Consider the following 57,671-nt stretch of genomic DNA (forward strand, 5'->3'; position numbering starts at 1 on the left):
CACCACCCCCCCCCGCTTCCTTGTGTCCGTGGACTGAAACTCAGTACTTCCAGCTCCCGTAGGACCTGCTCGAGCTGATCGCACGCCAGTGCTCGAGGTAGGCCTCGTAGATCGTGGCGTCGGTCGTCTCGGTCGTGATCTCGTCGCTGGCGACTAGGTTGGACCCGGTCAGCGCCGCCGAGCCCGCGAGCACGAGCTTGACCCGGGTGCCGGAGGCCGGCCAGACCCTGCCGTCGGGCGTGCGCTCCTCGGGGTTCAGCTTGTTCGGCCGGAGCTTCGCATCGACCAGGATCGTCTTGTCGTGCGGCTGGGCGTACGCGGCGTCGACCTCGGTGCGCGCCGTCTTGAGCACGTCGAGGATCGGCTTGCACACGCGCAGCAGCTGCTGGCAGTGCTCGAGGTAGTTCTTCTTGGTGTCGTCCTTGAACGACACGATCGAGATCCGGCAGCCGCCGTTGTTGAGGGCCGCGAGCTTGTAGGCCAGGGCGATCCGGCGGTACTTGAACCGGTTCTCCATGAGCCGGATCCGGCACTGGCTGTCCGGCACGACCCGGTTCAGCATGTTCAGGATCGGATCGCGGCCGTTCGTCGGCGTCGCCCGGATCGGCGTCGCGTAGATCGTGAAGTTCGCGAGGTTCGAGTAGAACATGCCGTATCGGTTGCGATCACTCGTGTAGCCCATCGACGTGGCCCCGGCGAGCGCGTACCGCGAGGAGCGGTTCTTCGCGAACTTCAGGTAGTCGTTGCCGACGTTGCGCTCGGCCCACATGTCGTTCCACAGGACCCGCATCTGCTTCCAGAGCTTCGGGTCGTTGTAGAGGATGACGCCGTTGTTGTACGTGCGCTCGGCGCTGCGGCCGCCGTAGTTCGACGATCCGGTCCAGATGGCGCCCTTCGCGGGCTTGCCGCTCTGGGTGTACGTGCTGCTCACCATGACGATCTTGGTGTGCGCGATGGCACCGTTGACGTTCGAGAGGCACGCCAGCGACTTGCCCTTGGCGCAGATCTTGAACTTGCCGGTCCGCGTGGCGTTGAGCGAGCGCTGCAGCTTCTTCGACGCCGGCGACTGCGTCGCCAGACCGTGGATGAACCGCACGTTGACGCCGTACTTCGCGGCCTTGACCAGCTCACGGCCGACGCGCTTGGAGTCCTCCATGCGCGACACCGAGGAGTACACCCAGGTTGCCTTGCGGGCCGCCGCCGGTTTGAGCTTGCCGTCCGGCGTCAGGTACGACCCCCGGATGATGCGCTCGAGCTGGTTCTGGAGCGTGAAGTCGTAGTTCTTCGCGCCGCCCTGGTCGAAGTACGGTCGCGAGAACGTCGTCTCGAGCGTGACCGGGTAAGCCGCGCCCCAGGGAGCGGCCGCCGCCGGGGCCGCCGCGGCGTCGGCATCGGCGTCATCGGCCGCCGGCGAGGCGGTGCCATCGGCGCCCGCCCCATCCACGGCGGAGACGTCGGTGGCGGCCGGGTCGGTGGTGGCTGCCAGGGACGCCGGCACGACCGACAGTCCGACGAGCATCGCCATGGCGCCGACGCAGGCGCCGCGAAGCACACCGGCGCGGGTGCGGATGGTCACGAGATGGTCTCCCCGAGGATGGCAACAGTCGCCCCAGAGTAACCCATGGGACAGCGGACGAACGGCAGACGAGGCTGCCGCCGAGGGTCAGTCGAGGTAGTCCCGCAGCACCTGCGAGCGCGACGGGTGACGCAGCTTGCTCATGGTCTTGGACTCGATCTGGCGGATTCGCTCGCGCGTGACGCCGTAGACCTTGCCGATCTCGTCGAGCGTCTTCGGCTGGCCGTCGGTCAGGCCGAAGCGCATCGAGACGACGCCCGACTCGCGCTCGCTGAGCGTGTCCAGCACGGCGTGCAGCTGCTCCTGCAGCAGGGTGAACGAGACCGCGTCGGCCGGGACGATGGCCTCGGAGTCCTCGATGAGGTCGCCGAACTCGCTGTCGCCGTCCTCGCCGAGCGGGGTGTGCAGGCTGATCGGCTCGCGGCCGTACTTCTGGACCTCGACGACCTTCTCGGGCGTCATGTCCAGCTCGATCGCGAGCTCCTCGGGGGTGGGCTCGCGGCCCAGGTCCTGCAGCATCTGGCGCTGGACGCGGGCCAGCTTGTTGATGACCTCGACCATGTGGACCGGGATGCGGATCGTGCGCGCCTGGTCGGCCATGGCACGCGTGATGGCCTGACGGATCCACCACGTCGCGTACGTCGAGAACTTGAAGCCCTTGGTGTAGTCGAACTTCTCGACCGCGCGGATCAGGCCGAGGTTGCCCTCCTGGATGAGGTCGAGGAAGAGCATGCCGCGCCCGGTGTAGCGCTTGGCGAGCGAGACGACGAGTCGCAGGTTCGCCTCGAGCAGGTGGTTCTTGGCGCGGCGGCCGTCGATGACGATCCACTCGAGCTCCTCGCGGAGCTTGTCGCCGACCTTCTTGGACTTGGCGAGCTTCTCCTCGGAGAACAGGCCCGCCTCGATGCGCTTGGCGAGCTCGACCTCCTCGGCGGCGGTCAGCAGCGCGACCTTGCCGATCTGCTTGAGGTAGTCCTTGACCGGGTCCGCCGTGGCACCCGCGACGGTGACCTGAACGGCCGGCTCGTCGGTGTCGTCGGCGCTGGAGAGCGTGAAGGAAGCGGACTCCTCCTCCTCCTTGAGCGTCGGATCCGTCGCCAGATCCTTCTCGAAGACGTCGTCGGGGATGTCGGGCAGGACCTTCTTGCCGTCCTTGTCCTTCGCCGGCTCGGGGGTCTCGAGGACCTGGGCCAGGTCGACGGCGTCGCCGATCTCGAGGACCTCGGCCTTGCCCGCGGCGGCCTTCTTGGCCGGAGCGGCCTTCTTCGCCGCGGCCTTCTTGGCGGGCGCCTTCTTCGCGGGGGCCTTCTTGGCGGGAGCCGCGGCGGCGCTCGCGCCGTTCGTGCCCGTGGCGTCCTCGTCGCCGGCCTTCTTCGTCGCCTTGGCAGGCGCCTTCTTAGCGGTCTGGGCGGCACGAGTCACCGGCACATCAACCTCACAACGTCGATTTCGGGCATGACAATGAGGCCTGCGGTCAACCTCTTTCCACCAGTGTGCCACGGCGCACAAACGGGTCGGGAACCACCTCAGTCGACGGGCCAGGTGTGGACCGGCTCGCCCTCATGCATGTGCTCGCCGTAGCGGAGCGTGACCGCTCGCATCGCCTCGAACGGGTCGGAAGAACGGTCGTGGAGACGCTCGAACTGGGCGCCCAGCCACGTGGAGCCGTTGCGGCCCGTGACGCAGCGACGCTCGATGATGTCGAGGAACTCCCCCGCGACGGCGCCGTCGACGCCGCGGCGCTCCAGCCCCACGTGGGCGAGCGGCAGCAGGTGCCGCAGCACGAGCTCGCGCACGGGCACGGTGCCGACCCCGGGCCAGAACAGGTCGGCCTCGATCCCGGCGACGGCTGCCTCGTGGAAGGCCTCCTCCGCCGCACGGAACGACATCTGGCTCCAGACGGGCCGCTCCTGGTGCGTGAGTGCGGTCACCAGCCCGTAGAACAGCGCGGCGTTGGCCACGGTGTCGCGCACGGTCGGCCCGGCCGGCAGCAGTCGGTTCTCCACGCGCAGGTGGGGCTTGCCGTCGACGACGTCGTAGATCGGTCGGTTCCAGCGCCAGACCGTGCCGTTGTGCAGGCGCAGCTCGGGCAGGTGCGGCACGCGACCGGCCTCGATCTCGGCGACCGGGTCCTCGTCGTCCAGGACCGGCAGCAGGGCCGGGAAGTAGCGCGCGTTCTCCTCGAAGAGGTCGAACACCGACGTGATCCACCGCTCGCCGAACCACACCCGCGGACGCACACCCTGGATCTTCAGCTCCTCGCTGCGGGTGTCGGTCGCCTGCTCGAACAGGGCGATGCGGGTCTCGTGCCAGAGCCGCCGTCCCAGCAGGAAGGGCGAGTTGGCGCCCACCGCGACCTGGACGCCGGCGATCGCCTGCGCGGCGTTCCATGCGGGGGCGAAGTCGTCCGGCTCGACCTGCAGGTGCAGCTGCGTGCTCGTGCACGCCGCCTCGGGAATGATCGTGTCCGTCGTGGTGCGGAGCCGCTCGACGCCGTCGATGACGATCTGGATGTCCTCGCCACGCGCGGCGAGGATCTGCTCGGACAGCAGGTGGTACCGCGGATTGGCCGAGATCGTGTCGCGGGTGAAGTGGCCCTCGCGCAGGGTCGGCAGGATGCCGATCATCATGAGGCCGGTGCCGACACCCTGCGCCTTCTCCTGGGCCTCGTTGAGATCGTCGCGGATGATCTCGGCCATCCGGGCCAGGCCGTCGCCGGCGACCGAGGCGGGGGCGACGTTGATCTCGACGTTGAACTGGCCGAGCTCGGTCTGGAAGTCCTCGTCGGCGATGGCGGCGAGCGTCTCGGCGTTGCGCAGCGCCGGGTCCCCGCGGTCGTCGACGAGGTTGAACTCGATCTCGACGCCGACGTGCGGATCGGGGACGGTGAAGTCCTGCTCGCTGAGCATCGAGGCGAGGACGTCGAGGTTGCGCCGCACCTTCGCGCGGTAGCGGGTGCGGTCCTCGCCGGTGAACTCACGGGCCTCGACGTCCTGTCCCATGGCCCCAGCGTAGGGGCTGGCGGCGGCGCGGGCCCCGCGTCAGGACGGTCAGCCGAGGCCACATCACCGTCACGAGCGCCGATCCGAGCGGCTCAGGCGACCTCGCGGAACCGGTCCCACGAGTCGGGGTGCAGGCCCGCTCCGACGACCTGGAGGACCAGCTGGGCCATCGAGTACTCCGGGTCGAGGAGGGTGGCGCGCTCGGCTGCGACGAGGGCCCGTGCCCCGTCGCCCCACTGCCAGGCGGCAAACGCGGCGAGACTCAGGACGGCGGGCGCGAAGTCGGCCGCGGCGACCCGGGACGCGGCGGCCCACACGGCGTGCAGCGCCCTCGCGTTCTCGCGGTCGATCCGCAGCCATTCCTCGTCCCGCACCTGCACGGAGGACACCCGGACCGCCAGCTCGACGAGCTCGCCGTCGGTGAGCCGCTCCCCCGCCAGGGCACGGTCGACGAGGGCGGCGACCGCTCGGCACTCCGCGGTCACGAGGTCGCCGGGCTCGCACGCCAGCGCCCGCCGCACGAAGTCGTCCAGCACGCGGTCGTGCGCGAGGTCGAGCCACGTCCGTCGCGGGCCCGTCGGACCGGCGACCTCGGCGAGCAGGGCGTCCCGATCGGCGAGGACGACCTGGCCGTTCGCCACGGCATGGACCCGCGCCGGGTGGTGGTCCGTCACGGCATAGGGCTCGCCCTGCGGCGGATGACCCGGGGTGTCGCTCCACAGCCGGTGGTCGTCCGCCCAGATCGCGAGCCACCGCCGCTCGACCGGGATCAGGTCCTGCAGGGCCATCACCATCGCGCGGGCCCGCTCGGGCTCGGACGAGACCGCGAAGAGGAAGACCCCGTCGCCGCCGTTCCCGAGCAGGTGGGGCGCCAGGTCCCGGGCGAGCGAGTCCTCGGCCCCCGGTGTGGGCAGGTCGTGACGCAGACCGAAGCCGAAGCGGCACCGCGGGCCCGAGACGCAGACGCCCATGACGCTCTCGCGCGGGACGAATCCGAACATCGTCGGCAGGGTGTTCAGGAGGTCCTCGTAGGAGTGGGCGCGGTAGGCGTGGTCGTGGCGGCTCATGGGTCGAGCCTTCCGGCGGGCGGTCCGGTCCGGGAACACTCGCGTCGACCCCTGTGGACCGCGGTGCGGGCGTCCACAGGCACGGCAGACAATGGGCCCATGCGTCCGTCCGCGTCGATCCTGCACCTGGACCTCGACGCGTTCTTCGCGTCGGTCGAGCAGCGGGACAAGCCGTCGCTGCGGGGCAAGCCGGTGATCGTCGGCGGCGTCGGCGGGCGAGGCGTCGTCTCGACGGCCTCGTACGAGGCGCGCCGCTACGGCGTGAGGTCGGCCATGAGCATGGCCGAGGCTCGCTCGCGCTGCCCGCACGCCGCGTTCCTGTCGGGCCGGTTCGACGCGTACCGCGCCACGTCGGCGATCGTCATGGCCCGGCTGCGCGAGCTCTCCCCCGTCGTCGAGCCGCTGTCGCTCGACGAGGCCTTCGTCGACCTCGCCGCCGGCGACGTGGACGTCGCCGACCTCACGGGACTGGTCGACTCCTTGCGCTCGGACATCGCCGAGCGGACCGGCGGGATCACGTGCTCGGTGGGCGTGGCCTCGTCCAAGCTCATGGCCAAGATCGCGAGCGAGCTGGACAAGCCCGACGGATCGTTCGTCGTCGCGCCCGGCACCGAGAAGGAGCTGCTCGGGCCGATGCCCGTCTCGGCGATCCCCGGCGTCGGTCCCGCGACGGCCGGTCGACTGCACCACGTCGGCATCACGCGTGTGTCCGACGTGTGGGGCCACACCGAGGCGGAGCTCGTCGACCTCCTCGGCCAGGCGTCCGGAGCGTCGTTGCACCGGCTGTCACGCGGCCTCGACGACCGGCCCGTGCTCGAGCATCGCGAGAACAAGTCGGTGAGCGTCGAGGACACCTTCGAGACCGACATCGTCGACCGCGGCGAACTGGGGCTGATCACCGACGCGATGGCCCGCAAGGTGGCGGCGCGACTGCGCAAGGCCGGACTGTCCGGACGCACTGTCACCCTCAAGGTCCGGTACCACGACTTCACGACCCACACGCGCTCCACGACGCTGCCCGCCCCCACCGACCAGCCGAAGCTCATCGCGACGACGGCCCGCCGGCTGCTGGACGCGACGGACGCCGGCGGTGGCATCCGGTTGCTCGGGGTCGGGGTCAGCGGTCTGGCCGACTGGGTCCAGGACGACCTGTTCACGCAGGAGGAGCACGACGAGCCCGGCGAGGACGTCGAGCCGGAGCCGGCCGCACCCGTCGCCCGCCGCTGGTCACCGGGCACGGACGTCCATCACGCCGAGCTCGGCGACGGGTGGGTGTGGGGCCGTGGGATGGGCCTGGTCACCGTGCGGTTCGAGACCCGGCTCACCGCGCCCGGGCCGATCCGGACCCTGCCCGAGGACGACCCCGACCTCGCGCCCGGCCACACCGGTCCGGCGTCGGTGCTGCCGGGTACGGTCGAGCCATGATCGAGCGCCTGCCAGGGAACCACGAACACGTCATGCCGTCTCCGACGTCTCCTGCGTCCCTCACGGCGGTGGCGGCATGACCGAGGCCCCCCGAGCCCCGCGCCGTCCCTTCGCGCGCACGCACCACGGCGACACGGTCTCCGACGAGTACGAATGGCTCCGGGACAAGGACGACCCCGAGACGATCTCGTACCTCGAGGCCGAGAACGCGTGGGCCGAGGACACGACCGCCCACCTGGCCGAGCTGCGCGAGCAGATCTTCACCGAGATCAAGGACCGCACCCTCGAGACCGACATGTCGGTGCCCGTCCGTCACGACCGCTGGTGGTACTACTCGCGCACCGTCGAGGGCCAGCAGTACGCGATCCGCTGCCGGGTGCCGCTGGCCGGGCCGGACGACTGGGAGCCGCCGGTCGTCGAGCCGGGCTCCTCACTGCCCGGCGAGGAGGTCCTGCTGGACTCGAACGTCGAGGCCGAGGGCCACGAGTTCTTCTCGCTCGGCGCCTTCAGCCTCTCCGACGACGGCGACCTGCTCGCGTGGTCCGTCGACACGAACGGCGACGAGCGGTACACGATCCGGGTCCGCCGACTGTCCACCGGCGAGGTCCTGCCCGACCTCGTCCCGGGAGCGTCCCCGGGCGCGACGTGGTCGGCCGACGGGCGGTACCTCTTCTACGTGACGGTCGACGAGGCGTGGCGTCCCCACCGCGTGTGGCGCCACGAGGTCGGCAGCACGGGCAAGGACGTGCTCGTGTTCGAGGAGCCCGACGAGCGGTACTTCGTCGGCTTCGGCCGCACCGCCTCGGAGCGGTTCCTCGTCATCGCGGTCGGCTCGAAGGTCACCAGCGAGGTCCGGTTGCTCGATGCGAGTGACCCAACCGGGGACTTCACGGTCGTGTGGGAGCGCCGCGAGGGTGTCGACTACTCCGTCGAGCACGTCATCGTGGGCGGCCGGGACCAGCTCGCGATCCTGCACAACGACGGCGCCGTGAACTTCGAGCTGGCCGTCGCCCCCCTCGACGATCCGACCGCGACCCGCGTGCTCGTCCCCGGCTCGGAGGACGTGCGGCTCGAGGGCGTCGACGCGTTCGCGCGGCACCTCGTGCTGTCGTACCGCCGCGACGCGACGACGCGACTGGCCCTCATGCCGATCACCGGCGACCAGATCGGGGCGCCCGAGGAGATCGACTTCGACGCCGAGCTGTTCACGTGCGGGCTCGGCGGCAACGCCGAGTGGGACCCCCGGTTCCTGCGCATCGGCTACACGTCGTACATCGAGCCCGCCACGATCTGGGACCTCGATCCGGGCACGGGCGAGCGCGTGCTGCGCCGCCGCGCTCCCGTCCTCGGCGACTTCGACCCGGCCGACTACGAGCAGCACCGCGCGTGGGTGACCGCCGAGGACGGCGCGCTCGTCCCGCTCTCGATCGTGTGCCGGCGCGGCACGCCGCGCGACGGCACGGCTCCCGGTCTGCTCTACGGCTACGGCTCGTACGAGATCAGCCTCGACCCGGACTTCTCGATCTCTCGGTTGAGCCTGCTCGACCGCGGCTTCGTCTATGCCGTCGCCCACGTGCGCGGTGGCGGCGAGATGGGTCGGCGCTGGTACGACGACGGCAAGCAGCTGGCCAAGCAGAACACCTTCACCGACTTCGTCGCCTGCGCACGGCAGCTCGCCGCGGACGGCTGGACGTCGGCGGACCGGCTCGTGGCCGAGGGCGGCAGTGCCGGCGGCCTGCTGATGGGCGCCGTCGCGAACCTCGCGCCCGACGCGTTCGCGGGGATCTTCGCCGACGTCCCGTTCGTCGACCCGCTCACGACGATCCTCGACCCGTCCCTGCCGCTCACGGTCATCGAGTGGGACGAGTGGGGCGATCCCCTGCACGATCCGGACGTGTACGCGTACATGAAGTCGTACGCGCCGTACGAGAACGTCGCGGCCCAGCCGTATCCGCGCATCCTCGCCGGTACCTCGCTCAACGACACCCGCGTCCTGTACGTCGAGCCGGCCAAGTGGGTGGCGCGCCTGCGCGAGGTCACCGGCGCCCAGCGCGACGTGCTGCTGCGCACGGAGATGTCGGCCGGGCACGGAGGCGTCAGCGGGCGGTACGCCGCGTGGCGTCAGCGCGCCTGGGAGCTCGCGTGGATCATCGACACGGCGACCGCTGCGACGCAGTGAGACGACGGACACATACCAGACGCACACACCAAATCCAAGAAGATCCTGAGAGAGGAATCCGAGACCCCCGGTCGACGTTGTCACTTCTGTAGCCACCTTCAGGAGGATCACCGTGGAAGACCGTGAGTTCGAGGGCAAGGACAGCGTCGGTATGTACCTGTCCGAGATCGCGCGCACGCCGTTGCTCGACGCCGAGCGCGAAGTCGAGCTGAGTCGCACGATCGAGGCAGGCCTCTACGCCCGCCACCTGCTCGAGACCGGACGCATCGGCCGCGCGAAGGGCGGCGCTCCCAAGCGCGCCGATCGCGAGGAGCTGGAGTGGCTCGCCGAACAGGGCGACCACGCGATCCAGGAGTTCATCCAGGCCAACCTGCGGCTCGTGGTCTCGATCGCCCGCAAGTACGGCCGGGCGCAGATGCCGATGCTCGACCTCATCCAGGAGGGCAACACCGGCCTGATCCGCGCCGTCGAGAAGTTCGACTACACCAAGGGCTTCAAGTTCTCGACCTACGCGACCTGGTGGGTCCGTCAGGCGATCACGCGTGGCGTCGCCCAGCAGGCGCGCGTCGTGCGGCTCCCCGTCCACGTCGTGGAGGAGCTGAACCAGGTCTCCGGCGCCCGGCGCAACCTCGAGCGTCAGCTCGGGTACGACCCGGAGCCGGCCGAGATCGCCGTCGAGCTCGGGATGGACGTCGATCGGGTCATCGACCTGCTCGCCTGGGGCCGTGACCACGTGAGCCTCGACTCCCCCGTCGACGATGACGGCGACACGACGCTGGGCGACCTGATCGCCCGCGACGGGTCGCCCGGTCCCGACCTGGCGATGCTCGACCACGACGCCCGCGACCAGCTGATCGCGCTCGTCGACCGGCTCGACGCCCGCGAGGCGGACATCGTCAAGGCCCGGTACGGCCTGCTCGACGGTCGCCAGCAGAAGCTGGCCGACATCGGCAAGCGTCACGGGATCTCGGCGGAGCGTGTCCGTCAGGTCGAGCGTCAGGCCCTCGCGAAGCTGCGCGAGATCGCCGATCCCGAGCTGGCCGCCTGACCCCAGCCGTCGGGCGCACTGCAGCAGCGCCCGCATCACGAGAGCCCCGGACCGAGACGTCGGTCCGGGGCTCTCGTGTTCGTGCGGTGGTCAGACGACGCGCGCGGCGAGAGCGTGCCAGATCTCGTCGACCCGCGCCTGCAGCTCGGCCAGCGAGCCGGTGTTCTCGATGACGACGTCCGCCGCGGCCAGACGCACCTCGCGGGACGCCTGCGCGGCGATCCTGGCTCCGGCGTCAGCCTCGGACATGCCCCGGTCGGAGACCATGCGGGCGACCTGGAGCTCAGCCGGGGCGTCGACCACGATGACCACGTCGCACGCGGCTGCCCCGTTCATCTCGACGAGCAGGGCGTTGTCGTGGACGACGACGGCCGCGGGGCCGGCCGCGGCCTCGCGCTCGCCGGCCAGGTCCCGGATCGCGGGATGGGTGATCGCCTCGAGGTCCTTCAGCGCGGCGGGCTCGGCGAACACGATCGCGCCGAGGGCGGGCCGATTCAGGGTGCCGTCGGCCGCGATGACGTCGCTGCCGAAGCGCTCACGGATCTGGGTCAGCGCCGGGGACCCGGGCTCGACGACGTCGCGGGCGAGGCGGTCGTAGTCGATCACATCGGCGCCGAGCTCGGCCAGGCGCCGGCTCACGGTGCTCTTGCCGGAGGCGATGCCTCCGGTCAGCCCCACCCGCAGCATCAGAGCGTGCCGGCGTTGCCGTAGGTGGTCACGTGGACGTGGTCCATGTGGTTGGCGGTGTCGCCACCGCGGCTGCTCATGCCGCGCCAGCCCTCGCCGCCGCGCTGGACGGTCCAGATCCGCTGCTGGTAGATGAGGTAGCTGACCCCGAACTCGGTCCGGTGCGCCTGCAGGAAGGCGGCGATGTCCCAGCCCAGCTCGCCACGGATCATGATGTCGAGCGAGTGCCCGGTCGCGTGCTCACCACGGCCGGCGACGCCTCCGTAGTTGGCGACCTGCGGGAAGCGGGCGCACACCGCGCGGTAGACACGGACCGTGTCGGGCTGGAGGCCGGACTCGACGGCCGATCCCCGGGCGCAGGGTGCCTGCGAGATCGTGCCCTCGGTCGGGGCGAGCTCGGGCTCGTCCTCGTCGATGAGCTTCGTGGCGACCCAGCGCGGGAGGTCGTTGTGGATCACCTGGGTCCAGCCGTCGCGCTGCTCGCCGGTGACCTCGAGCTTCTTGCCCTTGGCGATCGTGGCGAGGACGGGCGAGTCCGAGGCGGCATCGGCACGCACCGGAACGGTCTGCTGGGCGAACATCGTGCCCTCGACCTGCGCATCGGCCTCGACCGACGAGGGCAGGGGTGCACGCTCGGCGCTGCTGCGGCTGACCCGGGCCGGCGCATTGCCCGCGAGGGCGGCCGTCACGATGTCGCCCTCGGCGACGACCGGTGCGCTCGTGGCGTCCGATGCGATGGCGCTGGAGACGGGAGCCGATCCGAGTGCCGCGACGGCGGCGACCCCGAGGGTGGCGACCCCGGTCGCGACGCCACCGTGACGGCGGGCGCGGACGTACCACGGGTCGCGAACGACCGGCTTGCGTCGTCGTCCGGGCGTGGAGGCTTGGGTCATGTGTGAGGTGGGGGGTCGGGGAAACGGCCTCCACGAGTCAACCACAACGACGTGCCCGAACCCAGTCGGAACACCCCTTCCCAGCGAGGCCCTGTGATGCATGTCACATGCCCTCGGGGTGTCACTCGACGTGACGCCGGGCCACCCACCGCGGCGAATTCTCATTCGGTGTCTCATTCACGGTCGCCATACGTTCACGTGTGAGGCGCTCTCGTAACCCTTCGGAACCCCTCGTCACCGCGGCGCGAAACGCGGCGCCCGGGCCTCAGGCGCTGTCGAGGCACGTGAACGAGCGCCGGTAGGCCTGCGGACTCGTCCCGCGCACGGCGCCGAAGTGGTGCCGCAACGTCGCGGCGTTGCCGAAGCCGACCTGTTGGGCGATCTGCTCCACGGCCAGCTCGGAGGTCTCGAGGAGCTCCTCGGCCATCGCGACGCGGCGGCCCACGAGCCACTGCCAGGGCGTGGTGCCGGTCTCGTCGCGGAATCGCCGGGCGAACGTCCGCTCGGACATGTGCGCGCGGCGGGCGAGCGCCGAGACGGTCAACGGCTCGGCGAGGTGCTGCTCGGCCCAGTCCAGCACCGGTGCGAGGGTCTCGGCCTCAATGACGGGCATCGGCGCCCGGACGAACTGCGCCTGTCCGCCGTCGCGGTGTGGAGGCACGACGATCCGGCGCGCGGCCGTGGCGGCGACGCGGGCGCCGTGCCACCGGCGCATGAGGTGCAGGTTCGCGTCGATGCCGGCCGCCGAGCCGGCGCCCGTGACGATCCCGTCGTCCTCGACGTAGAGGACGTCGGTGTCGACCAGGGCATCGGGGAAGGACGCGGCGAGCTCGGGACCGTACCGCCAGTGGGTCGTGCACCGGCGACCGTCGAGCAGCCCCGCCTGGCCGAGCTGGAAGGCGGCCGTGCACGAGGCGAGGATCGTCGCACCCGACGCGTGGGCGGCGCGCAGCAGCTCACTCACCCGCGGATCCTCACGCGTGTAGTCACGCTTGGCGGCCACCGCGACGAGATCGGCTCCGGCGACCGCGTCGAATCCCTGGGAGACCACGAAGTCGAACCCCGTGGCTCCGCGGACGATTCCGGGCTCCGCCGTGCAGGCGACGAAGTCGAACACGGGATTCTCGTCCTGGGGGTGGTACTGCTCGGCCCACACCTCGGAGATCACGCCCATCCCGAACGGCTCGGCGCCGTCGGACACCACCATCGCGACCTTCTTCATGCTGCCTCCCGGGCCCGTCATGGATGTGGCGGGATCTTGACGTTACCTGTCATCACTGCCACTGGTGGCAGGATATCACTGAACGGAGAATTGATGCCATGATCGTCCTGCTTCTCCTGCTGGCCACGGTCGCCGTGCTCTCGGCGGCGCGCCTGTGGTCGACCATCGCCCACGACGGACTCGGCGTCCGCCCCGCTCCCCGCAGTCACCACCTGGACGACTTCGGCACCCCGCTCGGCCTCTGAGCCCACCTCCCAGGAACGACGAAACCCCCGACCGAACGGTCGGGGGTTTCGTCGTGCGGTCAGCGAATCACTCGCCGCCGGTCAGCTTCTCACGCAGGGCCTGCAGCGCCTCGTCCGACGCCAGCGAGCCACCCACGGGCTCGTCCGCCACGGCGGTCGAGGTGTACTCGCCCATCTGGCCGGCCTCGAGGTTGGCCTTCTCGGCCTCGGCGACCTGCTTCTTGTGGGCCTCCCAGCGCTCGTGCGCCTCGGCGTACTGCTTCTCCCACGCGGCGCGGGCCTCGTCGAAGCCCTCCTGCCACTCGCCGGTCTCCGGATCGAAGCCGTCGGGGTAGATGTAGTTGCCCTCCTCGTCGTACGAGGAGGCCATGCCGTAGAGGGTCGGATCGAAGTCGTCGGCCTCGGTCGCGACCTCGGTCTCGTTGGCCTGCTTCAGCGACAGCGAGATCCGGCGACGCTCGAGGTCGATGTCGATGATCTTGACCATGACCTGGTCGCCGATCTGGACGACCTGCTCGGGGATCTCGACGTGACGCTCGGCGAGCTCGGAGATGTGGACCAGGCCCTCGATGCCCTCCTCGACGCGCACGAACGCACCGAACGGGACGAGCTTGGTGACCTTGCCGGGCACGATCTGGCCGATCTGGTGGGTCCGGGCGAAGTGCTGCCACGGATCCTCCTGCGTCGCCTTGAGCGACAGCGACACGCGCTCGCGCTCGAGGTCGACCTCGAGCACCTCGACGGTGACCTCGTCGCCGACCTGCACGACCTCGTTCGGGTGGTCGATGTGCTTCCAGGACAGCTCGGACACGTGCACGAGGCCGTCGACGCCGCCGAGATCGACGAAGGCGCCGAAGTTGACGATCGAGCTGATGACGCCCTTGCGGACCTGGCCCTTCTTGAGCTCGTTGAGGAAGTTCTGGCGGACCGCGGACTGGGTCTGCTCGAGCCACGCACGACGGGACAGGACCACGTTATTGCGGTTCTTGTCGAGCTCGATGATCTTGGCCTCGAGCTTCTGACCGATGTACGGATCCAGGTCGCGGACGCGACGCATCTCGACGAGCGACGCCGGCAGGAAGCCGCGCAGGCCGATGTCCATGATCAGGCCGCCCTTGACGACCTCGATGACGGTGCCCTCGACGACGCCGTCCTCGTCCTTGATCTTCTCGATGTCGCCCCAGGCGCGCTCGTACTGCGCACGCTTCTTGCTCAGGATCAGGCGGCCTTCCTTGTCCTCCTTCTGGAGAACCAGGGCCTCGACGCTGTCGCCCACGGCGACGACGTCGTTCGGGTCGACGTCGTGCTTGATGGACAGCTCACGCGAGGGGATGACGCCCTCGGTCTTGTAGCCGATGTCGAGGAGGACCTCGTCACGGTCCACCTTGACGATGGTGCCGTCGACGATGTCGCCGTCGTTGAAGTACTTGATGGTCTTGTCGATGGCGGCGAGGAAGTCTTCCTCGTTGCCGATGTCGTTGACCGCAACCTGCGGGGCAGCAGAAGGAGTTGCGAGGCCGGAAGTCATGTAGTGGGGCTCCGATGGATGGATGGAATCGTATGGTGGATTGGAGTGCGCCGTGACTGCGGGCATGCCTCACCCACAGCGCATCTCTCAGTCTACGACACGCCGCCCGCTCCCGTAAAACCGGTCAGGACGACCCCGCCAGGAACGCCCCCAGCGCTCGCACGTAGAGGTCCACGTCGGCGGCGGCCATCGTCTCTCGCGCCGAGTGCATCGCCAACTGCGGCGCCCCCACGTCGACGGTCAGCATGCCGGTGCGGGCGGCGCTGAGCGGTCCGATCGTCGAGCCGCACGGCAGGTCCGCACGGTGCACGTACCGCTGCAACGGCACTCCCGCCTGCTCGCAGGCCCGCGCGAACACCGCGGCCCCGCGCCCGTCGGTCGCGTAGCGCAGGTTCTGGTTCACCTTAAGCACGGGCCCGCCGCCCAGGGCGATCCGGTGCAGGGGCTCGTGCCGGTCGACGTGGTTCGGGTGGGTCGCGTGCGCCATGTCGCCCGAGGCGCACACGGACGCGGCGATCATCCGGTGGTACTCCTCACGGCCGCCGCCGGCCGCCAGCACGATCCGCTCCAGCACGGTCGCGAGCAGGTCGGACTGGGCGCCTCGCTCGGACGTGCTGCCGACCTCCTCGTGGTCGAAGAGGGCCAGCAGCTGCCCCGAGGGGCCGGGCTCGGCGACGAGCAGCGCCTGCAGTCCGGCGAAGCAGGTCACCTGGTTGTCCAGACGCGGCGCGGCGACGAACTCGGCGTCCGCCCCGACGAGCGCCGACGGCGTGACGTCGGCGGTCATCAGGTCGAACCCGACCAGATCGCTCGGATCGAGGCCGGCGGTGCCGGCGAGCCACGGCAGGAACTCGGCCGACCCGAGGGTCCAGAGCCCGTCGAGATGGCGCTGACGGTCGGGCGCCGACTGATCGCGGTCGAGGTGGATCGCGAGGTGGGGCACTCGGACAACGGGCTCGGCCGTCCGGACCAGGTGCTCGACGCCCGCGCGGGTCACGAGCCGGCCGGCGACGATCAGGTCGCGGTCGAGCCACGACTCGAGGATCGGACCACCGTAGGGCTCGAGCGCGAGGACCGGCACGTCCGCCCGGCGGGTGTCGTGGTGCTGCTTGACGCGCAGGTTGGGGCTGTCGGTGTGACCGCCCACGACCCGGAATCCGGCAGCGGGATCCGACCGCGTGCCGGTGCGCCAGGCGACGACCGAACCGCCGCGCCGCACGACGAAGCTGCCGGATTCGCGCGGCCAGGGCGCGGTCTCGTCGAGTTCGACGAAGCCATGGTCCGTCAACGTGGCGACGACGGTCTCGACGACATGGAACGGCGTCGGCGACGCGTCGACGAACCGGCACAGGTCGGCGGCAGAGTGCGACATGGCGTCACTGTAACGACCAACGCCGCCCCCGAAGGGGCGGCGTCGGTGTACTTACGGGCGTTCAGTCCTTGGAGATCCTGGTGCCCACCGTCTCCGGCTCCTTGGTGTCGTCCTTGCGCTTGCCGCGGCTCGCGAGGATCGCCCCGCCGAGGATCAGCAGCAGGCCCAGGATCGAGCCCACGAGCGGGATCGTGTTCTGGACCGCGGACAGCAGCGCGGCCTTGCTCTTGTACTCGTCGACGTTCTCCTGGACGTAGTCGTCCGTGTACTGCAGCGTCGCCTTCGTCGTGGTGGCGCCACGGACACCGTTCAGCTCGAGGTACGCGTCCTGCGCCTCGCCACCGGAGATGATCGCGCCGGTCACCGGCTCGACGTACAGGGTGCGGACGTTGGAGTAGATCCGGTCGGCCGTCACGGTCGACTCGTCGGAGTCGACGAGGTTGCCCGGGACGTCGATCGTTCCGGTCTTGGTCGGCTCGATCGTCTGCACGAACTTGTAGACCTTGAGACCGTCGATGTCGGTCTCCTCCTCGAACTCGGCCGGCGTGGCCTTCATGAGGTCGCCGTCCCAGAAGTCGTAGGTCTTCTTCTGCGTGTCGAACGGGAACTTGAAGTAGAGCCCCTCGAACGGGTCGTCGGTCGACTCACCGTCGGCCTCGCTGACGGCGCCGCTCCAGTCGACCGTCTCGGCCGAGGTGCGGTCGAACGCCACCGTGTCGTTGCCTGCCGACAGCGGGGTCTCGCCACCGGCGCAGTCGAAGTCGGGGTTGTCGGTGCAGACGTAGGTCTTCCAGACGGAGACGTCCTGGTCCAGCTCGTCCGACGCCTCCTTCGACAGGTCGATGTCACCGGTCGTGATGCGGACCGAGCGCAGCGGGCCGGTCGTGACCTTCACGCCGTTCGCCACGTCGAGGTACTCGGCGTCGGCACCCGGGGCGGTCTCGGAGATGCTCGTCGTGTTCTGGTTCAACGGAACGACGGCGAGCTTGTCGTACATGTAGAACTTCGACAGCAGGCCGAGTACCAGGAGGAACGCTCCCAGGCCCACCACGGCGATTCCGGTCTTCTTGGCCACCAAGGGCTCCCTTCACAGGTTTCACAGTGTTCACACTTTGTGATCGGGCACACGCTACCACCCAGTAGGCTTTTGCGGTCGCAAGCTCGCGAGTTCCACGGGCTGCCCACGTGTCGCTGACCGACATGAGAGAATCGCCCGTGCCTTTTCGTCTTGACCGCCGCCAGGCGACCCTGGTGGGCGCAGCACTCATCCTCGTGACTCAGGCGATCGTGCGCACCGTCCAGGGCCGAAAGGGGTTCTTCAGCCTGGACGACTTCGTCTTCTACACACGCGCGACGCACAGCCGACTGCTGGACCCGGACTTCCTGTTGGAGGCGTACAACGGGCATCTGATGCCGGGCGCCTTCGCGTGGGTCTGGATCTCCTCGCACTTCGCACCCCTGGACTTCGCGGCGACCTTCGCCACCATGATGATTGTCCAGCTGATCGTCGGGATTGCGGTCTTCGCGTTGCTGGCTTACCTGTTCGGGCTCCGACCGGCGATACTCGTCCCCTTCGCCGTCGCCTGCCTGACGCTGTTCACGCTGCCCAGTTCCTGGTGGTGGGCTGCCGCGATCAACCAGCAGCCGCAACAGCTCTCCGCCGCACTCTTCCTGCTGGCACACTTCGCGTTCGTGCGCACCGGTCACCGCCGATGGGTCGTGGCGGCCGCCGTCGCGCTGGGGCTCGGCCTGGCGTTCTTCGAGAAGAGTGCCTTGGCCGTGCCGCTTGCCGGACTTCTGACGTGGGCCTACTACTCCCCCGTCACCAATGGTGCCCGGCGAACCGCCATCCGCTCCAGCCTCCGGGTCGCCCTCGTCCGGTATCGCGCTGCGTGGCTGGGCTATCTCGTGGTGTTGATCCCGTACAGCGCCTACTACGCGATGCACGCCCGACAGGACGATCGCGGATGGCCCGAGAGCTCGGCCTTCCTGGAGTTGTTCGACTTCTCGATCCGCAAGTCAGTGATCCCCGCGATCGTCGGCGGCCCATGGCACTGGTCGCCCACGGGTGTCGTCGACAGCAACGCGGACCCGTCGGTGTACATGCAGGCGGCCGCTGCGGCCGTCGTGTGTCTCGTCGTCTGGGCCTCGCTCAAGGTCAACCGCCATGCAGGTCGGGCGTGGAGCGTCGCCGCCGGCTACTTCCTGGCCCTGGTCTGCGTGCTGACGGTCACCCGTGGCGCAGTCATCGGCAGCGAGGTCATCGGCACGGAGTACCGCTACATCAGCGACTTCGCCCTCGTGCTCGCACTCTGCGGCGCATTCGCCTTTCTTCCTGCCCGGTTCGGCCCGTGGTGGAGTGACCGACCCGTCGAGACCTTCGAGCTGCCTCGCGAGATTCGCGGTCTGCCCACGGCAGCCGTGGCCACCACGGCCGTGATCGTCCTGACGGTGAGCTCCGCCTACTCGACCTCGACGTTCGCCGAGCGGTGGACACAGAACCCGGCCCGGACGTGGGTCGAGAACGCCTCTGCCTCCATCCCCGACTTGGGGCCCGAGGACCGCTACTACGACGGAGTCGTCCCGACCGCGGTCGTGTGGCAGCTGCTCAGCCCGGCAAACCTGCCGTCGAACATCCTCGGCCCCCTCGGCCTGCAGGCCCAGCCCCTCGAGCCCGGGGAGTACCGCGACGAACTGTGGCACTTCGCGGCCGATGGTCGCCTCGAATCCTCGAACGTCTCCGGCGTCACGACCTCACGCTTCGACGAGCCGGACTGCCTCGTGCGGGTGGGCGAGGATCCCGAGACGATCCCGCTGCAGTCGGAAGTCTTCGACTGGCCGTGGATCCTGCAGTTGGAGTACACGACCCCTGCCGACGGTCACCTGCGCATCAAGGCCGGCGAGACCGACCTCACCGTCGCGGTGCACAGCACCAATCAGAGCGCCGCGACGTTCCTGCCCACGATCTACACACCCGTCAGTGGCGGGTACGACGAGTTGACACTGTCCTCCCCGGATACGACCGTCTGTGTGAAGACCCTCAAGATCGGAGCCCCCCAGCCCAATGAATGGTGAGTCACGACGCCTGCCCGAACTGACCGGGCTGCGCGCCATCGCGTCGCTGCTGGTCGTCGCGACCCATGCGGCCTATTGGACGGGCCGCTATTCGGCCGACACGATCGGGTTGTTCTGGACCCGGCTGGACTTCGGGGTCGCCCTCTTCTTCGCCCTGTCCGGCTTCCTGCTCGTGCGCCCGTGGATCGACGCTCTGCGCAAGGACCGGCCCGACCCTTCGTTGCGGCGCTACGCGTCCCGCCGGTTCTGGCGAATCGTTCCCGCCTACTGGGTCGTCGTGCTGGTCGGATTCACGCTGTACGACGCGCCCGCGGTGAACGGTGTCGCCGAGTTCATCCGGCACCTGTTCCTGGGCCAGATCTACGGCGACGGGCATCTGCGCTCGGGCCTCACCCAGACCTGGAGCCTGGCCACCGAGGTGGCCTTCTACGTCTTCCTGCCCTTCCTTGGCTGGTTCATCACCGGACCCGTGTGCCGGCGCCGCTGGCTGCCCGGGCGCATCCTCGGGGTATTCGGGCTCCTCGTCGCGATCAATGTCGGCTATCTCGTGTTCGTCCACACCCGGGACGTGACCCTGAGCAGTCAGATGTGGCTCCCGGCCTTCTTCAGCTGGTTCGTGGCGGGCATGGGGCTTTACGTCCTGGCCAGCGCGGCCCGCGACGGTCGGGCGTGGGCGCAGTCGTGCCTCTCATGGCCGCGCGAGGCGCCCCTGACCGTGCTCGGGCTCGCGCTCATCCTGTTCCTGGCCGCCTGCACGCCGCTGGCGGGCGATCCTTCGATGTACCAGAACAGCGCCGGCACCGCCGTGTTCCGCAACCTCGTCTACGCGAGCGTCGCGGCCCTCATCCTCAGCGTCCTGGTGGTCGACGTCGACAATCCCGCGAAGCGGGCCCTGGCCCGGATGGAGAAGCTCGGGGAGATCTCCTACGAGATCTTCCTCGTGCACATCCTAATCCTTGAGTACGTCATGCACCTGCTCGACCAGCCGGTGTTCACCGGGTCCCTTTGGCTGACGTTCGCGTTGACCGTCGTCCTCAGCATTCCGGCGGCCTGGGGTCTGAAGTGGGTGTGTGACCGGGTCACGGTGACGGCGACCGGCGTACCGGCACCACACTGAACGCGAGCGCGATCGTCATGAGGGTCTGGACGAGCGGGTCGTTGCCCGCATACTGACCCGACCCGGCTGGATGCACGACCAGCATCGCGCCTGCGACCACGAAGGCGGCGACCCCCACGGCCCGCATGGGCACGGCATCGACTCGCGTCCCGGCCACGACGGCCACGAGGGCCGCCACGAGTCCCACCGTCCCGGAGATGAGCGACAAACCCGTCACGGTAACCAGCAGGAGCGGGACGCGTCCCCGGTACGGCGGGCAGGGCGCGACCTTCCCTCGCCGACGCCAGAACAGGGCAGCCAGCAGCACGGCGAGAGCGAGTGCCAGCCCGCCGCTCAGCAGCCATACGAACCGCTCGGCCGCGGGGAACTCGAGCGTCACCGTGCCGGCGGCTCCCGCGGGCAGGACGTAACCCTGCTTCCACCCGTCGACCGTCACCGAACGCAGCACGGTGCCGTCCAACTTGGCCCGCCAGCCGACGTTCGCATTCTCCGCCACGACGAGGAGGGAATCCTCCGAGCGCGCGCCGACTGCCAGGCTCCGGTCGGCGTCACCCCAGTGCTCGACGTCGACGGAGACGGGACTCGCGTCCCGATCGCCGTCCGGCTCGGCCTGGAGCCGCCACTGCACCATCCGCCACGGGCTGTCCGGGACGGTCGTGATCCGGTGCTCCCCACCGTCCAGATCGACGGGGCCGCCGCACGCCTTCGCCTCCATCGACCGACCGGTCAGCAGTTCGCCGACGGTCGCGGTCAGGGACAGCCGGGTCGCGCGGCCGTCGACGTCGACGATGGGGCCAGCGGAGCACGGCACCGAGAGCTTCTCGGTGTCGGGCACGGGGTCCGGTTCAACGCCGGGGATCTCGATCTCGCTCACCCCGACGCCCAAATAGCTGGTCCGGCCGGTCGTGGGGTCGAAGTTCTGGGTGAGCCCGATCGTGGCGAACTCGACCTCAATCCGTTTCGCTGTCAGCTCGGGAAAGGTCACCTTGCCTGAATCGGTGACGTCACTGTCGTACTCCCGCTTTCCGACACGCACCGTCACGGCCGATGGGCGCGTGGCCGGCATGTCGTCCTGGAACTGCAAGGTGAACCCATCCAGCGTGACCGGTTCGTCGAACGAGATCGACAAGCTCGGTGACGGGTCGTCCGGTCGAGCGGTCCACGTGGAGTCGATGTTGCCGTCCATCACCGCCACCCCCGAGGCCTCGGGCAACTCGACGGCGGACGACGACGCGGTGATCGCGGTATCCGGCTCCACCAGCCGCTCGTACCACTCGTCCAGGGAGTCACCGGGCACGGCGGCGAACCTGCCCGTCAGCGCGTACTCGCGGCGCGAGGACAAGGAAAAGACCCGCGAGCTGAAGGAGTCGTCCTCCCCTTGGTGCACGAGGTTCGCGGCGCAGCGGAACGGCACGACGGTCGTGCTCACGCAGCCGTCGCTGTGGCCCGCCGTGTTGGTGCCGAGGATCGTCGTCGCGATGCCGTCGAGATCATCGGCCATGCGGAGCTCATAGGCGATCGGCAGGCCATCGACCGAGAGCGACGACACCTGCATCGGAAGTCCGCTGTCCGCCGCCTGGTCGAGGTGGATGACGATGTCGGAGGAGACGGCCGAGTCGATCGGGATGTCCCACGCGCCGTCGGATCGCCGGACGCCGGCATGCTCATCGCGTGCGTCCGTCGTCGCCGACACATTCGTGATGCGGTCACGCAACGAATCCGGGAACTCGACCGAGACGGCTCCCAAGCGTCGTTCCGACTGCAGCCGAATTCGCACGATCTGGCCGAGTCCCGCGGAGTCGGTCGATGCAGACCACGACGTCGACGGGTCACCGTCGAACATGGCCCGTGCGGACCTGCCCTGGTCGATGTCGGGCGCGTCGGCCACAGCCGACGAGGACGAGACGTCGACGCCGTCCACGCCGACCCAGGCGCCCGTGGTTCCGTGCTCGAGCGGGTCGTAGGAGGTGTAGTCGTGCTTGGCTCGGACGAAGGCGAGCGGATCCTCGGGAGTCAGGGTGGACGACTCGTTGTTGCCGATCCGCCCGAAGTTGACCTCGCGGCGGCGGAAGCTGTCGGTCAGCACCTCACCAGCACCCGCGATCCGTGGCTCAGCGTCCTCGGCCGCCATGATCGACGCGGGCGGGAGGGCACCGGCATCGGCGAGGTCCAGCAGTGACTGCGGATCCCCGCTCACGGTCGCGACCTGCGACAGGGGTGTCACCGACGTCCCTGCGGGATCGTCGACTCGCCAGACCTCGATGGCCGTCGTCCTGGGCATCAGGTTCGCATCGCGAATGACGCCGAAGACGCTGCTGGGACCCACCTCCGGTCCGAACGACGCGACCTTGGTGAACCCGCCCGACTCGACCAGGACGGACCGGACGAATCCTTCGCGCGCGTGGGGGGCATCGCCGGCGAGCTCGTTGCGCACCAAGACGTAGCCGATGCCCTGGCTCCGGGCGAAGTCTGCCAGGCCGGACGACGCCTGGCCCGTCTGGAAACGTCGCTCGACGGCGTCCTGGGCGCGGATGAACCCGCTGTTGGTCAACGGGACCGCGTTGCGGACTTCCCAGGGCGAGTCCGTCAACGCTTGGTAGACGTCATCGCCGGTGACTCCCCAGTAATAGCGACCGAATCGACTTCCCGGCGCCACGAGCGTACGCCCGTGCGGATGGTCGTCGATCCACGCGCTGGCGTCGATCCAATATCCCGGGACGTCGATGTATGTGCCGAGCGGCGCCACGCGCCCGAACAGCATCGGAGCGGCCACTGCCACCACCGCCGACCCGATGATGGCCTGCCACATGAGCGCGCTGACGCCGAGCCGGTCGCGCACCGACCGGGTGGCCAGGATCTCGAACACGGAGGCGATGCCGATCGCGATGGCCAACCGGATGAGCACGTCGAACTTGTGCACGTTGCGCAACGGCGCCAGCACGCCGTCCAGAGCCGTGCGCTGCGACTCGGCGAACCAGTTGCCGGAGCCCTCCACATGACCGAGGGTGACCAGGAAGACCCCCACCACGAGGCACGAGACGAGCCACAGGCGCTCGGAGCCGCGATGGAAGGCGATGCCGACGAGTCCGGCGAGCGCCACCAGGAGCGTGATCATCACGTACGGACGCAACAGCGTCAGGTCGGAGCCGATCTGCCAGATGGACCCGAGGCCCTGACCGAGGAACCCCACCCAGTGGGATGTCCCCCTGATCACCTCGGCGAGGTTCGTCACATGCGTCGTATCGGTGGAACTCTCGATGTAGGACAGGAACTCCGTCCCATACCGCGACAGTTGAAAGAGGGGAAGCACCCACCACGCCGTGGCGGCGGCCGCGCACGCCACCCAGGCACCGATGAGCGCGAACGATCTCGAACCGGCTCGGCGTGTCGCGAGCCAGAGCACCGCCGGAAGAGTCGCCGCGAGATTGACCGTCGCGTTGACGCCGCCCATCATCGCCATCGCCGCGGCCGACAGCAATGCGGCGCGCCAGATCCCGATCCTCGCCGTCTTCGTGCACGCCACGAGGGGAAGCAGGATCCACGGAGCCAGCGCACCGGGGTACGCCTCGATCGACGTGGTGCCCATGACGCTGAGCACGCGTGGCGCCAACGCGAAGGCGAGCGCGCCCACCAGCTGCCCCAACGGTGAACCGATCCGCAGTTCGCGCATCAGTCGTTCCGCGCCGAGGAAGGCAACGACGAGGATCAGTCCCCACCAGAGCCGCTGGACGATCCACGGCGGGAGTCCCAGGCCCTCGAAGCCTGCGAAGAAGGGGCCCATCGGAAAGAGGTATCCGTAGGCCTGGTTCTGGACCTGGCCGGCGAATCCTTGTGAGTCCCAGAGCTGAACGGCCCGCTCCATGAGGCGCCACGGATCGATCGGGAGATCGACCTTGGTGTCGGACGCGATGCGACCCGGCTCCTGGAGCAGGCAGAGCACCACGAGACCGACGCTGATGAGCAACCGGCGTGCTCGCCAGCGCCGGTCCCCCGACGTCGCTAGTGCCGTTTCCGCAGGACGATCGCGAGGTTCCACGTGAGCACCTCCCTCACGCCCGGCACGCGCAGGATCCACCAGCTCCAGCGCGGCAGGTAGCGCGGCATGAGCGCCAGCACCTCGACACCCTCACGGCGCCGAGCCCAGTCCAGCCCGGCGGCCGCGGTGACCGGGAACAGCGACTCACCGTAGACGTTCTTGGGGCGATGGCCGTGCTTGCGCTCGTAACGCCGGGCCGCGCGATGGCCGCCGAGAAAGTGCCACGGCGCCGTCTCGTGTCCGCCCCACGGGCCCCACCACAGCGTGTAGGAGAGGAAGATCAGACCACCGGGCCTCGTCACGCGCACCATCTCGTCGGCCATCAGCCAAGGGTCGGGGACGTGCTCAAGGACGTTCGAGGAGTAGGTGACGTCGAAACTGCCTTCAGCGAACGGCAGGGCCATCCCGCTGCCGAGCACCGTGCCGGGCTCGGGATCGCCGAGCCCCGACAGCTCACCGAGGTCGGCGTCCAGCGGGGTGTAGCGCGCTCCGGCGTCGCGAAACGCCGTGGCGAAGTAGCCCGGTCCCCCGCCGACGTCCAGGGCCCACGCGCCGTCGAGCGCGGCAAACTTCTCGACCTGGGCGACGGAGTCGGCGGCCAGGGTGCCGTAGAAGTGGTCGGGATCGGTCTGCTCGACCCGAAAGGCCCGGAAAAGCCGCCAGGAGCGGCGCAATGTGGGCGCGCTCGGGTCGATGGTCACCAGCAGAACATACCCAACGCGCGATTCGGATCGGGCGACAGGTTGCGATCCCCGACACCACTTGTGACTCGCGGGTAGAATGATCTGATGCGCTGGAGTCGGCGCGGGAGCGAGGAGGTGGATCGGCGGTGCACGTACTCATGTGCAACTGGCGCGACACCCGCAATCCCGAGGGCGGCGGTTCCGAGCGCTACGTCGAGGCGATGGCACGTGGACTCATCGAGCGCGGACACGAGGTCACGATCGCGTGCGCCGAGCACGACCGGGCACCTCGCGACGAGGTTGTCGACGGCGTGCGGTTCGTCCGCCGCGGCTCGAAGCTCGGCGTCTACCTCCAGGTCCTGCTGGGTCTGCTGTTCCGGCGCTACGGCCAGGTCGACCTCGTCGTCGACGTCCAGAACGGGCTGCCCTTCTTCACCCGCCTCGTGACGCGCAAACCAGTCATCCTGCTGGTGCATCACGTGCACCGGGAGCAGTGGCCCGTCGTCTACCCCGGACTGATCGGCAAGGTCGGCTGGTGGATCGAGAGCCGGGTCTCGCCGAGGCTCTACCGCCGCTGCCAGTACGTCGCGGTCTCGTCGTCGACGCGCGACGAGCTCGTCGCCCTCGGCGTGACCCGTGAGCGGATCGCGATCGTGCACAACGGCAGCGATCCGGCGCCTCCGGTCAAGGGCGGCCGTTCGCGGACGCCACGCATCGTCGTGGTGGGGCGGCTCGTGCCTCACAAGCGTGTCGAGCATGCGATTGACGCGCTCGCGGCCCTGCTGCCCGAGCATCCCGACCTCGAGCTCGACGTGGTCGGCGACGGCTGGTGGCACGACGACCTCGTCTCGTACGCGGCCACGCGAGGCCTCTCGACACGGGTGCACTTCCACGGCTTCGTCGACGAACAGGCCAAGCATGAGTTGTTGGCCGCGGCCTGGGTCATGGCGCTGCCCTCCCTGAAGGAGGGCTGGGGCATCGTGATCGGTGAGGCGGGGACCCACTCGACGCCCACCGTCGCCTACCGATCGGCCGGCGGCCCGCAGGAGTCCGTCGATGATGGCGAGTCGGGCCTTCTGGTCGACTCGCCCACGGAGTTCACGGCCGCCCTGCGGGCGATCATCGACGATGACGCCGAGCGCAAGCGCATGGGCGACGGGGCCCTGGCGATGTCGCACCAGTTCAGCTGGGAGAACGCGACGGCGCACTTCACTACCTTGCTCGAGGTCAGCGGGTTCATCGTCCCTCGCGCCGCACACCACTGAGCCCCCGCCAGGTCGGCGAGGGCTCAACAGACGACTGAGGGGGCGCCGTCGCGGCGCCCCCTCAGTCTCAAGTCTGGGATCAGTTGTTGCCGTAGCTCACGCTCGAAACGTCCACGGGCTTGGAGCCTGCGCTCTGCTGCGACTGGACGACGCCGAACGCGGTGGCACCCGCCAGGCCCATGCCGACAACGAGGGCGACGATCGCGCCAGTGATGCTTCCCACAGGTGTGTCCTCTCTGAATGTGCAACTACTACTGACAAGTATAGCGGAGATCACGTCGACGTCGCGGCGATCCGACTTCTTGTGTGACGCATGTTCCCCCGCCGATACGCTGGGCCCACCATGTCCATTGCTTCGTCGGCATCCGCCGCGCTCCGCGCCACGCGTCCGCGACAGTGGATCAAGAACCTGCTGGTCTTCGCCGCCCCTTTGGCCGCCGGCGTCCTCACCGACACGGGAATCCTCCCGCACGTGCTCGCCGCGGCGGTCGTCATGGTGGCGGCTTCGGCGTCGATCTACCTGTTCAACGACGTGATCGACGCCGACGAGGATCGCCACCATCCGACGAAGCATCGCCGGCCCGTGGCCTCCGGCGAGCTCTCGCCAAGGGCAGCAGTGGCCCTCGGCGCGATCCTTTCCGTCCTGGCGCTCGCCGGTGCGGCGGTCGTCTCGACCGACCTCGCGATCGTCGTGGCGGTCTACCTCGCCCTGCAGGTCTCGTACGTCCTCGGGCTGAAGAACCAGCCGGTCCTCGATCTGGCTATCGTGTCGAGCGGCTTCCTCCTGCGCGCCATCGCCGGTGGCGTCGCGGCCGACGTGCCACTGTCGCAGTGGTTCCTGATCGTCGCCGCGTTCGGCTCGCTCTACATGGTGGCCGGCAAGCGCTACTCCGAACTGCACCTGCTCGGACCCGACGCCCTCACCCGGCGTTCCCTGGCGCTCTACTCCGACTCCTACCTGCGGTTCGTGTGGGGCACTGCGGCCGGCATCACCATCACCGCCTACTGCCTCTGGGCGTTCGAGATCGCCCCGGAGTCGGGCGTCCCATGGCAGACGATCAGCATCGCCCCGTTCGTGGTGGCGATGCTGCGGTACGGCGCCGACATCGACCGCGGCGCCGCCGGCGAGCCCGAGGAGGTCGTCCTGCGCGACCCGGTCCTGCTCGGCCTCGCGGTGCTGTGGCTCTGCACGTTCGCGCTGGGACTGGCGTGAGCACGCCACTCAGCGGCTGGGGTCGCGCGACGCACTCGCATGCCGCCGAGGTGGTCCGCCCGAGCAGTCTGGACGAGGTGCGCCGTGCCGTCCTGTCCGCCGGCCGCCGCGGCGTGACCGCGCGTGGGCTCGGACGCAGCTACGGCGACGCGTCCCAGAACGGCGGTGGGCTCGTCCTGGACCTCACCGCGCTCACCGGCACGTTCGATCTCGACCCGCAGGGTTCGCTCACGGTCTCGGCGGGACTCAGTCTCGACACGGTCCTGCGCCGCATCGTGCCGCACGGCTGGTGGCTGCCGGTCGTCCCCGGCACCCGCCAGGTCACCGTCGGCGGCGCGATCGCCGCCGACGTCCACGGCAAGAACCACCACCACGACGGCACGTTCGGCGCGCACGTCCGGTCGTTGCGCCTCATGGTCGCCGGCGGGGACGTCGTCGAGGTGTCCCCCGAGGCCGACCCCGACCTGTTCTGGGCGACGATCGGCGGCATGGGGCTGACGGGCGTCGTCGTCGAGGCGACCCTCGCGCTGCACCCGATCGAGACCTCCTACTTCCTCGTCGACACCGACCGCACGGCCGACGTGCACGAACTGCTCGACCTGATGGACGCCCACGACGACGACCACCGCTACTCCGTCGCGTGGTTCGACACCGCGACCACCGGCCGCCGGCTCGGTCGGGCGGTCCTGACGGCCGGCGACTCGGCTCCCCTGACGGCGCTGGACGGTGACCGGCGCGCCGACCCGCTCGAGTTCGTCGCGCCCCGGCTGGGCGCGGTGCCGTGGCCCTCCCCCGTCTCCTTCGTGAACCGGTGGACCGCGAAGGCCTTCAACGAGGCCTGGTACCGCAAGGCGCCGAGGCTCCGCCGCGACGAGGTCCAGGACATCACGCAGTTCTTCCACCCGCTCGACATCGTCGCCGACTGGAACCGCGTGTACGGGCCGGCCGGGTTCGTCCAGTACCAGAGCGTCGTTCCGGACCGAGGCTCGCTCGTCGCCATGGTGGAGCGCATCGCCTCGTCCGGCCACGTCTCCAGCCTCAACGTGCTGAAGCGGTTCGGCGAGGGCAATCCCGCTCCGCTGTCCTTCCCGATGCCGGGGCTGACCCTCGCCGCGGACTTCCCGGTCCGGACGGGACTCGGCGCACTGCTGGCCGATCTCGATGCGATCGTGAGCGAGTCCGGTGGCAGGCTCTACCTGGCCAAGGACTCCCGCACCGATCCGGCCACGCTCGCGGCTGGCTACCCGCGCCTCGACGAGTTCCGCGCGGTGCGGGCACACGTGGGCGCGACCGGCGTGTTCACCTCCGACCTGGCCCGACGACTCGATCTGTGAGGATCCCATGATGAACGCCCTCGGCACCCCCGCCTGCCTGCTGCTGCTCGGCGGGACGTCCGACATCGCGCTGGCGATCGCGCGACGCTACCGCGCCGAGTCCCCCGCGCTGACCGTCGTCGTGGCGGCACGTCCCGGGCCGCGACGCGACGCGGCCGTCGCGCAGCTGGAGGAGCTCGGCTGCCTCGTCGAGGCCCGTGACTTCGACGCGCACGACGTCGACGGCCACGCGGCCGTCGTCGCATCGGTCGACCGCGACATCGACGTGGCTGTCGTCGCGTTCGGGCTGCTCGGCGATCCCGAGCTGGCGTGGACCGACATCGCCGAGGCGCGCGAGCTCGCCACCGTCAACTATGTCGGCGCGGTCACCGTGGGAGTCGCCCTGGCGGCCCGTATCCGGGAGCAGGGCCACGGCGTGATCGTCGCGCTCTCCAGCGTCGCCGGCGAGCGCCCGCGACGGTCGAACTTCGTCTACGGCTCGACGAAGGCCGGGATGGACGCGTTCTACACCGGCCTCGGCGAGGCGCTGCGCGACGGCGGTGGCCGCGTGCTCGTCGTCAGGCCGGGTTTCGTGCGCTCCAAGATGACCACCGGGCTCGACGAGGCTCCGCTGGCGACCACACCCGAGGAGGTCGCCGAGGCCGTCGTCGACGCCGTGCGCTCGGGCCGCGAGCAGATCTGGGTGCCCGCGACGATGCGCGTCGTCATGTCCGGACTGCGTCACGTGCCGCGAGCGATCTTCCGGCGCCTGCCGATCTGACTCACGGCGGCGCCGATCACGGTCAGCACCGCGAGGCTCCACGCGACGACGACCGCCACGACCCGGGCCGTCCGGGGCTCGACGTCCACGGCGGCCGGGACCCGGCGCAGCTCGAGCGATCCCGCCTCCACCACGATCGGGAGGCCGGCGACCTGCTCCGCGGCCTCCGCCCCGCCGGGAGCGGCGCGGTCGACCACGACATATCCGACGCCTGCGCGCGCGATCTCGGCCCAGTCGTCCGCCTGCAGCGCACGGCCGATCCGCGCCGCACGGGGGTCCTCCCCCGCGACCTCGACCCGTCCGACGGTCAACGTGTCGTCGGTGACGGTCACCCGGTCGAAATGGCGTCCCGCCGGGTCGAGGACGGGTCGGTCATGGTTCCACTCCGGGGCACGGAACGCCGAGAACGGCAGCGAGAGCAGGTCTCCTCGTCCGTCCTGCCCGGCCAGGACGGACGAGACCTCGGCCCACTCCGGCGGGTAGTCCACGGCGTGCAGTCGCCCGGCCAGTCCCCAGCCCAGGTCCGGGACGCACGCGATCGGTACCGCGAGCGCCACGAGCCAGCCCACCGCGACGCGCGCCGGACGAGCGGTCAGCCATTCGACCGAGCCGGCGAAGCCGACCGCCGTCGCCGGCGCCATCAGCAGGACCCATCGTGACCCGTCGCGGAGCAGTCCGGCGCCCGGCACGTGCTCGACGAACGCCTCGATCACGCCGGGAGCGGCGACTCCGCACAGGGCGACCGCGAAGCCGATGAGCCACAGGACGACGAGCGACCGGACGCCGGCCGCCCCGCTGCGCCACCGCCATGCGAGGCCGGCCACGACGACCGCGAGGAACAGGACGGTCAGCACCGTGGCGAGCGCCGTCTCGCGCGACGGTGGCACGACATCGGCGTTCCACACGCCGCCCAGGGCCACCACCTCGAGCCACACGGGGGTCGAGCCGGCGCCGCGGGCGGTGAAGACGCCCACCCCCGCGGGATCACTGCCGACCCCGGCCGGCGAGACGAGCGCCGCGACGATCCACGGCGCATTGACCGCGAGGGCCAACGCGGCCCAGCGCCACGCGTCCCGGAGGCGCCCCACGACGAGCGCGGTCAGGGCGCCCATCACCCCCGACACCGGGGTCAACGCCGTCACGGCCAACAGCAGGGTCGCCCGGGCGAACCGCCGCTCCCGCGCGGCGACCACGAGCCACGGCACCGCGCCGTACGCCAGCAGCAGGGGCCAGTGGCCCAGCCCGAGCCGCTCGGCCACGAACGGATTCCAGACCAGGACGGTCGCCGCCGCCCATCGCGCGGGCGTGCGGGCGTCGCGAACGAGCGCCGCCCCGCCGAGTCCCGCCATGACCAGGGCAGCGACGAGCAGCGCCTTCTGGAGGAGCTGCTGCGGCAGCACCAGTCCGGCCACCGCGACGGCGGCATCGGACGGAACGGCTCGCGGGACGCCCGAGCCCAGCCCCCACACGTCGGCACGGGTCACGTCGAGGTGCGGCACCCACACCATGTCGTAGGTGAGGACGTAGCCCGGAGCCAGGACGGGCCCGAGGACGACGAACGACAACAGCACGACCCACAGCACGAGCCACGGAACACCGGGGCGCCCGCGTACGCCGAGCGCCCGCGATGCGCTCATGGGCGGCCCCTCCGTCATCGTGTCGAGTTCCCGACTATTGTGCCGTGAGTGCGTGCACACCAGAAGGCTCTGACGAGCATGTCGGTCGTCGCCGCGGCGATGATGGTCATGAACATCGTCACCTACGGGTTCAATCTCGTGGCCGCGCGCATGCTCGTGCCCGCCGAGTTCGGCGCGCTCACCGCGCTGCTGAGCCTCATCCTCATCGCGAACGTCGTGGCCCTGGCCCTGCAGGCCGCGATCGCCCGGCGCATCTCGGTGGACCCGCAGCACACCCTCGCGATCATCCACACCGCCTCGCGGGTCTCGCTCGCGATCTCGGTCACGGTCGGCGTCGCCGTCGCGGCGACGACGTTCGTGCTGACGCCCGCGTTCCACTTCGACTCCCCGTGGGCCGTGGTCTTCTGCGGCGCGATGCTCGTCCCGCTGACGCTGACCGGCGCGCTGATGGGGGTCGCGCAGGGCACGAGTCGCTGGAAGAAGCTGTCCGCGATCTTCGTGGCCAACGGCTTCGGGCGGCTGCTCGGCGGGGTCGGCGGCCTGCTCGTCGATCCCTCGGCCACGAGCGCGATGGCCGGACTCGCGGTCGGCGCGTGGCTTCCGGTGATCGTCGGTGCCGACCTGCTGCGGGCGCCGGGCGTCGGCGACGTCCACAGCCGACGTCCGCTCGTCGTCGAGACGATCGTGTCCGCCTCGACGCTGTTGGCCTACTTCGCATTCAGCAACGTCGATGCCCTGCTCGCGCGCGGCGCGTTCGACGAGCACCAGAGCGGTCTGTACGCCTCGGGCCTGATCCTGACGAAGTCGACGCTCTTCCTGCCGCAGTTCGTCAGCGTGGTGTTCTTCCCGAGCCTCGCGCGGGACTCCTCACATCGCACCCGGTTGCGGGCGGCCGCGCTCGTGGGCGTGCTCGGCCTGGGCGTCGTGGCAGTGGCCGCCGTGCTGCCGCACCTGGCCCTGATCCTCGTCGGCGGCGACCAGTACGCGGAGATCGCCGACGACCTGTGGCTGTTCGCCGTCTCGGGCACGTTCCTGGCGATCGTGTACCTGCTCGTGTTCGACGCCCTCGCCCGCCGCGAGACCGGCGCTGCCGTGCTGCTGTGGGTCGCGACCGCCGTGGTGTTCGGCGTCGCCTGGTTCTGGTCGATTCCGATCACCGGCCTGGTCACGACGATGGGGGTCACCGCCGCGGTCGTGGCCGTCCTGCTGCTGGTGTGGCCGATGATCCGGGCGCCGAAGCCCGCAGTACCCGCCGCAGGCTAGTGACCGGCGTCGTGCCACGTCAGGCCGACGCCCACCGAGACGTCGAGCGGCACCGACAGGTCCGCCGCCGCGGCCATCTGCGCGCGGACGAGCGCCGACAGCTCGTCCAGCTCACCGGGGGCGACCTCGAGGACGAGCTCGTCGTGCACCTGCAGCAGCATCCGTGAGGCGAGTCCGGCGGCGTCGATCGCACGCTCGACATTGAGCATCGCGATCTTGATGATGTCGGCGGCCGATCCCTGGATGGGCGCGTTGAGCGCCATCCGCTCGGCCATCTCGCGCCGCTGGCGGTTGTCGCTCTGCAGGTCGGGCAGATAGCGGCGCCGACCCATGATCGTCTCGGTGAAACCGGTCTGGCGGGCCTCGTCGACCAAGCCACGCAGATAGTCGCGCACTCCCCCGAACTGCTCGAAGTAGTCGTCCATCAGGCCCTGGGCCTCGCTCGTCGAGATGCTCAACTGCTGGCTCAGCCCGTAGGCCGACAGTCCGTAGGCGAGGCCGTAGTTCATCGCCTTGATCCGCGCGCGCAGCTCGGTGCCGATGTCGTCCGGCTCGCGGTCGAAGACCTTCGCGGCCATCGCGGTGTGGAAGTCCCGGCCGGAGTTGAAGGCCTCGATCAGGTCGGCGTCCTCCGACAGGTCCGCCATGATCCGCATCTCGATCTGGCTGTAGTCGGCCGTCAGCAGCACCTCGGCGCCCTCACCAACCCGGAACGCCTCGCGGATCCGGCGGCCCGAGGCAGTCCGGATCGGGATGTTCTGCAGGTTCGGGTCGTTCGAGCTGAGCCGACCCGTGGCCGCGATCGTCTGGGCGTAGGTCGTGTGGATCCGGCCGTCGTCGGAGATGGACCGGCGCAGCGTCTCGACGGTCTGGCGCAGCTTCGTGACGTCACGATGGGCCAGCAGGTGCTCGAGGAACGGGTGCCCGGTCTTGGCGTAGAGCTGCTGGAGCGCCTCCGCGTCGGTCGTGTACCCCGTCTTGGTGCGCTTGGTCTTGGGCATCGCGAGCTGGTCGAACAGCACCTCCTGGAGCTGCTTGGGCGAGCCGAGGTTCACCTCACGCTCGATCGACGCGTACGCGGCCGACTGCGCCTCCTGCGCCCGGGACGCGAACTCCGACTCCAGGGCCAGCAGGGCGTCGTCGTCGACGGCGATGCCCGCCTGCTCCATCCGCGCCAGGGTGGACACGAGCGGCAGCTCGACCTCGGCCAGCAACCGCGCGCCACCCGCCTGGTCGACCTCGACCGCGAGCGCCTCGGCGAGGTCGAGCGCGGCCCGGGCCCGGAGCATGCCGATCTCGGCGTCGTCGTCGGTGTCGAGCGAGAGCTGGCCGTCCGCGCCCGCGTCGTCGCGCAACTCGCGCTTGAGGTACCGGACCGAGAGGTCGGACAGGTCGTACGTGCGCTGGTCGGGCCGGACGAGATAGGCCGACAGCGCCGTGTCGGCGACGAGTCCGCGCACGGTCCAGCCGCGCGCGGCCAGCGCGAGCATCGGTCCCTTCGCATCGTGCAGGACCTTGCCCCGGTCGGGGTCGGCCAGCCAGCCCGCGAGCGCCGTGTCGTCGGCGGGATCGAGCTGCTCGACGTCGATCCACGCGGCGGCGGAGTCGGTGGCCACGGCGATCGCGATGGCGTCGCCGGACCCACGGCCCCACGAGCCCTGGACATGGACTCCCACGCGCGCCGTCGCATGCTCGGCGAGCCACGCGGCGACCTCGCCGGGATGCAGGACCTTCCCGTCAAGGTCGAAGCCGGAGTCGGCCTCGACCTCGTCGGAGGTCTGGGTGAAGATCCCGAACAGCCGCTCGCGCAGAACCGTGAACTCCAGCGCGTCGAAGACCGTGTGCACGCGCGCCCGGTCGAAGGCGGTGTCGAGCTCGAGGTCGGCCGGGCCGAGCGGCAGGTCGAGGTCGCGCACGAGCGCGTTCAGTCGCCGGTTGCGCAGCACGCCGTCCAGGTGCGCGCGCAGTGACTCGCCCGCCTTGCCCGGAACGGTGTCGACCCGGTCCACGAGCGCGGCGAGGCTGCCGAAGCCGTTGATCCACTTCGCGGCCGTCTTCGGGCCGACGCCGGGTACCCCCGGCAGGTTGTCGCTGGTCTCGCCGACGAGTGCGGCGATGTCGGGGTAGAACTCGGGCAGGACCCCGTACTTCTCCTCGACCGCGGTCGGCGTCATCCGGGCGAGGTCGGAGACGCCCTTGCGCGGGTAGAGCACCGTGACCCGTTCGGTCACCAGCTGCAGCGCATCGCGGTCGCCACTGCAGACGAGCACCTCCATGCCCGCCGCCTCGGCGCGGGTCGACAGGGTGGCGATGATGTCGTCGGCCTCGTAGCCGGCCTTGTCGACGTGGCGGATGCCGAGCGCGTCGAGCACCTCCTTGACCAGCTCGACCTGGCCGGAGAACTCCTCGGGGGACTTCGAGCGGTTCGCCTTGTACTCGGGGTACTGCTCGGTGCGGAACGACTGGCGCGAGAGGTCGAACGCCACGCACACGTGCGTGGGACGCTCGTCGCGCAGGACGTTGATGAGCATCGAGGTGAAGCCGAAGACGGCGTTCGTGCTCTGCCCGGTGGTCGTCGAGAAGTTCTCGACCGGCAACGCGAAGAAGGCGCGATACGCCACCGAGTGCCCGTCGATCAGGAGGAGTCGGTCCACGCCCTCGACCCTAGTGGCCTGCACCGACAGCGGTGTCGGCAGCGCCGGTCAGTTGCCGACGGCGTGGCGACGGCGCAGCGTGCGGCGCACGGCCAGCAGTCGGCCGGTCTCGCGCGATCCGGAGGCCTTCGTCGCCAGCCGGGCGTTGAGCTTGCCGATCGGGATGGCGCGCAGCACCGCGATCTGGTTGAAGCCCAGCTTCGTGAGGTAGCGGTTGGGCTCCTTCGCGTGCGCCGGGATCGACGCCAGCACCATCTCGCACTCGCGCTCCTCGGCATACGCGGCCACCACGGCCAGCAGGGAGGAGGCGATCGAGCGACGGCGGAACTCCGGGGAGACCTGCAGGTCGGACACGAGCAGCACCTTGTTCATGCTGATCGGCGTGAGCGTCGTGACGTCGGCCGCGGCGGCCGCGACCAGCTCGCCACCGATGAACGCGACGAACATCCGACGACCATGGGCGTCGGCGTTGAACTCGATCGCCTCGCGCGCCTCGTCGACCGTCGGACGGCGCCACAACGACTGCTGCGTGTACGTCTCCGAGCCCTCGTCCCCCGCGGCCGATGCGCACGACGACCACAGCTCGATGAGCGCAGGAGCGTCCTCGACGGCGGCGTCGCGGATCTCGACGGGCTGACGCAACGCCATCGACGTGGTACCTCCGAATGGGGGGAAGGAAGGACGAACTCGCCAAGCCTACGCCCACGACCATGCGGGAGGGAATGCCCGTCCCACCGGCAAACCGAAACCGAACTGTTACCCACGAGAACCTCTGGAGAACGGCGCGGAAACGCGAGGATGGCTATGCTCAACAGGATCGAAACTGGCGCGCCGTACCCGGTGCGCGCACAGCGACAGGAGAATGCGTGCGACTGCGAACAGCGGCGCTGCTCACGGCGATCCTCGCCGGACTCGTGTTCCTCGCGAGTCCAGCCACCGCCGAGACCACGTCCCCCTCACCCAGCCCCAGCGCCTCCGCGCCGGCCAGTGACGCACCCGTCACCGGACCGGCGATCCGGGTGCGACTGCTCGACCAGCAGGGCGGCAAGGCCGGGGCGAACCCCCCGCCGGTCCCCGGCGTCGTCGTGGTCGTGAACGACGACAGCGGCGCCCAGATCGGCACCGCGACGACGAACGACAAGGGCGTCGCCGCGATCGCGATCCCGGGCCGCGGCACGTATGAGGTCACGATCGACGAGTCGACGCTCCCCGAGGGCGTCAAGCTCACCGGCAAGAAGTCCCTCGACGTCACCGTCAACCTCGATGCCGGCCAGAACGTCGCGTTCCCGCTCAACGGCAAGGTCATCGAGAAGACGCCGTTCTCCGAGCGGCTCGTCGACAGCCTCGTCTCGGGCCTCAAGTACGGCCTCATCATCGCGCTGGCCTCGCTGGGGCTGTCGCTGATCTTCGGCACGACGGGCCTGACCAACTTCGCGCACGGCGAGCTGATCACGTTCGGCGCGATCGTCGCCTACTTCTTCAACTCCGTCGTCGGGATGCCGGTCTGGCTCGCGGGCATCATCGCGGTGCTGTTCGGCGCCCTGTTCGGCTGGGGTCAGGACCGGGCCCTGTGGCGACCACTGCGGCACCGCGGCACCGGCCTGATCGCCATGATGATCGTGTCGATCGGCTTCGGCCTGCTGCTGCGCAACGTGTACCAGTACTTCTTCAGCAGCAGCACGAGGTCGTTCACCGACTACACGTCGCAGCGCTCGATCGACTTCGGCCTGTTCGACCTGGCCGCCAAGGAGATCTGGATCATCGTGATCGCGTGCGCCGCGATCGGCCTGGTCACGACGGCGATGGCCCGGACCCGGCTCGGCAAGGCAATGCGGGCGGTCTCGGACAACCCGGCCCTGTCGGCCTCCTCGGGCATGCGGGTCGACGGTGTCATCTCCTCGGTCTGGATCCTCGGCACGGCGCTCTCGGCGCTGGCGGGCGTCCTGCTGGGCGTCAACAGCCAGATCAACTTCATGATGGGCTACCAGTTGCTGCTCATGGTCTTCGCGGCCACCACGCTGGGCGGTCTGGGCACGATCTGGGGCTCGGTGCTCGGTTCGCTCATTATCGGCGTCATCACCGAGGTCGGACCGTTGTTCGGCGTCCCGAGCTCGATCAAGGAGGTCGGCGCGCTCATCGTGCTGATCTTGATCCTGCTCATCAGACCGCAGGGCATTCTGGGCCGCGCGGAGAGGATTGGTTGATCCCATGGACTTCGCACAGATCATCGACGCCGCGTTCTCCAACGCGCTCGGCCCGCAGGCGATCGTCTTCGCGATCGCCGCGATCGGCCTGAACATCCACTTCGGCTACACCGGTCTGCTCAACTTCGGTCAGGCCGGCTTCATGGCGGTCGGCGCCTACGGCCTGGCCGTCACGATGGTGCGCGGCGAGATGCCGTTCTGGCTCGGCATCGTCGCCGGCGTGGTCGCCTCGATCGTGCTCGCCCTCGTGCTCGGCGTGCCGACCCTGCGACTGCGGGCGGACTACCTGGCCATCGTCACGATCGCGGCGGCCGAGATCCTGCGCCTCGTGTTCGGCGCCGTCGAGACCAAGAAGCTCTTCGGCGGCTCCAACGGCCTCAACGGGTTCACCGACACATGGAACTCGATGAACCCCTACGACAGCGGACTCGACCTCGGCTTCGCGTCGTGGGGTCGCAACGACCTGTGGGCCATGACGGTCGGCTGGATCCTGGTGGCGCTGTTCTGCCTGCTCACGTGGGCGCTCATGCGCAGCCCGTGGGGACGCGTCCTGCGCTCGATCCGTGAGGACGAGGACGCCGTCCGCTCGCTGGGCAAGAACGTGTTCCTCTACAAGATGCAGGCCCTCATCCTCGGTGGTGTCATCGGCGGCGTCGGCGGCATCTTCTACGCGCTCAAGCAGGGGTCGGTCGTGCCCAGCGACTACAGCACGAACCTGACCTTCTTCGCCTACACGGCACTGCTGCTCGGTGGCGCCGCACGCGTCCTCGGCCCGGTCGTCGGCTCCATGATCTTCTGGTTCCTGATCAGCGGTCTGGGCGAGTTCTTCAGCCAGGCCACGAGTGGTCCCGACCCGCTGATCCCCTCGTGGATCATGACCGACACCCAGGCCAGCCTCATCCGGTTCATCCTGATGGGACTGGGCCTCATGCTCCTGATGATCTTCCGACCACAGGGGATCTTCGGGGATCGAAGGGAGATTGCGATCGATGCCCGCTGACACCACCAGCGCCCGCGAGGTGCTCACGTCCCTGCCCAACGACCCGGGCGTGGCCAAGCCCGACGCGATCGTCAAGGGCTCCAACATCACTCGGACGTTTGGCGGCCTCAAGGCCGTCGACGTCGAGCACATCGAGATCCCGCGCGGCGTCATCACGGCCCTCATCGGACCGAACGGCGCCGGCAAGACCACGATGTTCAACCTGCTGACCGGCTTCGACGTGCCCGACAGCGGCGAGTGGTCGTTCAACGACAAGGACCTGGCCAGGATGCCCGCCTACAAGGTGGCGCGCCTCGGCATGGTCCGCACGTTCCAGCTGACCAAGGTGCTCTCCAAGCTCACGGTCATCGAGAACATGCGCCTCGGCGCGACCGGCCAGCGCGGCGAGCGGTTCTTCCCGTCGATCCTCAAGCTGCTCTGGCGCAGCCAGGAGGACGAGATCACCGCACGCGCCGACGACCTGCTCGCGCGGTTCAAGCTCGACGCCAAGCGCGAGGACTTCGCCGGATCGCTCTCGGGCGGTCAGCGCAAGCTGCTCGAGATGGCCCGCGCCCTCATGGTCGATCCCGAGCTCATCATGCTCGACGAGCCGATGGCCGGCGTGAACCCGGCCCTCAAGCAGTCGCTGCTCGGGCACGTGAAGTCGTTGCGCGACGAAGGCCGCACCGTGCTGTTCGTCGAGCACGACATGGACATGGTGCGCGACATCTCCGACTGGGTGATCGTCATGGCCCAGGGCCAGATCGTCGCCGAGGGCACGCCTGAGGCCGTCATGGCCGACCAGCGGGTCATCGACGCCTACCTGGGCGCCCACCACGACACCGACCTGAGCGAACTGGACACCGAGGCCCTCGCCGAAGCGGTCGAGGCCGAGATCGAGGCCGAGGAGACCGAATCATGAGTGACGCGACCCCTACCCCGCAGACGCCCGAGTCGGAGCGCGAGAAGCACCGGCTCGGCGCCGACGGAGCCGTCGTCCGTGCCGACAACCTGATCGCCGGCTACCTCCCGGGCGTGAACATCCTCAACGGCGCCGACCTGTACTGCCAGCAGGGTGAGCTCGTGGGCATCATCGGCCCGAACGGCGCCGGTAAGTCCACGCTGCTCAAGGCCCTGTTCGGTCTGGTGAAGATCCACTCCGGCACGGTCGAGCTGAAGGGTGAGGAGATCACCAACCAGCGCGCCGACGTGCTGGTCAGCAAGGGCATCGGCTTCGTCCCGCAGACGAACAACGTGTTCCCCTCGCTCACGATCGAGGAGAACCTCGAGATGGGCTGCTACCAGGATCCGTCGAAGTTCAAGGACCGGTTCGCCTTCGTCACCGACCTGTTCCCCACCCTCGGCCAGCGCGCCAAGCAGCGCGCCGGGTCGCTGTCCGGTGGCGAGCGCCAGATGGTGGCGATGGGCCGGGCGCTCATGATGGACCCGTCGGTGCTGCTGCTCGACGAGCCGTCCGCCGGCCTCTCCCCCGTCATGCAGGACGAGGTCTTCGTGCAGACGCGCAAGATCAACCAGGCTGGCGTCTCGGTCATCATGGTCGAGCAGAACGCACGTCGCTGCCTGCAGATCTGCGACCGCGGCTACGTCCTCGACCAGGGCACGACGGCCTACAGCGGCACCGGTCAGGGTCTGGCCAAGGACCCCAAGGTCATCGAGCTCTACCTCGGCACCCTGGGCCAACAGGCCAGCTGACGTTCGGGCGGCACGTCCGCCCGCGACCCGCACGATGTGAACGGGATCCACGCCGAGTCAACTCGGTGTGGATCCCGTTTCTCGTGGTCTCGTCTCGGCGGCCCGAGCCGCCACGCACGAAGGCCCGGAGCCGAAGCTCCGGGCCTTCGTGACTACAGGTGAGGCGTGAACCAGTCGGCTCAGATCTCGCCGGCGATGTACTTCACCGGGGCGTAGGTGCCCTTGGCGTTGTACTGGTAGATGCCGATCGACGCCGCCGTCGGGCTACCGGTCTTGCCGAGCTCGATCGGGCCGGAGACACCGTCGTAGTCGATGTCCGTCTCCGGATCGTCGGCCAGCAGGTCAGCGCACTCCTTGAAGGTGGTGCACTTCGTGCCGCCCGTGGTGGTGTCGACGATCTTCGAGGCAATGGCCTCGCCCGAGTCGTCGCCCGCCGCGATGGCCGCGAGAGCCGAGGTGACAACCGCGTCGTAGGACTCCGCCGAGTAGGAGAAGTCGGTCAGGTCGGGGTTGACCTCGAGCAGACGATCCTTGAAGTCCGACGTCGCCTCGGCGCCGGGGATGGTGCCCTTGACGCCCTTGAGCTCGGCCGCGAACGACTCCTTGGAGTAGTCGGCGGTGTTGCCATCGACGAAGTACGTCGGGACGTCCTGCGGGCCAACGCCCTTGCTGACGAGCTGCGGGACGATCTTCTTGGTCTCGTCGAACGCGATCAGCACGACGGCGTCGGGCTTGGCGGCCGCGATCTCGTCGACCTGCGAATCGAACGACGCAGCCTTCTCGCCGTAGAACGACGTGGCGGCAACGGTCGAGCCGGCGGCCTCGAGGCCCTTCTTGACCTCAGCGGCCAGGGTCTCGCCGTAGGCGTCCTGTCGGGCCAGGATCGCGACGTTCTGACGTCCGTCCTCGACCAGCAGGTTCGACATGACCGCACCCTGGAGGATGTCCGAGGGAGCCGTACGGAAGTAGAGGTCGGCCTCGCCGTACTTGCCGTTGTCGAAGTCGGTCGACGTGTTGGCCGGCGAGAACTGCACCGCGCCGGCGGACATGATCTTGTCGATGACGGTCATCGAGACACCCGACGAAGCGGCACCGACGATGACGTCCGAGCCAGCCTTGAGCAGCTTGTCCGTCTCGGCCGGGGCGATGCCCGAGTCCGTGTCGCCCGAGTCGCCCTTGACGTGCTTCACGTCCTTGCCGTTGACACCGCCGGCCGCGTTGATCTCCTTGACCGCGAGGTCGACACCGGCGAACTCCGGCGGGCCGAGGAACGCGAGGCTGCCGGTCTGCGGGAGCAGCGAGCCGATGACGAGCTCGCCGTTGCCCTTGGCAACGTCCTTGCTGCTGTCGTCATTGCTGTCGTCACCGCCGCCACAGGCGGCGAGCACGATCGCGCTGGCGCTGGCCAGCGCGGCCAGGCGGAGCGTCGTGGTGGAGCGCTTCATCAATCCTCCGTGTGAGTGGAACCCATGTCGTGACGGTCGTCACGGCATGATGTGGGAAAAAACCTAGCCGTCCATTGTGTCGAAATCTCGCACGACAGGTATTTGGGAGGTTTCGTAGTCAACTTGTAACCGTTGACTCAGCCCTGCAACGACGGCCCGTTCTCGATGACCGCCTCGGCGACCTGACGCATCGACAGACGCACGTCCATCGCGGTCTTCTGGATCCATCGGAAGGCCTGCGGCTCGCTGATCCCGAGCGACTCCTGCAGCACCGACTTGGCGCGCTCGACGGCCTTGCGGGTCACCAGCTGCTCGTTCAGGTCACCGACCTCGGACTCCAGCGCCCGCAGCTCCGCGTACCGGCTGAGGGCCATCTCGATCGCCGGAACGAGGTCCGACGCGGTGAACGGCTTGACCAGGTAGGCCATCGCTCCGGCATCACGCGCGCGCTCCACGAGGTCGCGCTGGCTGAACGCGGTCAGCATGACCACCGGGGCGATCCGCTCCGCGGCGATCTGGCTCGCCGCCGTGATGCCGTCGACGCCGGGCATCTGGACGTCCATCATCACGAGATCGGGCTGTGTCTGCCGCGCGAGGTCGACCGCAGCCTGCCCGTCAGCCGCCTCCCCCACGACGTCGTAGCCCTGCTCGACGAGCATCTCGGCCAGGTCCATCCGGATCAGGGCCTCGTCCTCGGCGATCACCACGCGTGGTGCGGGGGTCGAAGCCTGCGATGCGTCACTCACCCCGTAAGGTTATCTGGCAGCACGGTGCGCCGAGATGGCGGAATGGTAGACGCGATGGTCTCAAAAACCATTGTCCGAAAGGGCGTGCGGGTTCGAGTCCCGCTCTCGGCACCGAAAGACGCGACGGATGGGTCTTCTCGACCTACGGAGTCTCAGCCGATTCGAGCGAGTGCGGCGTCTGGTCGGGGTCGTAGGCCGGCACGATGCGGTTGATCGCGTCGCCCATGCGGTGGATGCGCAGGGCGTTCGTCGAACCGGGGATGCCCGGAGGGGCGCCGGCGACGATGACCACGCGCGAGCCCTGGTCGCACTTCGCGATCTCCAGCAGCGCCTTGTCGACCTGCATCACCATCTGGTCGGTGTGCCGGACCTCCGGCACCAGGAACGTCTCGACACCCCACGTGAGCGCCAGCTGGTTGCGCACGCGCTCGTGCGGCGTGAACGCCAGCACGGGGATCGACGAGCGGTACCGCGCCATCCGGCGGGCCGAGTCGCCCGTCGTCGTGAACGCGACCTGCAGCTCGGCGGAGATCGCCTCGGCGACGGTCGACGCGGCGCGGCACACGATGCCCGTCGTGGTCTTCGGGTCCCACGTGAACGCCGCCATCCGGGGCAGTCCGTGGTCCTCGGTCGAGGAGACGATGCGCGCCATGATCCGCACGGTCTGGATCGGGAAGTGACCGACGCTCGTCTCACCCGAGAGCATCACGGCGTCGGCACCGTCGAGGACGGCGTTCGCGACGTCGCTGGCCTCCGCGCGGGTCGGGCGCGGTGCCGAGATCATCGACTCGAGCATCTGCGTCGCGACGATGACCGGCTTGGCGTTGCGGCGGGCCTTCTCGATGATGAGCTTCTGGACGATCGGCACGTCCTCCAGCGGCAGCTCGACGCCCAGGTCGCCGCGAGCGACCATGAAGCCGTCGAACGCGTCGACGATCTCGTCGAGGTTCTCGACGGCCTGGGGCTTCTCGATCTTCGCGATGATCGGCCGGGAGATGCCCTCCTCGGCCATGATCGCGCGGACCTCCTCGGCGTCGCCGGCGTTGCGCACGAAGGACAGCGCGATGAAGTCGACGTCGGCCCGCAGTGCCCAGCGCAGGTCGTCGATGTCCTTCTCGCTCAGGGCGGGCACGCTGACGTTGACGCCGGGCAGGTTGATGCCCTTGTTGTTGCTGACCTCGCCGGGCACCTCGACGGTCGTGACGACGTCGGTGTCGTGCACCTCGACCGCACGCAGGCGGACCTTGCCGTCGTCGATGAGGATCTCGTCGCCCGGCTTCACGTCACCGGGCAGCCCGTCGTACGTCGTCGAGCAGATGTCGGCGTCGCCGACCACGTCGCGCGTCGTGATCGTGAAGCGGTGCCCGAAGTTCAACTGGTGCGGGCCGTCGGCGAATCGACCGAGCCGGATCTTCGGACCCTGCAGGTCGGCCAGCACCGCGATCGCCTTGCCGGTCGCGTCGGCTGCGCGACGCACCCGTTCGAGACGACGCAACTGTTCTGACTGGTCGCCGTGACTCATGTTGAGCCGGGCGACATCCATGCCGGCGATCGCCAGCTCGAGGATCCGCTCGGCGGTGTCGGTCGCGGGACCGAGGGTGCAGACGATCTTGGCTCTACGCACGACAGTCAGCCTAGACCGATCCGAAAGCTACCCGCGAGTTCGATGAGCACCGTCACACGGCCAGGGGGCGCGCCGTCGGCGGGATGGGCCGAGGCAGGGTCGTCGAGCCGGTGAGCCACGCGTCGACACCGGCGGCCGCAGAGCGGCCCTCGGCGATCGCCCACACGATGAGCGACTGCCCCCGACCGGCGTCGCCGGCCACGAACACGCCCTCGACACTCGACATGTAGTCGAGGTCGCGCTTGACGTTGCCGCGCTCGTCCAGCTCGACACCCAGCTGCTCGACGAGACCCTCCTTCTGCGGACCGGTGAATCCCATCGCGAACAGCACGAGCTGCGCGGGGAGCACCCGCTCCGAGTCGGGCACCTCCTCGAACCGGCCGTCCTTGAGCTCGACCTCCACGAGGCGCAGGCCGCTGACGTTGCCGTCGTCGTCGCCGACGAACTCCTTCGTCGAGACGGCGTACACACGCTCGCCGCCCTCCTCGTGGGCCGAGGCGACGCGGTAGATCATCGGGTACGTCGGCCACGGGTGGGCGTCCGCCCGCTCCTCGCTCGGTCGCGGCATGATCTCCAGGCTCGTGACCGACCGCGCGCCCTGGCGGATCGACGTGCCGAGGCAGTCGGCGCCGGTGTCGCCGCCGCCGATGATGACGACGTCCTTGTCCGTCGCGACGATCTGCTCCGAGCCGTCGGTCGTCGCCGGCTCGCCGACGGCGACCCGGTTGGCCTGGGGCAGGAAGTCCATCGCCTGGTGGATGCCGTTCAGCTCACGGCCGGGAGCCGGCAGATCGCGGCGGACGGTGGCGCCGATCGCGATGACGACCGCGTCGTAGCGCTCGCGCAGCTGCTGACCCGTGATCGCCTCGCCGACCGCGACACCCGTGCGGAACACCGTGCCCTCGCGCTGCATCTGGTTGATCCGACGGTCGACGACGGACTTCTCCATCTTGAACTCGGGGATGCCGTAGCGCAGCAGTCCGCCGGCCTTGTCGTCGCGCTCGTAGACGGCGACCGTGTGACCGGCGCGCGTCAGCTGTTGCGCCACGGTCAGACCCGCGGGTCCCGAACCGACGACGGCGACGGTGCGACCGGTGAGCCACTCGGGCGTCTCCGGCTTGACGTTGTGCATCTCCCACGCCTTGTCGATGATCGAGACCTCGACGTTCTTGATCGTCACCGCGTCGCGGTTGATCCCGACGACGCACGCCGTCTCGCACGGTGCCGGGCACAGCCGCCCGGTGAACTCCGGGAAGTTGTTCGTCGCGTGGAGGCGGTCGATCGCCTCCTCCCAGTCGTCGCGCCACACCAGGTCGTTCCACTCGGGGATGAGGTTGCCGAGCGGGCAGCCCTGGTGGCAGAACGGGATGCCGCAGTCCATGCAGCGGCCGGCCTGCTCGGTGATGATCGGCAGGAGGGCCTTACCCGGGCTTCCCGGGTAGACCTCCTTCCAGTCGTGGATCCTCTCCTCGACGGGACGGCGCGGGGCCATCTCGCGAGGCGTGGTCATGAAGCCGCGGGGATCAGCCACGTGCGGCCACCTCCATCATCCGTGCAGTCGTGTCTTCCTCGGAGAGTCCGTCGGACTCCGCCGAGGCCTTGGCCTCGAGCACCAGCCGGTAGTTGACCGGCATGATCTCGGTGAATCGGGACAGGCTGTGCGGCCAGTCCTCGAGCAGTCGTCCGGCGACGGCCGACCCGGTCTCCTCCAGGTGCCGGCGCACGATCGCCTCGAGCTCCGCGCCGGTCTCCTCGGGGACGGGCCGCAGCTCGACCATCTCGCGGTTGACGACGTCGTGGTCGAGATCGAGCACGTACGCGGAGCCGCCGCTCATGCCGGCGGCGACGTTGCGCCCGGTCGGACCGAGGATCACGACGCGACCGCCGGTCATGTACTCCAGCGCGTGGTCGCCCACACCCTCGACGACGGCGGTGGCGCCGGAGTTGCGGACGCAGAAGCGCTCGCCGACCTTGCCACGCAGGTAGATCTCGCCGCCGGTGGCGCCGAAGCCGATCACGTTGCCGGCGACGATCTGCGCCTCGGCCGTGAACTGGGACTCCCGCGGCGGGCGGACGACGATCCGGCCGCCGGACAGGCCCTTGCCGACGTAGTCGTTGCCGTCGCCCTCGAGTCGCATCGTGATGCCGCGCGGGACGAAGGCGCCGAACGACTGGCCGGCCGAGCCCAGGAAGGTGATGTCGATCGTGTCGTCGGGCAGGCCCTCACCGCGGTAGCGCTTCGTCACCTCGTGACCGAGCATCGTGCCGGTCGTGCGGTTGACGTTGCGGATCTCGAGCTGGGCCCGGACGGGCTCGCCCTTCTCGAGCGCGTCTGCGGCCAGCTCGATGAGCTCGACGTCCAGCGCCCGGTCGAGGCCGTGGTCCTGCGTCGTGGTGCAGCGCAGGGAGGCGCCCTCGGGCAGCTCGGGCATGTGCAGGATCGGCGACAGGTCCAGCGAGCTGGCCTTCCAGTGGTCGACCGCCTCGCGCACGTCGAGCACCTCGACGTGACCGACGGCCTCGTCGATGCTGCGGAACCCGAGCTCGGCGAGGATCTCGCGGACCTCCTGGGCGATGAACTCGAAGAAGTTCACGACGTACTCGGCCTTGCCGGAGAACTTCTCGCGCAGGGCCTTGTTCTGGGTGGCGACGCCGACAGGACACGTGTCGAGGTGGCAGACGCGCATCATGATGCAGCCCGAGACGACGAGCGGAGCGGTGGCGAAGCCGAACTCCTCACCGCCGAGCAGCGCCGCGATCACGACGTCGCGACCCGTCTTGAGCTGGCCGTCGACCTGCACGACGATCCGGTCGCGCAGACCGTTGAGCAGCAGCGTCTGCTGGGTCTCGGCCAGGCCGAGCTCCCACGGACCACCGGCGTGCTTGAGCGACGTGAGCGGCGAGGCACCCGTGCCGCCGTCGTGCCCGGAGATCAGGACGACGTCGGCCTTGGCCTTGGACACGCCCGCCGCGACCGTGCCGACGCCGACCTCGGAGACCAGCTTGACGTGCACGCGGGCCGACGGGTTGGCGTTCTTCAGGTCGTGGATGAGCTGCTTGAGGTCCTCGATCGAGTAGATGTCGTGGTGCGGCGGCGGGCTGATGAGGCCGACGCCGGGCGTCGAGTGCCGCGTCTTGGCGACCCACGGGTACACCTTCGGACCGGGCAGCTGGCCGCCCTCGCCCGGCTTGGCGCCCTGGGCCATCTTGATCTGGATGTCGTCGGCGTTCGTCAGGTACTCGCTCGTGACGCCGAAGCGCCCCGACGCGACCTGCTTGATCGCCGAGCGGCGCTCGGGATCGTAGAGACGCTCGGGATCCTCGCCACCCTCGCCGGTGTTCGACTTGCCGCCGAGCCGGTTCATCGCGATCGCGAGCGTCTCGTGCGCCTCCTGGCTGATCGAGCCGTACGACATCGCGCCGGTCGAGAACCTCTTGACGATCTCGGAGATCGGCTCGACGTCGTCGATCGAGATCGGGTCGCGGTCGCTGCGGAACCTCATCAGTCCGCGCAGCGTCATGAGCCGGCTGCCCTGGTCGTCGACCTTCTGCGTGTACTGCTTGAAGATGTCGTACCGGCCGGTGCGGGTCGAGTGCTGCAGGCGGAACACCGTGTCCGGGTCGAACAGGTGCTCCGGGCCCTCGCGGCGCCACTGGTACTCGCCGCCGACCTCGAGCTGGCGACGCGGCTTCACGATGCCGCTGTGCGGGTACGCGATGTCGTGGCGGGTCTTGACCTCGGCGGCCAGGACGTCCAGGCCGACGCCGCCGAGCTTGCTCGACGTGCCGGTGAAGTACTTCTCGACGACCTCGTGGGACAGGCCGACGCACTCGAAGATCTGCGCACCGGTGTACGACGCGACGGTCGAGACACCGATCTTGCTCATGACCTTGAGAACACCCTTGCCCAGGCCGTACGCGATGTTGCGCGCCGCCTTCTCGGGGTCGACGCCCTCGACGTACACGCCCTCGCGGGCCAGGTCCTCGGCCGTCTCGAGCGCGAGATAGGGGTTGACCGCGGTCGCGCCGAAGCCGATCAGCAGGGCCACGTGGTGCACCTCGCGCACGTCGCCGGCCTCGATCAGCAGGCCTGCCTGCGTGCGCAGCTTCTCGCGCACCATGTGGTGGTGCACGGCGCCCGTGAGCAGCAGCGACGGGATGGGGGCGAGATCGACGTTGGAGTGCCGGTCCGAGAGCACGATGATGCGCGCACCACGGTTGACGATCGCGTCCGAGACGTCGGCGCAGATCTCCTCGAGCCGCCTCGCGAGCGCCTCTCCCCCGCCGTTGACCTCGTAGAGGCCGCGCACGACGTGGACGCTGAAGCCGGGCATGTCACCGTCGCGGTTCATGTGCCGGATCTTGGCCAGCTCGTCGCTGTCGACGACGGGGAACGGCAGCTGCAGCATCCGGCAGCTGGCGGGGCTCGGCGCGAGCAGGTTGCGCTCGGGGCCGATCGTGCCGGCCAGCGACGTCACGACCTCCTCGCGGATCGCGTCGAGCGGCGGGTTCGTGACCTGCGCGAACAGCTGGCTGAAGTAGTCGAACAGCTGGCGCGGGCGGTCCGACAGCGCCGCGATCGGCGTGTCGGTACCCATCGAGCCGATCGCCTCCGCACCGGTGCGCGCGATCGGGGCGATGAGCTTGCGCACCTCCTCCTCGGTGTAGCCGAAGACCTGCTGACGGCGCTTGACCGAGGCGTGCGTGTGCACGATGTGCTCGAGGTCGGGCAGGTCCTCGAAGCGGACCAGACCCGAGTACAGCCACTCCTCGTAGGGCTGCTCGCCCGCGAGGGACGCCTTGATCTCGTGGTCCTCGACGACGCGGTGCTCGTCGAGGTCGAGCAGGAACATCTTGCCCGGCTCGACACGGCCCTTGCGCACGATCGTCTTGGGGTCGATGTCGAGCACGCCGGCCTCGGACGCGAGCACGACGAGTCCGTCCTCGGTGATCCAGTAGCGACCGGGACGCAGGCCGTTGCGGTCGAGCACCGCGCCGATCTGGGTGCCGTCGGTGAAGCACACCGCGGCGGGGCCGTCCCAGGCCTCCATGACCGTCGAGTGGAACTCGTAGAACGCACGTCGGGCGGGATCCATCTCGGCGTTGTTCTCCCACGCCTCGGGGATCATCATCATGACGGCGTGCGGCAGGCTGCGACCGCCGAGGTGCAACAGCTCGAGCACCTCGTCGAGCGACGCGGTGTCGGAGCCGTCGGGGCTGCAGATCGGGTAAAGCCGCGACAGGTCGCCGGGGATCAGGTCGCTCTCGAGCAGGGCCTCGCGGGCCCGCATCCAGTTGCGGTTGCCGCGCGCGGTGTTGATCTCGCCGTTGTGCGCCAGGTAGCGGAAGGGGTGCGCCAGCGGCCAGCTCGGGAACGTGTTGGTCGAGAAGCGCGAGTGCACGATCGCGAGCGCCGACTCCATGCGCGGGTCGAGCAGGTCGGGGTAGAACTCGTCGAGCTGCTCGGTCGTGAGCATGCCCTTGTAGACGAGCGTGCGGGCCGACAGCGACGGGAAGTAGACGCCCGCCTCGTGGTGCGAGCGCTTGTTCAGCGCGAACGTGAGCCGGTCGAGGTCGACGCCCCGACGCGAGCGGTCGGCCGTCGTGACGAAGAGCAGCTCGAACGCGGGCATCGCCGAGCGGGCCATGGAGCCCAGGACGTCGGGCTGCGTGGGCACCTCGCGCCAGCCGAGGACCTCGAGGCCCTCCTCCGCGGCGATCTGCTCGACCTTGGCCTTCGCGCCGGCGACGTCGTCGGCCGGCAGGAACGCCATGCCCGCGGCGTAGGAGCCCAGCTCGGGCAGCTCGACGGGCGCGACGCCGCGCAGGAACGTGTCGGGCGTCTGCATGAGGATGCCGGCACCGTCGCCGGTGTTCGGCTCGCCGCCGACGGCACCGCGGTGGTCGAGGTTGCGCAGGGCGGTCAGGCCCTGCTGCACGATCTCGTTGGTGGGCACGCCCGTGAGCGTGGCGACGAACGCCACGCCGCAGTTGTCGTGCTCGTTCGCGGGGTCGTAGAGACCCTGGGCGGTGGGAGCTGCCGAGAAGAGAGGACGATCCATACCCGAACCTGTCGTCGATGCCGTGCGGTGAGGCTGGGCGAGGACGACATTGGCCTCATCAGCGAACTCAGATTACATCAGGATCACGAGCAGCCCGAACCAAGGCGAGCCTCAGGGGATCTCGATCCGCGATCAGGCCGGGGCGCATGCCGGGGCGGGCGGCAGCGGCGGCGGGGCGCCGACGGACGGCATCCCCAGCCCGACCGACCCGGCCCGGACCTCGGTGCGGCCCTGACGGGCCTCCCACGCGTCACCGGCACGGGTCCGGCGGACCTCGATCGGCTCGCCGTCGGCCACGAGGTGGTGGGGAGACGCCTTCGTCACCGTCGTCACGACGAGGTCGCCGGGCCGGATCTCGTGGCCTCCCGGGGTGAAGTGGACGAGGCGGTTGTCGCGGGCGCGACCGCTCATCCGCCGCGTCTCGGCGTCCTTGCGGCCACCGGCGTGGGCCTTGTCGGCCACCAGCAGCTCGACGACCTGGCCCTCGAGCCGGAGGTTCTCCTGCCAGGAGACCTCCTCGACGAGGGCGGCGAGCCGCTCGTAGCGCTCCTGCACGACGGCCTTGGGCAGCTGGTCGGGCAGGTCGGCGGCCGGCGTGCCCGGACGCTGCGAGTACTGGAACGTGAAGGCGCTGGAGAACCGGGCCTGCCGCACGACGTCGAGGGTGGCCTGGAAGTCCTCCTCGGTCTCGCCGGGGAAGCCGACGATGATGTCGGTCGTGATCGCGGCGTCCGGCATGACCTCGCGGACGCGATCGAGGATCCCGAGGTACTTTTCGCGCCGGTAGGACCGGCGCATCGCCTTGAGGACCCGGTCGGAGCCCGACTGCAGCGGCATGTGCAGCTGCGGCATGACGTTGGGCGTCTCGGCCATCGCGGCGATGACGTCGTCGGTGAAGTCCTTGGGATGCGGGCTCGTGAAGCGCACCCGCTGCAGTCCCTCGATCTGCCCGCACGCGCGCAGCAGCTTGCCGAACGCCTGGCGGTCGCCGAACTCGACGCCGTAGCTGTTGACGTTCTGGCCGAGCAGGGTGACCTCGACGACGCCGTCGGCCACGAGCGCCTCGACCTCGGCGAGGATCTCGCCCGGCCGGCGGTCGCGCTCCTTGCCGCGCAGGCTCGGGACGATGCAGAACGTGCACGTGTTGTTGCATCCGACGCTGATCGACACCCACGCGGCGAACACCGAGTCGCGCTTCGTGGGCAGGGTCGACGGGAAGACCTCGAGCGCGTCGAGGATCTCGACCTGCGACTCCTCGGCGATGCGCGCCCGCTCCAGCAGGACGGGCAGCGAGCCGATGTTGTGCGTGCCGAACACGACGTCGACCCACGGCGCGCGCGTCGTGATCGTGTCCTTGTCCTTCTGCGCCAGGCAGCCGCCGACGGCGACCTGCATGCCCGGGTTCTTCGCCTTGATGCTGGCGATGTGCCCGAGGTTGCCGTACAGCTTGTTGTCGGCGTTCTCGCGCACGGCGCACGTGTTGAACACGACGAGGTCGGGAGTGCCCCCGTCCGTCGCGGCCTCGTAGCCCGCGGTCTCGAGCAGTCCGGACAGCCGTTCGCTGTCGTGGACGTTCATCTGGCAGCCGTACGTGCGCACTTCATAGGTCTTCGACATGGCCTTCCAAGGATACGGGCCGTGCGGGAGGTCTCCGGCTGGCAGGATGCCGCCATGACCCAGCCGCCTCAGTGGTCCACGTCTCCTCAGCCCCCGCGACAGGGCATGCCCGGCTGGGCCTGGGGCCTGATCGGTGCCTTGGTCGGAGCCGCGGTGACCGTCGCGGCGATGACGATCATCCCCATCCTGCTGATCGGTGGGATGGCAGTGGTCTTCTCCGAGGACCTCGGTGAGGAGGACGGGTACTGGGTGGACGACCCGGTCGTCGTCGCCGCGACCCTGGAGCCCTGCCGGGCGATGGTCGCGGCCGGCGAGGCGATTCCCATCTTCGCCGGGCCGGAGGCGGCCGCCGCGGCGCTGACCACGTACGCCGAGAGCCTGACGGCGATCGCGACCGCGGTGGACGGCACCGGGACCGACGACGCAGCCTCGCTCGCTTGGCGCGATGACCTGCGCGAACTCGCTGCCGTCGTCGAGGCGACCGCGGACGAGCTGGCCGCCGAGAGCGGGTCCACCGCCATCGACCTCGGCGGAGTGTCCGGGCTCTCGGACCGCGTGACCGAGGGCGCCCCGGGCGACTGCGCGATCCCCACGCGGTTGAGTCATCTGGACCAGCGCGGAAGCACGTGGTGAACGGCTGACGTGTTGCGCCCCGGCCCGCGCTGCTGTTGTGTAGGTGAGCATGGGGAGTGCGGGGGCGCCCATGGTGGCGATGCGCGGCGTGCAGAAGTGGTTCGGAGACCTGCACGTGCTGCAGGACGTCGATTTCGAGGTCGCGGCCGGTGAGGTCGTGGTCGTGATCGGCCCGTCCGGGTCCGGCAAGTCGACCTTGTGCCGCGCGATCAATCGACTCGAGCCGATCGACGAGGGCACGATCGAGGTCGACGGCGTGCTGCTGCCCGAGGAGGGCAAGGCGCTCGCGAAGCTGCGCTCCGAGGTCGGCATGGTCTTCCAGTCGTTCAACCTGTTCGCCCACAAGACCGTCCTCGAGAACGTCACCCTCGGCCCGATCAAGGTGCTCGGCCGGTCCAAGTCCGACGCCGAACGCACGGCGCGCGAGCTGCTCGACCGCGTCGGGGTCGGCTCGCAGGCCGGCAAGCTGCCGGCACAGCTCTCCGGCGGCCAGCAGCAGCGCGTCGCGATCGCCCGCGCACTCGCGATGGACCCCAAGGTCATGCTCTTCGACGAGCCCACGTCGGCGCTGGACCCCGAGATGATCAAGGAGGTCCTCGACACCATGGTCGACCTCGCCAGGGGCGGCATGACGATGGTCGTCGTGACCCACGAGATGGGCTTCGCCCGCACCGCGGCCGACCGCGTCGTGTTCATGGCTGACGGCCGCATCGTCGAGGAGAACACGCCTGAGCAGTTCTTCACGAACCCGCAGAGCGACCGCGCGAAGGACTTCCTCGGAAAGATCCTCAAACACTGACCACCGCACGACATCACGAATCCCACCACGGGGGAAGGACGAGAGATGAGATCAGCACGCACCATGAGGTGGACCGCCGTCGCGGCCGGTCTGCTGCTCGCACTGGGAGCCTGCGGCGACGCGGGCAGCGACGACGATGACGCCGGTCCGGACGTCGAGGTCGAGGACCAGGACTTCGCCGCCGGCAGCCGGATGGCCGCGCTCGAGGAGCAGGACTCGGTCAAGATCGGCGTGAAGTACGACCAGCCCGGGATCGGCTTCAAGTCGGCGGCATCGGACACGCCGACCGGCTTCGATCCGTCGATCGGCACGATCCTGGCCGCGAAGCTCGGCATCGATGCCGAGGACATCGACTGGGTCGAGACGGTCTCGGCCAACCGCGAGGCGTTCCTGCAGAACGGCACGGTCGACTTCGTCATCGCGTCGTACTCGATCACCGACGAGCGCCGCAAGGTCGTGGGTCAGGCCGGACCGTACTACGTCACCGGCCAGAGCCTGCTGGTGGCGAAGGACGACGACTCGATCAAGGGGCCCGACGACCTGAAGGGCAAGAAGGTCTGCTCCGTCACGGGCTCGACCTCGATCGAGACGGTGGAGAAGGAGTACGGCGCCACGCCGGCCGGCTTCGACACCTACTCCGAGTGCGTCGACCAGCTCAAGAACGGTTCGGTCGACGCCGTCACGACGGATGCCGCGATCCTGCTCGGTTACGCCGCCGAGGATCCCGACGCCCTCAAGGTGGTCGGCGAGCCCTTCAGCGAGGAGCGCTACGGCATCGGGTACGGCAAGGACTACCCGGAGCTCTGCGGCTTCATCAACGACTCGCTCCAGGCCTCGTTCGACGATGGCTCGTGGCAGAAGGCGTTCGACGCGACGCTCGGCAAGGGTGGCGGCGAGGCCGGCGATCCGCCGACCCTCGATCCCTGCCCGTGATGACCACGGCCGCGGGGTGGGGGCAGGGCCCGCCCCGCGGCCGTCCCCTCGACCGGAAGGAGGAGTGACGTGGACTGGCTGCTGACCGACAACGGCTGGCATCTGTACCTGAGCGGGTTCTGGAAGACGATCCAGCTCACCGCCGCCGGAGGCGTGCTGGCGCTCGTGATCGGCACCGCCGTCGCCACGGCGCGAGTCTCCCCCGTTCCTATCCTGCGTGCCGTCGGAACGGTCTACGTGTCGCTCTTTCGCAACACTCCCCTGCTGATCCTGATCATGATCACCTACTTCGGCCTGCCCGAGATCGGCATCGACTTCGGCTTCTTCTGGAACGCCACGCTCGCCATCGGGCTCTACACCGCCGCCTTCGTCAGCGAGGCGCTCCGGTCCGGGCTCAACGGTGTGCCGGTGGGACAGGCCGAGGCCGCCCGCGCCGTGGGCATGCCGTTCGTGCAGACGATGAACAACGTCGTCCTGCCCCAGGCGTTCCGGCTCGTGATCCCACCGATGGCCAGTGTCTTCATCGCCCTGGCGAAGAACACCTCGCTCGTCGCCGTGTTCGGCATCGCCGAGGCCGCCTACCGGATGTACGGCTTCTTCAACGCGTTCGCGAGCGAGCGGATCTCGATCTTCATCGGCATCGCGCTGGGCTACATCGCGATCGTCTCGGTGATCAGCACCGTCGCCCACACCCTCGAGCGACGATTCGCGGTGGTCCGATGACCTCCGTGCTCTACGACGTCCCGGGCCCGCGCGCCCGCCGGCGCAACCGGTGGCTCGCCGTCGGCACCGTCATCGCGATCGTGGCGGTCCTGGCGGCCGTCGTGTGGCGGTTGTGGGTCGAGGACCAGTTCAGCTCCGAGAACTGGGAAGTCTTCGTGACCCCCGTCTACGTCGAACTGCTCGCCCGGGCCGTCCTCGACACGGTTCGCACGGCCGTCCTGGCCATCCTCCTCGCGCTCGCGCTCGGACTCGTCCTGGGGGTCGCGAAGCTGTCGGATCGTCGGCCGGTGCGTTCCGTCGCCTGGGTGCTGGTCGAGTTCTTCCGCGCCGTGCCGCTGCTCGTTCTCATTTACTTCATCTGGTACTACAGCTTCGGCACCCAGGTCGGCATCATCACGCCCCTCGTGATCGGGCTGATGCTCTACAACGGCGCCGTCCTGGCCGAGGTCTTCCGCGCGGGTGTCAACGCGGTGCCGACGGGTCAGGTGGAGGCCGCCTACGCACTGGGCCTGCGCAAGACGGCCGTCATGAGGATCGTGCAACTGCCGCAGGCGATCAAGATCATGACGCCGGCGATCCTGAGCCAGTGCATCGTCGTCATGAAGGACACCTCGCTGGGCTACATCATGCTCGCGCCGGGGTTGACCCGCACCGGCCGCGAGATCTGGCGTGAGTTCGACAACCGGCTGGCCACGGCGCTCGTGCTGGCGGCGATCTACATCGTGCTGAACCTGATCATCGAGCGGATCGGTGTGTACGTGCAGCGTCGGCTGACCGAGTCCAAGACCGTCGAGGCCGTCGCCATCAAGGTCTGAGCGACCTCACCGCTTCGGGGTCACCCACAGGTGGATCGTGCCCTCGACCGTGACGGTGCCGTCCGCGCGGGTCGCCCGTACCGTGATCGGGACGTCGGGGCCGTTCGTCCAGTCGGCCTCGGTCGACTCGGCCGTGCAGATCAGGTCGGAGTCGGACTTCGCGAGGTACTTCACGTCCATGCCCTTGGGCAGCCAACGGTGGTCGGGCGGACACGTCGCCTCGGCGAGCAGCCCCATGGCGGCCTCGAGCCCGTTGCACGCAGCGATCGCGTGGACCGTGCCGATGTGGTTCTTCGTCGAGCGGCGCAGCGGGACCGTGACCTCGCCGTGGTGCGGCCGCATCTGCTCGACCGTGAGGTGCGCGCTGGCGAAGTACGGGGCCTTCTGGCAGAAGGCGATCGAGAACAACCGCTTGCCCTGGGGCAGCGCGGTGATCTTCTTGTACATGTCATAGGTCGAGGCCATGGCCGCTATGTTACTGGCGAGTCACCTCGAACGTCTCCCGACCGACCGAACAGACCACCTCGACGTGCTCGGCGCCCTCGGGCTCGATCCACAGGCCCTGCCGGAAGCCGCACTTCTCCAGGGCCCGGACGGAGGCCCGGTTGCGCACGTCCGGCGCGGCGAGAAAGCGTGGAGCGTCGGGGTACTGCGCGACGAGCACGTCGCGACAGAACGCCGCGATCATGTCCGTGCCGAGACCCTTGCCGATCAGGTCGGCCTCACCGATCAGGTAGTCGAACGCCACGGCGTCGGGGTCGCCGCACCGCACCGCGAGGTCGTCGTCGGACACGACCGGGAAGCTCTGGACGTAGCCGATCGGAACTCCCCCGAGCTCGGCCACCCACATGCGGACCGGATCGCGCCCCGCGAGCCGGGCGCCGTAGCGCTCCTGCGCGGCGGCCACGTCGGCCACCCGGTGCGGGAACCACGCGACCACGTGCGGGGCGTGCCGCCACCGCACGAGGTCGACCAGGTCGTCCTCGGCCATGGGTCGGAACGCGAACACGCTCCGATGCTAGAGCGATTCGAGCGGAATCGGTTCGGCTTCGAGCTCCTCGCGGACCACGTCGAAGGCCACCTGCGGCGCGTAGCCCTTGCGGGCCAACATCGCCGTCAGCCGGCGGACTTGCACCGACTGATCGAGGCCCTGCACCGAGCGCAACTTGCGCTGCACGAGGCGGTGGGCCGTCTGACGTTCGGCGTCGGGATCGACGTCGGCGAGCACCGACGAGGCAATCTCGTCGTCGACACCCTTGCGGCGCAGTTCCATCCGCAGGACCGACCGCGACAGACCCTTGGCCCGGCCCCGTTGCTCGACCCAGGCGCGGGCGAACCGCTCGTCGTCGACGAGGCCCTCGCGCTCGAGTCCGTCGACGACCTCACGAGCGACCTCCTCGGGAAACCGCCGACGCGCCAGCGCCTCGAGCAACTCGAGGCGACTGCGGTCGCGGGCGGCCAGACGATCCATCGCGATCGTCCGGCCGGCCACGATCACCGCACGCGGATCGCTGTCCGGGTCGGTGGGGTCGATCATCAGAAGTCGGCGGCCGACAGGTCGCCGTCGAGGTCGTCGACCACGGCCGAGACGTCCGCGGGCTCGTCGACCCGGGCCCCGACACCCAGGTGCTCCTTGATCCGCTTCTCGATCTCGTCGGCCAGATCGGGGTTGTCGCGCAGGAACGTCCGCGCGTTCTCCTTGCCCTGACCCAGCTGGTCGCCCTCGTACGTGTACCAGGCGCCCGCCTTGCGGACGAAGCCCGCGTCGACTCCGAGGTCGATCAGGCTGCCTTCACGGCTGATGCCCTGGCCGTACATGATGTCGAACTCGGCGATCTTGAACGGCGGCGCCAGCTTGTTCTTGACGACCTTGACCTTGGTGCGGTTGCCGACCATGTCGGTGCCGTCCTTGAGGGTCTCGATCCGGCGCACGTCGAGTCGCACCGAGGCGTAGAACTTCAGCGCCTTGCCGCCCGTGGTGGTCTCGGGCGAGCCGAACATGACGCCGATCTTCTCGCGCAGCTGGTTGATGAAGATCGCGGTCGTGCCCGAGCCGTTGATCGCGCCGGTCATCTTGCGCAGCGCCTGGCTCATCAG

The 57,671-nt window shown here is 69.4% G+C and carries 46 protein-coding genes and 1 tRNA gene (1 of these 47 cut by a window edge); 21 read left to right on the top strand and 26 right to left on the bottom strand.

Annotated features, from left to right (window positions below; translation table 11 throughout):
* Positions 1-40 precede the first annotated feature (40 nt).
* The 4 genes from ACT26F_RS06680 to ACT26F_RS06695 all read right to left on the bottom strand — a co-directional run bounded on the left by ACT26F_RS06680 (position 41) and on the right by ACT26F_RS06695 (position 5,645).
* The gene (locus ACT26F_RS06680; RefSeq protein WP_471669727.1) at positions 41-1,576 is read right to left on the bottom strand and encodes a phospholipase D-like domain-containing protein; all 1,536 of its coding nucleotides are present in this window, start codon (positions 1,574-1,576) and stop codon (positions 41-43) included.
* A gap of 87 nt (positions 1,577-1,663) precedes the next feature.
* A complete protein-coding gene (locus ACT26F_RS06685) occupies positions 1,664-2,998 on the bottom strand; it encodes an RNA polymerase sigma factor (RefSeq protein ID WP_471669728.1) in 1,335 nt (444 codons plus the stop codon).
* A 104-nt stretch (positions 2,999-3,102) separates the two neighbouring features.
* Positions 3,103-4,578, bottom strand: coding sequence for a glutamate-cysteine ligase family protein (locus ACT26F_RS06690; protein ID WP_471669729.1), 1,476 nt, complete (start codon positions 4,576-4,578; stop codon positions 3,103-3,105).
* A gap of 92 nt (positions 4,579-4,670) precedes the next feature.
* Positions 4,671-5,645 (bottom strand): DUF4192 domain-containing protein, encoded by a 975-nt coding sequence (locus ACT26F_RS06695; protein WP_471669730.1) that lies wholly within the window; start codon positions 5,643-5,645, stop codon positions 4,671-4,673.
* 99 nt (positions 5,646-5,744) lie between these two features.
* Between ACT26F_RS06695 and ACT26F_RS06700 the strand changes: the two genes are divergently transcribed.
* The 3 genes from ACT26F_RS06700 (at position 5,745) to ACT26F_RS06710 (ending at position 10,297) form a co-directional block, all read left to right on the top strand.
* The gene (locus ACT26F_RS06700; protein ID WP_471669731.1) at positions 5,745-7,070 is read left to right on the top strand and encodes a DNA polymerase IV; all 1,326 of its coding nucleotides are present in this window, start codon (positions 5,745-5,747) and stop codon (positions 7,068-7,070) included.
* 76 nt (positions 7,071-7,146) lie between these two features.
* A complete protein-coding gene (locus ACT26F_RS06705; protein ID WP_471669732.1) occupies positions 7,147-9,249 on the top strand; it encodes a S9 family peptidase in 2,103 nt (700 codons plus the stop codon).
* A gap of 151 nt (positions 9,250-9,400) precedes the next feature.
* Positions 9,401-10,297 carry a sigma-70 family RNA polymerase sigma factor gene (locus tag ACT26F_RS06710; protein WP_471671664.1) on the top strand — a complete coding sequence of 299 codons (897 nt, stop codon included), beginning with the start codon at positions 9,401-9,403 and terminating at the stop codon, positions 10,295-10,297.
* A gap of 90 nt (positions 10,298-10,387) precedes the next feature.
* Here the strand turns inward: ACT26F_RS06710 and coaE are convergent, their stop codons facing one another.
* The 3 genes from coaE to ACT26F_RS06725 form a co-directional block, all read right to left on the bottom strand.
* Positions 10,388-10,984 carry a dephospho-CoA kinase gene (coaE, locus tag ACT26F_RS06715; protein WP_471669733.1) on the bottom strand — a complete coding sequence of 199 codons (597 nt, stop codon included), beginning with the start codon at positions 10,982-10,984 and terminating at the stop codon, positions 10,388-10,390.
* Positions 10,984-11,877, bottom strand: coding sequence for an SH3 domain-containing protein (locus ACT26F_RS06720; protein ID WP_471669734.1), 894 nt, complete (start codon positions 11,875-11,877; stop codon positions 10,984-10,986). The genes coaE and ACT26F_RS06720 overlap by 1 nt, the downstream gene beginning before the upstream one ends.
* 265 nt (positions 11,878-12,142) lie before the next feature.
* Positions 12,143-13,120 (bottom strand): helix-turn-helix domain-containing protein, encoded by a 978-nt coding sequence (locus ACT26F_RS06725; protein WP_471669735.1) that lies wholly within the window; start codon positions 13,118-13,120, stop codon positions 12,143-12,145.
* A gap of 77 nt (positions 13,121-13,197) precedes the next feature.
* Between ACT26F_RS06725 and ACT26F_RS06730 the strand changes: the two genes are divergently transcribed.
* Positions 13,198-13,344, top strand: a complete 147-nt coding sequence (locus ACT26F_RS06730) for a hypothetical protein (RefSeq protein ID WP_471669736.1) — start codon at positions 13,198-13,200, stop codon at positions 13,342-13,344.
* A 67-nt stretch (positions 13,345-13,411) separates the two neighbouring features.
* Here ACT26F_RS06730 and rpsA read toward each other — a convergent pair whose 3' ends face one another.
* From rpsA to pgfA, 3 genes are all read right to left on the bottom strand, one after another.
* Positions 13,412-14,872, bottom strand: a complete 1,461-nt coding sequence (gene rpsA, locus ACT26F_RS06735) for a 30S ribosomal protein S1 (RefSeq protein WP_471669737.1) — start codon at positions 14,870-14,872, stop codon at positions 13,412-13,414.
* Between the two features lie 124 nt (positions 14,873-14,996).
* A complete protein-coding gene (locus tag ACT26F_RS06740) occupies positions 14,997-16,244 on the bottom strand; it encodes a M18 family aminopeptidase (protein ID WP_471669738.1) in 1,248 nt (415 codons plus the stop codon).
* A 61-nt stretch (positions 16,245-16,305) separates the two neighbouring features.
* Positions 16,306-17,319 carry a cell envelope lipid trafficking protein PgfA gene (pgfA, locus tag ACT26F_RS06745; protein WP_471669739.1) on the bottom strand — a complete coding sequence of 338 codons (1,014 nt, stop codon included), beginning with the start codon at positions 17,317-17,319 and terminating at the stop codon, positions 16,306-16,308.
* Positions 17,320-17,495: 176 nt separating this feature from the next.
* On the opposite strand from pgfA, the gene ACT26F_RS06750 reads away from it, so the two are divergent.
* Together ACT26F_RS06750 and ACT26F_RS06755 are read left to right on the top strand one after the other, a co-directional pair.
* Entirely contained in the window at positions 17,496-19,319 is a 1,824-nt protein-coding gene (locus ACT26F_RS06750; protein WP_471669740.1) for a hypothetical protein, read from the top strand.
* Positions 19,309-20,436, top strand: coding sequence for an acyltransferase family protein (locus ACT26F_RS06755; protein ID WP_471669741.1), 1,128 nt, complete (start codon positions 19,309-19,311; stop codon positions 20,434-20,436). Before ACT26F_RS06750 ends, ACT26F_RS06755 begins: the two co-directional genes overlap by 11 nt.
* On the opposite strand, the gene ACT26F_RS06760 is transcribed toward ACT26F_RS06755, so the two are convergent.
* Positions 20,399-24,400 (bottom strand): alpha-(1->3)-arabinofuranosyltransferase domain-containing protein, encoded by a 4,002-nt coding sequence (locus tag ACT26F_RS06760; RefSeq protein WP_471669742.1) that lies wholly within the window; start codon positions 24,398-24,400, stop codon positions 20,399-20,401. The genes ACT26F_RS06755 and ACT26F_RS06760 overlap by 38 nt on opposite strands.
* A 35-nt stretch (positions 24,401-24,435) precedes the next feature.
* Positions 24,436-25,173: a class I SAM-dependent methyltransferase gene (locus ACT26F_RS06765; RefSeq protein WP_471669743.1), complete on the bottom strand. Its 738-nt coding sequence runs from the start codon at positions 25,171-25,173 to the stop codon at positions 24,436-24,438.
* A 128-nt stretch (positions 25,174-25,301) separates the two neighbouring features.
* Here ACT26F_RS06765 and ACT26F_RS06770 point away from each other — a divergent pair, with 128 nt between their 5' ends.
* Positions 25,302-26,420 (top strand): glycosyltransferase family 4 protein, encoded by a 1,119-nt coding sequence (locus ACT26F_RS06770; RefSeq protein ID WP_471669744.1) that lies wholly within the window; start codon positions 25,302-25,304, stop codon positions 26,418-26,420.
* Positions 26,421-26,499: 79 nt separating this feature from the next.
* Here ACT26F_RS06770 and ACT26F_RS06775 read toward each other — a convergent pair whose 3' ends face one another.
* Positions 26,500-26,643 (bottom strand): hypothetical protein, encoded by a 144-nt coding sequence (locus ACT26F_RS06775; RefSeq protein WP_471669745.1) that lies wholly within the window; start codon positions 26,641-26,643, stop codon positions 26,500-26,502.
* 120 nt (positions 26,644-26,763) lie between these two features.
* On the opposite strand from ACT26F_RS06775, the gene ACT26F_RS06780 reads away from it, so the two are divergent.
* From ACT26F_RS06780 to ACT26F_RS06790, 3 genes are read left to right on the top strand one after another with little or no spacing between them, the layout of a single operon-like run.
* Positions 26,764-27,633: a decaprenyl-phosphate phosphoribosyltransferase gene (locus ACT26F_RS06780; protein ID WP_471669746.1), complete on the top strand. Its 870-nt coding sequence runs from the start codon at positions 26,764-26,766 to the stop codon at positions 27,631-27,633.
* Positions 27,630-28,967 (top strand): FAD-binding protein, encoded by a 1,338-nt coding sequence (locus ACT26F_RS06785; RefSeq protein WP_471669747.1) that lies wholly within the window; start codon positions 27,630-27,632, stop codon positions 28,965-28,967. The genes ACT26F_RS06780 and ACT26F_RS06785 overlap by 4 nt, the downstream gene beginning before the upstream one ends.
* A 10-nt stretch (positions 28,968-28,977) precedes the next feature.
* The gene (locus tag ACT26F_RS06790) at positions 28,978-29,727 is read left to right on the top strand and encodes a decaprenylphospho-beta-D-erythro-pentofuranosid-2-ulose 2-reductase (protein WP_471669748.1); all 750 of its coding nucleotides are present in this window, start codon (positions 28,978-28,980) and stop codon (positions 29,725-29,727) included.
* Here the strand turns inward: ACT26F_RS06790 and ACT26F_RS06795 are convergent.
* The gene (locus tag ACT26F_RS06795; RefSeq protein ID WP_471669749.1) at positions 29,688-31,364 is read right to left on the bottom strand and encodes an MmpA family trehalose lipid delivery protein; all 1,677 of its coding nucleotides are present in this window, start codon (positions 31,362-31,364) and stop codon (positions 29,688-29,690) included. The genes ACT26F_RS06790 and ACT26F_RS06795 overlap by 40 nt on opposite strands.
* 48 nt (positions 31,365-31,412) lie before the next feature.
* Between ACT26F_RS06795 and ACT26F_RS06800 the strand changes: the two genes are divergently transcribed.
* Complete coding sequence (locus ACT26F_RS06800) at positions 31,413-32,627, top strand: lipopolysaccharide biosynthesis protein (protein ID WP_471669750.1); 1,215 nt, start codon at positions 31,413-31,415, stop codon at positions 32,625-32,627.
* On the opposite strand, the gene polA is transcribed toward ACT26F_RS06800, so the two are convergent.
* Both polA and ACT26F_RS06810 read right to left on the bottom strand, forming a co-directional pair.
* The gene (gene polA, locus ACT26F_RS06805; RefSeq protein ID WP_471669751.1) at positions 32,624-35,281 is read right to left on the bottom strand and encodes a DNA polymerase I; all 2,658 of its coding nucleotides are present in this window, start codon (positions 35,279-35,281) and stop codon (positions 32,624-32,626) included. The two genes, ACT26F_RS06800 and polA, sit on opposite strands and share 4 nt — an antisense overlap.
* Positions 35,282-35,329: 48 nt before the next feature.
* Positions 35,330-35,929 carry a GNAT family N-acetyltransferase gene (locus ACT26F_RS06810; RefSeq protein ID WP_471669752.1) on the bottom strand — a complete coding sequence of 200 codons (600 nt, stop codon included), beginning with the start codon at positions 35,927-35,929 and terminating at the stop codon, positions 35,330-35,332.
* Positions 35,930-36,147: 218 nt separating this feature from the next.
* Here ACT26F_RS06810 and ACT26F_RS06815 point away from each other — a divergent pair, with 218 nt between their 5' ends.
* From ACT26F_RS06815 to ACT26F_RS06830, 4 genes are read left to right on the top strand one after another with little or no spacing between them, the layout of a single operon-like run.
* Positions 36,148-37,485, top strand: a complete 1,338-nt coding sequence (locus ACT26F_RS06815) for a branched-chain amino acid ABC transporter permease (RefSeq protein ID WP_471669753.1) — start codon at positions 36,148-36,150, stop codon at positions 37,483-37,485.
* Between the two features lie 4 nt (positions 37,486-37,489).
* Entirely contained in the window at positions 37,490-38,485 is a 996-nt protein-coding gene (locus ACT26F_RS06820) for a branched-chain amino acid ABC transporter permease (RefSeq protein WP_471669754.1), read from the top strand.
* Positions 38,475-39,386 carry an ABC transporter ATP-binding protein gene (locus ACT26F_RS06825; RefSeq protein ID WP_471669755.1) on the top strand — a complete coding sequence of 304 codons (912 nt, stop codon included), beginning with the start codon at positions 38,475-38,477 and terminating at the stop codon, positions 39,384-39,386. The genes ACT26F_RS06820 and ACT26F_RS06825 overlap by 11 nt, the downstream gene beginning before the upstream one ends.
* Positions 39,383-40,177 (top strand): ABC transporter ATP-binding protein, encoded by a 795-nt coding sequence (locus tag ACT26F_RS06830; protein WP_471669756.1) that lies wholly within the window; start codon positions 39,383-39,385, stop codon positions 40,175-40,177. The genes ACT26F_RS06825 and ACT26F_RS06830 overlap by 4 nt, the downstream gene beginning before the upstream one ends.
* Before the next feature lie 179 nt (positions 40,178-40,356).
* Here ACT26F_RS06830 and ACT26F_RS06835 read toward each other — a convergent pair whose 3' ends face one another.
* Positions 40,357-41,622, bottom strand: a complete 1,266-nt coding sequence (locus ACT26F_RS06835; protein ID WP_471669757.1) for an ABC transporter substrate-binding protein — start codon at positions 41,620-41,622, stop codon at positions 40,357-40,359.
* Between the two features lie 137 nt (positions 41,623-41,759).
* Positions 41,760-42,368, bottom strand: a complete 609-nt coding sequence (locus tag ACT26F_RS06840; protein ID WP_471669758.1) for an ANTAR domain-containing response regulator — start codon at positions 42,366-42,368, stop codon at positions 41,760-41,762.
* A gap of 28 nt (positions 42,369-42,396) precedes the next feature.
* On the opposite strand from ACT26F_RS06840, the gene ACT26F_RS06845 reads away from it, so the two are divergent.
* Positions 42,397-42,479: transfer RNA gene (locus ACT26F_RS06845), tRNA-Leu, on the top strand.
* A 31-nt stretch (positions 42,480-42,510) separates the two neighbouring features.
* Here the strand turns inward: ACT26F_RS06845 and pyk are convergent.
* The 4 genes from pyk to miaB all read right to left on the bottom strand — a co-directional run bounded on the left by pyk (position 42,511) and on the right by miaB (position 51,671).
* The gene (gene pyk / locus ACT26F_RS06850; RefSeq protein ID WP_471669759.1) at positions 42,511-43,992 is read right to left on the bottom strand and encodes a pyruvate kinase; all 1,482 of its coding nucleotides are present in this window, start codon (positions 43,990-43,992) and stop codon (positions 42,511-42,513) included.
* Between the two features lie 52 nt (positions 43,993-44,044).
* Positions 44,045-45,523 (bottom strand): glutamate synthase subunit beta, encoded by a 1,479-nt coding sequence (locus ACT26F_RS06855; protein ID WP_471669760.1) that lies wholly within the window; start codon positions 45,521-45,523, stop codon positions 44,045-44,047.
* Positions 45,516-50,054 carry a glutamate synthase large subunit gene (gene gltB, locus ACT26F_RS06860; RefSeq protein WP_471669761.1) on the bottom strand — a complete coding sequence of 1,513 codons (4,539 nt, stop codon included), beginning with the start codon at positions 50,052-50,054 and terminating at the stop codon, positions 45,516-45,518. The genes ACT26F_RS06855 and gltB overlap by 8 nt, the downstream gene beginning before the upstream one ends.
* A 132-nt stretch (positions 50,055-50,186) precedes the next feature.
* The gene (gene miaB, locus ACT26F_RS06865) at positions 50,187-51,671 is read right to left on the bottom strand and encodes a tRNA (N6-isopentenyl adenosine(37)-C2)-methylthiotransferase MiaB (protein ID WP_471669762.1); all 1,485 of its coding nucleotides are present in this window, start codon (positions 51,669-51,671) and stop codon (positions 50,187-50,189) included.
* Between the two features lie 54 nt (positions 51,672-51,725).
* Between miaB and ACT26F_RS06870 the strand changes: the two genes are divergently transcribed.
* From ACT26F_RS06870 to ACT26F_RS06890, 5 genes are all read left to right on the top strand, one after another.
* On the top strand, positions 51,726-52,304 hold the full coding sequence (locus ACT26F_RS06870; RefSeq protein ID WP_471669763.1) for a hypothetical protein: 579 nt from the start codon (positions 51,726-51,728) through the stop codon (positions 52,302-52,304).
* A 70-nt stretch (positions 52,305-52,374) separates the two neighbouring features.
* The gene (locus tag ACT26F_RS06875; protein ID WP_471669764.1) at positions 52,375-53,103 is read left to right on the top strand and encodes an amino acid ABC transporter ATP-binding protein; all 729 of its coding nucleotides are present in this window, start codon (positions 52,375-52,377) and stop codon (positions 53,101-53,103) included.
* Positions 53,104-53,166: 63 nt separating this feature from the next.
* A complete protein-coding gene (locus ACT26F_RS06880; protein WP_471669765.1) occupies positions 53,167-54,036 on the top strand; it encodes a glutamate ABC transporter substrate-binding protein in 870 nt (289 codons plus the stop codon).
* A 69-nt stretch (positions 54,037-54,105) separates the two neighbouring features.
* On the top strand, positions 54,106-54,759 hold the full coding sequence (locus ACT26F_RS06885; RefSeq protein WP_471669766.1) for an amino acid ABC transporter permease: 654 nt from the start codon (positions 54,106-54,108) through the stop codon (positions 54,757-54,759).
* Positions 54,756-55,574 carry an amino acid ABC transporter permease gene (locus ACT26F_RS06890; protein ID WP_471669767.1) on the top strand — a complete coding sequence of 273 codons (819 nt, stop codon included), beginning with the start codon at positions 54,756-54,758 and terminating at the stop codon, positions 55,572-55,574. The genes ACT26F_RS06885 and ACT26F_RS06890 overlap by 4 nt, the downstream gene beginning before the upstream one ends.
* Before the next feature lie 6 nt (positions 55,575-55,580).
* Here the strand turns inward: ACT26F_RS06890 and ACT26F_RS06895 are convergent, their stop codons facing one another.
* The 4 genes in view from ACT26F_RS06895 to recA are tightly spaced (at most 10 nt apart) and all read right to left on the bottom strand, a layout consistent with a single transcriptional unit that may run on beyond the window.
* Positions 55,581-56,039, bottom strand: a complete 459-nt coding sequence (locus ACT26F_RS06895) for a hotdog fold domain-containing protein (protein ID WP_471669768.1) — start codon at positions 56,037-56,039, stop codon at positions 55,581-55,583.
* 10 nt (positions 56,040-56,049) lie between these two features.
* Positions 56,050-56,583 carry a GNAT family N-acetyltransferase gene (locus ACT26F_RS06900; RefSeq protein ID WP_471669769.1) on the bottom strand — a complete coding sequence of 178 codons (534 nt, stop codon included), beginning with the start codon at positions 56,581-56,583 and terminating at the stop codon, positions 56,050-56,052.
* Between the two features lie 9 nt (positions 56,584-56,592).
* Positions 56,593-57,111 (bottom strand): regulatory protein RecX, encoded by a 519-nt coding sequence (locus ACT26F_RS06905; protein ID WP_471669770.1) that lies wholly within the window; start codon positions 57,109-57,111, stop codon positions 56,593-56,595.
* Positions 57,111-57,671 carry the 3' portion of a recombinase RecA gene (gene recA, locus ACT26F_RS06910; RefSeq protein ID WP_471669771.1) on the bottom strand. 549 nt of this gene lie beyond the right edge of the window, so 561 of the gene's 1,110 nt are visible here — the last part of the coding sequence; the start codon falls outside the window, past its right edge; it ends in the stop codon at positions 57,111-57,113. Before recA ends, ACT26F_RS06905 begins: the two co-directional genes overlap by 1 nt.

The organism is Aeromicrobium sp. SP1 (genome assembly GCF_055663785.1).

What these genes read in the sequence shown, in the direction of transcription:
- ACT26F_RS06690 (WP_471669729.1), bottom strand. Translation starts at nt 4,578, where the DNA reads ATGGGACAGGACGTCGAGGCCCGTGAGTTCACCGGCGAGGACCGCACC.
- ACT26F_RS06695 (WP_471669730.1), bottom strand. Translation starts at nt 5,645, where the DNA reads ATGAGCCGCCACGACCACGCCTACCGCGCCCACTCCTACGAGGACCTC.
- ACT26F_RS06700 (WP_471669731.1), top strand. Translation starts at nt 5,745, where the DNA reads ATGCGTCCGTCCGCGTCGATCCTGCACCTGGACCTCGACGCGTTCTTC.
- ACT26F_RS06705 (WP_471669732.1), top strand. Translation starts at nt 7,147, where the DNA reads ATGACCGAGGCCCCCCGAGCCCCGCGCCGTCCCTTCGCGCGCACGCAC.
- ACT26F_RS06710 (WP_471671664.1), top strand. Translation starts at nt 9,401, where the DNA reads ATGTACCTGTCCGAGATCGCGCGCACGCCGTTGCTCGACGCCGAGCGC.
- coaE (WP_471669733.1), bottom strand. Translation starts at nt 10,984, where the DNA reads ATGCTGCGGGTGGGGCTGACCGGAGGCATCGCCTCCGGCAAGAGCACC.
- ACT26F_RS06720 (WP_471669734.1), bottom strand. Translation starts at nt 11,877, where the DNA reads ATGACCCAAGCCTCCACGCCCGGACGACGACGCAAGCCGGTCGTTCGC.
- ACT26F_RS06725 (WP_471669735.1), bottom strand. Translation starts at nt 13,120, where the DNA reads ATGACGGGCCCGGGAGGCAGCATGAAGAAGGTCGCGATGGTGGTGTCC.
- ACT26F_RS06730 (WP_471669736.1), top strand. Translation starts at nt 13,198, where the DNA reads ATGATCGTCCTGCTTCTCCTGCTGGCCACGGTCGCCGTGCTCTCGGCG.
- rpsA (WP_471669737.1), bottom strand. Translation starts at nt 14,872, where the DNA reads ATGACTTCCGGCCTCGCAACTCCTTCTGCTGCCCCGCAGGTTGCGGTC.
- ACT26F_RS06740 (WP_471669738.1), bottom strand. Translation starts at nt 16,244, where the DNA reads ATGTCGCACTCTGCCGCCGACCTGTGCCGGTTCGTCGACGCGTCGCCG.
- ACT26F_RS06755 (WP_471669741.1), top strand. Translation starts at nt 19,309, where the DNA reads ATGAATGGTGAGTCACGACGCCTGCCCGAACTGACCGGGCTGCGCGCC.
- ACT26F_RS06780 (WP_471669746.1), top strand. Translation starts at nt 26,764, where the DNA reads ATGTCCATTGCTTCGTCGGCATCCGCCGCGCTCCGCGCCACGCGTCCG.
- ACT26F_RS06790 (WP_471669748.1), top strand. Translation starts at nt 28,978, where the DNA reads ATGAACGCCCTCGGCACCCCCGCCTGCCTGCTGCTGCTCGGCGGGACG.
- ACT26F_RS06795 (WP_471669749.1), bottom strand. Translation starts at nt 31,364, where the DNA reads ATGAGCGCATCGCGGGCGCTCGGCGTACGCGGGCGCCCCGGTGTTCCG.
- ACT26F_RS06810 (WP_471669752.1), bottom strand. Translation starts at nt 35,929, where the DNA reads ATGGCGTTGCGTCAGCCCGTCGAGATCCGCGACGCCGCCGTCGAGGAC.
- ACT26F_RS06820 (WP_471669754.1), top strand. Translation starts at nt 37,490, where the DNA reads ATGGACTTCGCACAGATCATCGACGCCGCGTTCTCCAACGCGCTCGGC.
- ACT26F_RS06825 (WP_471669755.1), top strand. Translation starts at nt 38,475, where the DNA reads ATGCCCGCTGACACCACCAGCGCCCGCGAGGTGCTCACGTCCCTGCCC.
- ACT26F_RS06830 (WP_471669756.1), top strand. Translation starts at nt 39,383, where the DNA reads ATGAGTGACGCGACCCCTACCCCGCAGACGCCCGAGTCGGAGCGCGAG.
- ACT26F_RS06835 (WP_471669757.1), bottom strand. Translation starts at nt 41,622, where the DNA reads ATGAAGCGCTCCACCACGACGCTCCGCCTGGCCGCGCTGGCCAGCGCC.
- gltB (WP_471669761.1), bottom strand. Translation starts at nt 50,054, where the DNA reads ATGGATCGTCCTCTCTTCTCGGCAGCTCCCACCGCCCAGGGTCTCTAC.
- miaB (WP_471669762.1), bottom strand. Translation starts at nt 51,671, where the DNA reads ATGTCGAAGACCTATGAAGTGCGCACGTACGGCTGCCAGATGAACGTC.
- ACT26F_RS06870 (WP_471669763.1), top strand. Translation starts at nt 51,726, where the DNA reads ATGACCCAGCCGCCTCAGTGGTCCACGTCTCCTCAGCCCCCGCGACAG.
- ACT26F_RS06875 (WP_471669764.1), top strand. Translation starts at nt 52,375, where the DNA reads ATGGTGGCGATGCGCGGCGTGCAGAAGTGGTTCGGAGACCTGCACGTG.
- ACT26F_RS06880 (WP_471669765.1), top strand. Translation starts at nt 53,167, where the DNA reads ATGAGGTGGACCGCCGTCGCGGCCGGTCTGCTGCTCGCACTGGGAGCC.
- ACT26F_RS06890 (WP_471669767.1), top strand. Translation starts at nt 54,756, where the DNA reads ATGACCTCCGTGCTCTACGACGTCCCGGGCCCGCGCGCCCGCCGGCGC.
- ACT26F_RS06895 (WP_471669768.1), bottom strand. Translation starts at nt 56,039, where the DNA reads ATGGCCTCGACCTATGACATGTACAAGAAGATCACCGCGCTGCCCCAG.
- ACT26F_RS06905 (WP_471669770.1), bottom strand. Translation starts at nt 57,111, where the DNA reads ATGATCGACCCCACCGACCCGGACAGCGATCCGCGTGCGGTGATCGTG.